The 56,235-nt window shown below is 67.4% G+C and carries 56 protein-coding genes (1 of these 56 cut by a window edge); 23 read left to right on the forward strand and 33 right to left on the reverse strand.

Annotation, left to right across the window (positions count from 1 at the left end; translation table 11 throughout):
- Window positions 1-3: 3 nt before the first annotated feature.
- The gene (locus EEB19_RS12250) at window positions 4-1,779 is read right to left on the reverse strand and encodes an acyl-CoA dehydrogenase (RefSeq protein ID WP_187586575.1); all 1,776 of its coding nucleotides are present in this window, start codon (window positions 1,777-1,779) and stop codon (window positions 4-6) included.
- A 107-nt stretch (window positions 1,780-1,886) separates the two neighbouring features.
- Here EEB19_RS12250 and EEB19_RS12255 point away from each other — a divergent pair, with 107 nt between their 5' ends.
- On the forward strand, window positions 1,887-2,471 hold the full coding sequence (locus EEB19_RS12255; protein WP_187586577.1) for a TetR/AcrR family transcriptional regulator: 585 nt from the start codon (window positions 1,887-1,889) through the stop codon (window positions 2,469-2,471).
- 19 nt (window positions 2,472-2,490) lie between these two features.
- On the opposite strand, the gene EEB19_RS12260 is transcribed toward EEB19_RS12255, so the two are convergent.
- The 5 genes from EEB19_RS12260 to EEB19_RS12280 all read right to left on the reverse strand — a co-directional run bounded on the left by EEB19_RS12260 (window position 2,491) and on the right by EEB19_RS12280 (window position 7,328).
- A complete protein-coding gene (locus EEB19_RS12260; RefSeq protein WP_187586579.1) occupies window positions 2,491-3,621 on the reverse strand; it encodes a helix-turn-helix transcriptional regulator in 1,131 nt (376 codons plus the stop codon).
- Window positions 3,622-3,721: 100 nt separating this feature from the next.
- The gene (locus tag EEB19_RS12265) at window positions 3,722-5,098 is read right to left on the reverse strand and encodes an FAD-binding oxidoreductase (RefSeq protein WP_187586581.1); all 1,377 of its coding nucleotides are present in this window, start codon (window positions 5,096-5,098) and stop codon (window positions 3,722-3,724) included.
- Window positions 5,099-5,168: 70 nt separating this feature from the next.
- Window positions 5,169-5,660: a RidA family protein gene (locus EEB19_RS12270; protein WP_187586583.1), complete on the reverse strand. Its 492-nt coding sequence runs from the start codon at window positions 5,658-5,660 to the stop codon at window positions 5,169-5,171.
- A 115-nt stretch (window positions 5,661-5,775) separates the two neighbouring features.
- Window positions 5,776-6,675, reverse strand: coding sequence for a carbohydrate kinase family protein (locus EEB19_RS12275; RefSeq protein WP_187586585.1), 900 nt, complete (start codon window positions 6,673-6,675; stop codon window positions 5,776-5,778).
- The gene (locus EEB19_RS12280; protein ID WP_187586587.1) at window positions 6,672-7,328 is read right to left on the reverse strand and encodes a class II aldolase/adducin family protein; all 657 of its coding nucleotides are present in this window, start codon (window positions 7,326-7,328) and stop codon (window positions 6,672-6,674) included. The genes EEB19_RS12275 and EEB19_RS12280 overlap by 4 nt, the downstream gene beginning before the upstream one ends.
- A 130-nt stretch (window positions 7,329-7,458) precedes the next feature.
- Between EEB19_RS12280 and EEB19_RS12285 the strand changes: the two genes are divergently transcribed.
- Window positions 7,459-8,151: a hypothetical protein gene (locus tag EEB19_RS12285; RefSeq protein ID WP_187586589.1), complete on the forward strand. Its 693-nt coding sequence runs from the start codon at window positions 7,459-7,461 to the stop codon at window positions 8,149-8,151.
- Window positions 8,152-8,198: 47 nt separating this feature from the next.
- On the opposite strand, the gene EEB19_RS12290 is transcribed toward EEB19_RS12285, so the two are convergent.
- From EEB19_RS12290 to EEB19_RS12360, 15 genes are all read right to left on the reverse strand, one after another.
- The gene (locus tag EEB19_RS12290) at window positions 8,199-9,986 is read right to left on the reverse strand and encodes a sigma-54-dependent Fis family transcriptional regulator (protein WP_187586591.1); all 1,788 of its coding nucleotides are present in this window, start codon (window positions 9,984-9,986) and stop codon (window positions 8,199-8,201) included.
- Window positions 9,987-10,181: 195 nt separating this feature from the next.
- A complete protein-coding gene (groL, locus tag EEB19_RS12295; protein WP_187586593.1) occupies window positions 10,182-11,831 on the reverse strand; it encodes a chaperonin GroEL in 1,650 nt (549 codons plus the stop codon).
- A gap of 45 nt (window positions 11,832-11,876) precedes the next feature.
- Window positions 11,877-12,902 carry an NAD(P)-dependent alcohol dehydrogenase gene (locus EEB19_RS12300; protein ID WP_187586595.1) on the reverse strand — a complete coding sequence of 342 codons (1,026 nt, stop codon included), beginning with the start codon at window positions 12,900-12,902 and terminating at the stop codon, window positions 11,877-11,879.
- A complete protein-coding gene (locus EEB19_RS12305) occupies window positions 12,899-13,669 on the reverse strand; it encodes an iron-sulfur cluster assembly protein (RefSeq protein WP_187586597.1) in 771 nt (256 codons plus the stop codon). The genes EEB19_RS12300 and EEB19_RS12305 overlap by 4 nt, the downstream gene beginning before the upstream one ends.
- The gene (locus EEB19_RS12310; RefSeq protein WP_187586598.1) at window positions 13,666-14,712 is read right to left on the reverse strand and encodes an amidohydrolase family protein; all 1,047 of its coding nucleotides are present in this window, start codon (window positions 14,710-14,712) and stop codon (window positions 13,666-13,668) included. Before EEB19_RS12310 ends, EEB19_RS12305 begins: the two co-directional genes overlap by 4 nt.
- A gap of 113 nt (window positions 14,713-14,825) precedes the next feature.
- Entirely contained in the window at window positions 14,826-15,161 is a 336-nt protein-coding gene (gene mimD, locus EEB19_RS12315) for a propane 2-monooxygenase effector subunit MimD (protein WP_187586747.1), read from the reverse strand.
- 8 nt (window positions 15,162-15,169) lie between these two features.
- Window positions 15,170-16,276 carry an aromatic/alkene monooxygenase hydroxylase subunit beta gene (locus EEB19_RS12320; protein ID WP_187586600.1) on the reverse strand — a complete coding sequence of 369 codons (1,107 nt, stop codon included), beginning with the start codon at window positions 16,274-16,276 and terminating at the stop codon, window positions 15,170-15,172.
- Between the two features lie 100 nt (window positions 16,277-16,376).
- Window positions 16,377-17,423 carry a 2Fe-2S iron-sulfur cluster binding domain-containing protein gene (locus EEB19_RS12325; RefSeq protein WP_187586602.1) on the reverse strand — a complete coding sequence of 349 codons (1,047 nt, stop codon included), beginning with the start codon at window positions 17,421-17,423 and terminating at the stop codon, window positions 16,377-16,379.
- Between the two features lie 205 nt (window positions 17,424-17,628).
- Window positions 17,629-19,266 (reverse strand): aromatic/alkene/methane monooxygenase hydroxylase/oxygenase subunit alpha, encoded by a 1,638-nt coding sequence (locus tag EEB19_RS12330; protein WP_187586604.1) that lies wholly within the window; start codon window positions 19,264-19,266, stop codon window positions 17,629-17,631.
- Between the two features lie 190 nt (window positions 19,267-19,456).
- Window positions 19,457-20,512, reverse strand: coding sequence for a PucR family transcriptional regulator (locus EEB19_RS12335; protein WP_187586606.1), 1,056 nt, complete (start codon window positions 20,510-20,512; stop codon window positions 19,457-19,459).
- Window positions 20,513-20,601: 89 nt separating this feature from the next.
- The gene (locus tag EEB19_RS12340; protein ID WP_187586608.1) at window positions 20,602-21,807 is read right to left on the reverse strand and encodes a serine hydrolase; all 1,206 of its coding nucleotides are present in this window, start codon (window positions 21,805-21,807) and stop codon (window positions 20,602-20,604) included.
- A 56-nt stretch (window positions 21,808-21,863) separates the two neighbouring features.
- A complete protein-coding gene (locus EEB19_RS12345; protein ID WP_262365618.1) occupies window positions 21,864-22,844 on the reverse strand; it encodes an alpha/beta hydrolase in 981 nt (326 codons plus the stop codon).
- Between the two features lie 483 nt (window positions 22,845-23,327).
- A complete protein-coding gene (locus EEB19_RS12350) occupies window positions 23,328-24,506 on the reverse strand; it encodes a pyridoxal phosphate-dependent aminotransferase (RefSeq protein WP_187586610.1) in 1,179 nt (392 codons plus the stop codon).
- A gap of 82 nt (window positions 24,507-24,588) precedes the next feature.
- Complete coding sequence (locus EEB19_RS12355; protein ID WP_187586612.1) at window positions 24,589-25,422, reverse strand: aldo/keto reductase; 834 nt, start codon at window positions 25,420-25,422, stop codon at window positions 24,589-24,591.
- A gap of 101 nt (window positions 25,423-25,523) precedes the next feature.
- Window positions 25,524-26,465: an NADP-dependent oxidoreductase gene (locus tag EEB19_RS12360; RefSeq protein WP_187586751.1), complete on the reverse strand. Its 942-nt coding sequence runs from the start codon at window positions 26,463-26,465 to the stop codon at window positions 25,524-25,526.
- Window positions 26,466-26,598: 133 nt separating this feature from the next.
- Here EEB19_RS12360 and EEB19_RS12365 point away from each other — a divergent pair, with 133 nt between their 5' ends.
- Together EEB19_RS12365 and EEB19_RS12370 are read left to right on the forward strand one after the other, a co-directional pair.
- Window positions 26,599-27,036 (forward strand): helix-turn-helix transcriptional regulator, encoded by a 438-nt coding sequence (locus tag EEB19_RS12365; protein ID WP_187586614.1) that lies wholly within the window; start codon window positions 26,599-26,601, stop codon window positions 27,034-27,036.
- The gene (locus EEB19_RS12370; RefSeq protein ID WP_187586616.1) at window positions 27,033-27,572 is read left to right on the forward strand and encodes an SRPBCC family protein; all 540 of its coding nucleotides are present in this window, start codon (window positions 27,033-27,035) and stop codon (window positions 27,570-27,572) included. The genes EEB19_RS12365 and EEB19_RS12370 overlap by 4 nt, the downstream gene beginning before the upstream one ends.
- A 36-nt stretch (window positions 27,573-27,608) precedes the next feature.
- Here the strand turns inward: EEB19_RS12370 and EEB19_RS12375 are convergent, their stop codons facing one another.
- Window positions 27,609-28,082 carry an NUDIX domain-containing protein gene (locus EEB19_RS12375; RefSeq protein ID WP_187586618.1) on the reverse strand — a complete coding sequence of 158 codons (474 nt, stop codon included), beginning with the start codon at window positions 28,080-28,082 and terminating at the stop codon, window positions 27,609-27,611.
- A 71-nt stretch (window positions 28,083-28,153) separates the two neighbouring features.
- Here EEB19_RS12375 and EEB19_RS12380 point away from each other — a divergent pair, with 71 nt between their 5' ends.
- From EEB19_RS12380 to EEB19_RS12405, 6 genes are all read left to right on the forward strand, one after another.
- On the forward strand, window positions 28,154-28,639 hold the full coding sequence (locus EEB19_RS12380) for a hypothetical protein (RefSeq protein ID WP_187586620.1): 486 nt from the start codon (window positions 28,154-28,156) through the stop codon (window positions 28,637-28,639).
- A gap of 62 nt (window positions 28,640-28,701) precedes the next feature.
- On the forward strand, window positions 28,702-28,920 hold the full coding sequence (locus EEB19_RS12385; protein ID WP_187586622.1) for a hypothetical protein: 219 nt from the start codon (window positions 28,702-28,704) through the stop codon (window positions 28,918-28,920).
- A gap of 23 nt (window positions 28,921-28,943) precedes the next feature.
- Window positions 28,944-29,453: an O-acetyl-ADP-ribose deacetylase gene (locus EEB19_RS12390; protein ID WP_187586624.1), complete on the forward strand. Its 510-nt coding sequence runs from the start codon at window positions 28,944-28,946 to the stop codon at window positions 29,451-29,453.
- Window positions 29,454-29,555: 102 nt separating this feature from the next.
- On the forward strand, window positions 29,556-30,209 hold the full coding sequence (locus EEB19_RS12395) for an LpqN/LpqT family lipoprotein (RefSeq protein ID WP_187586626.1): 654 nt from the start codon (window positions 29,556-29,558) through the stop codon (window positions 30,207-30,209).
- Window positions 30,210-30,248: 39 nt separating this feature from the next.
- Window positions 30,249-30,539, forward strand: coding sequence for a hypothetical protein (locus tag EEB19_RS12400; RefSeq protein WP_187586628.1), 291 nt, complete (start codon window positions 30,249-30,251; stop codon window positions 30,537-30,539).
- A gap of 164 nt (window positions 30,540-30,703) precedes the next feature.
- Window positions 30,704-31,567, forward strand: coding sequence for a ParA family protein (locus EEB19_RS12405; RefSeq protein ID WP_187586630.1), 864 nt, complete (start codon window positions 30,704-30,706; stop codon window positions 31,565-31,567).
- Window positions 31,568-31,574: 7 nt separating this feature from the next.
- Here EEB19_RS12405 and EEB19_RS12410 read toward each other — a convergent pair whose 3' ends face one another.
- The gene (locus EEB19_RS12410) at window positions 31,575-31,781 is read right to left on the reverse strand and encodes a hypothetical protein (RefSeq protein ID WP_187586632.1); all 207 of its coding nucleotides are present in this window, start codon (window positions 31,779-31,781) and stop codon (window positions 31,575-31,577) included.
- Here EEB19_RS12410 and EEB19_RS12415 point away from each other — a divergent pair.
- The 3 genes from EEB19_RS12415 (at window position 31,780) to EEB19_RS12425 (ending at window position 35,240) form a co-directional block, all read left to right on the forward strand.
- Window positions 31,780-32,427 carry an NAD(P)H-binding protein gene (locus EEB19_RS12415; protein ID WP_187586634.1) on the forward strand — a complete coding sequence of 216 codons (648 nt, stop codon included), beginning with the start codon at window positions 31,780-31,782 and terminating at the stop codon, window positions 32,425-32,427. The genes EEB19_RS12410 and EEB19_RS12415 overlap by 2 nt on opposite strands.
- 7 nt (window positions 32,428-32,434) lie before the next feature.
- Window positions 32,435-33,805 carry an FAD-binding oxidoreductase gene (locus EEB19_RS12420; protein WP_262365619.1) on the forward strand — a complete coding sequence of 457 codons (1,371 nt, stop codon included), beginning with the start codon at window positions 32,435-32,437 and terminating at the stop codon, window positions 33,803-33,805.
- Between the two features lie 82 nt (window positions 33,806-33,887).
- Window positions 33,888-35,240 (forward strand): MFS transporter, encoded by a 1,353-nt coding sequence (locus tag EEB19_RS12425; protein WP_187586638.1) that lies wholly within the window; start codon window positions 33,888-33,890, stop codon window positions 35,238-35,240.
- Here the strand turns inward: EEB19_RS12425 and EEB19_RS12430 are convergent.
- Entirely contained in the window at window positions 35,229-35,843 is a 615-nt protein-coding gene (locus EEB19_RS12430; protein WP_187586640.1) for a cysteine hydrolase, read from the reverse strand. The two genes, EEB19_RS12425 and EEB19_RS12430, sit on opposite strands and share 12 nt — an antisense overlap.
- Before the next feature lie 154 nt (window positions 35,844-35,997).
- Here EEB19_RS12430 and malQ point away from each other — a divergent pair, with 154 nt between their 5' ends.
- Entirely contained in the window at window positions 35,998-38,187 is a 2,190-nt protein-coding gene (gene malQ, locus EEB19_RS12435) for a 4-alpha-glucanotransferase (protein WP_262365620.1), read from the forward strand.
- On the opposite strand, the gene EEB19_RS12440 is transcribed toward malQ, so the two are convergent.
- Window positions 38,184-39,425 (reverse strand): MFS transporter, encoded by a 1,242-nt coding sequence (locus EEB19_RS12440; RefSeq protein ID WP_187586642.1) that lies wholly within the window; start codon window positions 39,423-39,425, stop codon window positions 38,184-38,186. The two genes, malQ and EEB19_RS12440, sit on opposite strands and share 4 nt — an antisense overlap.
- A 51-nt stretch (window positions 39,426-39,476) precedes the next feature.
- On the reverse strand, window positions 39,477-40,958 hold the full coding sequence (locus EEB19_RS12445) for a hypothetical protein (protein WP_187586644.1): 1,482 nt from the start codon (window positions 40,956-40,958) through the stop codon (window positions 39,477-39,479).
- A 241-nt stretch (window positions 40,959-41,199) separates the two neighbouring features.
- Here EEB19_RS12445 and EEB19_RS12450 point away from each other — a divergent pair, with 241 nt between their 5' ends.
- Entirely contained in the window at window positions 41,200-42,681 is a 1,482-nt protein-coding gene (locus EEB19_RS12450) for an NAD(P)/FAD-dependent oxidoreductase (RefSeq protein ID WP_187586646.1), read from the forward strand.
- A 13-nt stretch (window positions 42,682-42,694) separates the two neighbouring features.
- Here the strand turns inward: EEB19_RS12450 and EEB19_RS12455 are convergent, their stop codons facing one another.
- A complete protein-coding gene (locus EEB19_RS12455) occupies window positions 42,695-43,528 on the reverse strand; it encodes an SOS response-associated peptidase (RefSeq protein WP_187586648.1) in 834 nt (277 codons plus the stop codon).
- Window positions 43,529-43,585: 57 nt separating this feature from the next.
- Window positions 43,586-44,083 carry an aminoacyl-tRNA deacylase gene (locus tag EEB19_RS12460; RefSeq protein ID WP_187586650.1) on the reverse strand — a complete coding sequence of 166 codons (498 nt, stop codon included), beginning with the start codon at window positions 44,081-44,083 and terminating at the stop codon, window positions 43,586-43,588.
- A gap of 288 nt (window positions 44,084-44,371) precedes the next feature.
- Here EEB19_RS12460 and EEB19_RS12465 point away from each other — a divergent pair, with 288 nt between their 5' ends.
- From EEB19_RS12465 to EEB19_RS12480, 4 genes are all read left to right on the forward strand, one after another.
- Window positions 44,372-45,142, forward strand: coding sequence for a sigma-70 family RNA polymerase sigma factor (locus EEB19_RS12465; RefSeq protein ID WP_262365624.1), 771 nt, complete (start codon window positions 44,372-44,374; stop codon window positions 45,140-45,142).
- Entirely contained in the window at window positions 45,139-45,447 is a 309-nt protein-coding gene (gene rsrA / locus EEB19_RS12470; protein ID WP_262365621.1) for a mycothiol system anti-sigma-R factor, read from the forward strand. The genes EEB19_RS12465 and rsrA overlap by 4 nt, the downstream gene beginning before the upstream one ends.
- 365 nt (window positions 45,448-45,812) lie before the next feature.
- Window positions 45,813-46,028, forward strand: a complete 216-nt coding sequence (locus EEB19_RS12475) for a biotin/lipoyl-binding carrier protein (RefSeq protein WP_187586654.1) — start codon at window positions 45,813-45,815, stop codon at window positions 46,026-46,028.
- Window positions 46,029-46,090: 62 nt separating this feature from the next.
- The gene (locus tag EEB19_RS12480) at window positions 46,091-47,611 is read left to right on the forward strand and encodes a sensor histidine kinase (RefSeq protein ID WP_187586656.1); all 1,521 of its coding nucleotides are present in this window, start codon (window positions 46,091-46,093) and stop codon (window positions 47,609-47,611) included.
- 213 nt (window positions 47,612-47,824) lie between these two features.
- Here EEB19_RS12480 and EEB19_RS12485 read toward each other — a convergent pair whose 3' ends face one another.
- Window positions 47,825-48,079 carry a WhiB family transcriptional regulator gene (locus tag EEB19_RS12485; RefSeq protein ID WP_005170735.1) on the reverse strand — a complete coding sequence of 85 codons (255 nt, stop codon included), beginning with the start codon at window positions 48,077-48,079 and terminating at the stop codon, window positions 47,825-47,827.
- A 433-nt stretch (window positions 48,080-48,512) separates the two neighbouring features.
- Between EEB19_RS12485 and EEB19_RS12490 the strand changes: the two genes are divergently transcribed.
- Window positions 48,513-49,685 (forward strand): MFS transporter, encoded by a 1,173-nt coding sequence (locus EEB19_RS12490; protein ID WP_187586757.1) that lies wholly within the window; start codon window positions 48,513-48,515, stop codon window positions 49,683-49,685.
- Here EEB19_RS12490 and EEB19_RS12495 read toward each other — a convergent pair.
- Window positions 49,631-50,584: a diacylglycerol kinase family protein gene (locus EEB19_RS12495; protein WP_187586658.1), complete on the reverse strand. Its 954-nt coding sequence runs from the start codon at window positions 50,582-50,584 to the stop codon at window positions 49,631-49,633. The genes EEB19_RS12490 and EEB19_RS12495 overlap by 55 nt on opposite strands.
- 234 nt (window positions 50,585-50,818) lie before the next feature.
- Between EEB19_RS12495 and EEB19_RS12500 the strand changes: the two genes are divergently transcribed.
- Both EEB19_RS12500 and EEB19_RS12505 read left to right on the forward strand, forming a co-directional pair.
- Entirely contained in the window at window positions 50,819-51,238 is a 420-nt protein-coding gene (locus EEB19_RS12500) for a hypothetical protein (protein WP_187586759.1), read from the forward strand.
- A 71-nt stretch (window positions 51,239-51,309) separates the two neighbouring features.
- The gene (locus EEB19_RS12505; RefSeq protein ID WP_187586660.1) at window positions 51,310-52,101 is read left to right on the forward strand and encodes a ParA family protein; all 792 of its coding nucleotides are present in this window, start codon (window positions 51,310-51,312) and stop codon (window positions 52,099-52,101) included.
- A gap of 24 nt (window positions 52,102-52,125) precedes the next feature.
- Here EEB19_RS12505 and EEB19_RS12510 read toward each other — a convergent pair whose 3' ends face one another.
- The 3 genes from EEB19_RS12510 to EEB19_RS12520 form a co-directional block, all read right to left on the reverse strand.
- Window positions 52,126-52,458 (reverse strand): VOC family protein, encoded by a 333-nt coding sequence (locus EEB19_RS12510; protein ID WP_187586662.1) that lies wholly within the window; start codon window positions 52,456-52,458, stop codon window positions 52,126-52,128.
- Window positions 52,459-52,545: 87 nt separating this feature from the next.
- Window positions 52,546-53,826 (reverse strand): hypothetical protein, encoded by a 1,281-nt coding sequence (locus EEB19_RS12515; RefSeq protein ID WP_187586664.1) that lies wholly within the window; start codon window positions 53,824-53,826, stop codon window positions 52,546-52,548.
- Between the two features lie 51 nt (window positions 53,827-53,877).
- A complete protein-coding gene (locus tag EEB19_RS12520) occupies window positions 53,878-55,512 on the reverse strand; it encodes a DEAD/DEAH box helicase (RefSeq protein WP_187586666.1) in 1,635 nt (544 codons plus the stop codon).
- Window positions 55,513-55,818: 306 nt separating this feature from the next.
- Between EEB19_RS12520 and EEB19_RS12525 the strand changes: the two genes are divergently transcribed.
- Window positions 55,819-56,235 carry the 5' portion of a ferritin-like fold-containing protein gene (locus EEB19_RS12525; RefSeq protein ID WP_187586668.1) on the forward strand. It continues 285 nt past the right edge of the window, so 417 of the gene's 702 nt are visible here — the first part of the coding sequence; the start codon lies at window positions 55,819-55,821; its stop codon lies off the right edge, out of view.

Genomic DNA, 56,235 nt, shown 5'->3' on the forward strand with positions numbered 1-56,235 from the left:
TGGTCAGAACCAGGCGGGGTCGGCGTCGAGGGTGGTGCGATCGAGCGAGGCGACCAGCGACAGGCCGGCGACCGCTTTCGGCAGTTCGTAACGGAAGAAATAGCCTGCCGCGGCACGCTTGCCGTCGTAGAAGTCGCCCGTCCGATCGCCGACCGCCAGCAGCTGGTCGAGCCACATCCACGCCAATACGATGTGACCCGCTGATTCGAGGTAGGCCGTCGAATTGGCCAGTGCGACTGCGGGATCGCCTGTCGACCAGACCTGCGTGGTCGTCGTCACCAGCTGGTCCAGGGCGGAGCGCAGGTCGGCGGCATATCCGGCGGCCGTCTCATCGGCGGCCGCGCGCTGAACGGTGTCACCGATCGTCTCCGCGAGCAGGGTGAGCCCGGCGCCGCCCTGCATGATCACCTTGCGGCCGAGCAGATCGAGTCCGTGGATGCCGTGGGTGCCCTCGTGGATCGGGTTCAGCCGGTTGTCGCGGTAGTACTGCTCGACGTCGAACTCCTTGGTGTACCCGTAGCCGCCGTGGATCTGGATGGCGAGGCTGTTGGCCTCGAGGCACCACTGCGACGGCCAGCTCTTCGCGATCGGGGTGAGCACGTCGAGCAGCAGGCCGGCGCGGGCCTCGTCGTCGCCGGTGCTGGTGGTCTGCTCGTCGACCAGCTTGCTGCAGTAGAGCCCCAGCGCCAAAGCGCCTTCCACATAGGACTTCTGGGCGAGCAGCATCCGCTTGACGTCGGTGTGTTCGATGATCGGGATCGGCTTGGCGGCCGGGTCCTTCTGATCGACGGGACGGCCCTGCGTGCGGACCTTCGCGTACTCCAGCGATGCGAGATATCCCGCATAGCCGAGCGACGTGGCGAGGAATCCCACCCCGATCCGCGCCTCGTTCATCATCTTGAACATGTAGGACAGTCCGCGGTGCTCTTCGCCGACGAGGTACGCAACCGCTCCGGATTCATCAGTCGGAGAGTGGGTTCCGTCGCCGAAGTTGAGCAGGGTGTTGGTCGTCGCGCGGTTGCCCATCTTGTGGTTGAGGCCGACGAGTGCGACATCATTGCGGGTGCCGTCGGCGAGGTACTTGGGCACGATGAACAGCGAGATGCCCTTGACGCCGGGGCCGCCGCCGGGGGCCTTGGCGAGGACGAGGTGCACGATGTTCTCGGACAGCTCATGGTCGCCGGCGGAGATCCACATCTTGGTGCCGGTGACGCGGTATGTGCCGTCACCGATCGGTTCGGCCTTGGTGGTGATGTCGGCGAGCGACGACCCCGCCTGCGGTTCGGACAGGCACATCGTGCCGAAGAATCGTCCCTCGACCATCGGCCGGACCCAGGTGTCGATCTGCTCGGGCGTGCCGTATTCGGCGATGAGGTTGGCGTTGCCGACGGTGAGGAAGGTGTACGACGACATGGCCGCGTTGGCCGCCTGGAACCAGGCCATCGCCGCGCGGTTCACGACGGTCGGCAGTTGCATCCCACCGAGGTCGTCGTCGAACGAGCCGGCCATGAGTCCGGCCTTCACGAACTCGGCGATCCCGGAGCCGATCTCCTCGGGCAGGACGACTCTGCCGTCGTCGCCGATGACGGGCTCGTTCTGGTCGCCGAGCTTGTTGAACGGCGCGAAGCGTTTGGTCGCGAGGTCCTCGCTGAGTGCGAGGACGGCGTCGAAGGTCTCGCGGGAGTGCTCTCCGAAGCGCTCGCGCCCGGTCAGCTTCTCGACGTCGAGCCATTCGTAGAGCAGGAACTCGAGATCGCGTCGGGACAGTGGGGCGGCCATGGGACTCCTTCGTCGGCTAAGCGATCGCTCATTTCTAAGCGCTCGCTTATGATGCACCGTACAGTGCGATCGGTCAATGAGCGATCGGGTCGACGAGGAGGTGTGCGATGGCGGTGACACGAACGGGTGACTCGGCCGCGGCGGAGCGGATCCGGCAGGCCGCCATCGCGGCGTTCGCCGAGGTGGGCTACGGGGGCACCTCGACGCGGCAGATCGCCAAACGGCTGAACATGAGTGCTGCGGCGATGTACCCGCATTACCGGTCGAAGGAGGAACTGCTGTTCGCCATCGCTCTCGATGGCCATCACGGTGTACTGGCGGCATTGCGAGCGGTCGACGACGAGACCGCGGCGGCCGGCGAGCGGCTCCGGGCCGTCGTCGACGAGTTCACCCGGTGGCAGGCGGAGCATCGCGAACTGGCGAAAGTCGTGCAGTACGAGCTGCATGGACTCACCCGTGAGCACTACCGGACGATCACCACCATCCGCCGCGACACGTCGGAGGTGCTCGCGGTCATCGTGCGCAGTGGCGTCGAGTCCGGTGAGTTCTCGGTGGCCGACGCCGACGATGTGGTTCTCGCCGTGTCGTCACTGTGTGTGGACGTGTGCCGGTGGTTCCCGTCGCGCACGCACCGGGATCCGGCGGCGCTCGGCCGCGCCTACGGTGATCTCGCGGTCCGGATGGTGCGATAGCGGTTACCGCTGGGGAGACTCAGCGAGGCTCGAACGTCCCCGACGGCAGCAGCGGTTCGTTCATCCGCGGCGCGTACTGATCGAAGTAGACGCGCGCGATCAGCTCGCGCCGACTGCGCACGCCGGCCTTGTCGAAGATCGACTTGAGGTGATCCTGGACCGTGTAGGCGGACACGTGCAGTGTCGCGGCGATGTCCTTCGTCGCCACTCCCTGCAGCACCATCTGGGTGACGTCGCGTTCGCGGGCGGTCAGTCCGAACGCGGCCACCACCAGCGGCACGATCTCCGGCGGTCGCGCCTCTTCGATGGTGACGACGACCTCGCCGACGCGGCCGTCGGCATTCGACAGCGGCGACGCGTGCACGACGAGCCACATGCCGGATGCGCCGCGAACCCTCAGGCGCGGTGGGACATTGCTCTCGCCGCGGCCGTATCGTCGGGCGGCGCCCACGAGGGCGGTGATGACCGTGGTGGCGGCGCCGCTGTTGCTGCCGGCGAGCAGATCGTCGACCCGCTCCTCGGCCCCGGCGCTCATCTGGATCATCTGGTTGTCGCTGCCGACGATCAGCACGCAGGGACCCATCGGTGTCGTCTGGGGTTCGGCGATGACACTCGCGAGCAGTCCGGTGCGGACGCCGCGTGCCAACGGCTGCGACACCGAGCGGAGGATGTCGACCTCGGCCGGGGTGAACGGCTCCTCACCGGCGACGCGGAAGAAGGCGAAACCACCCCACACCTGGTCACCGTCGCGGACGATCAGTCGCGCCTCATCGGCGAAATCGAACAGCGGCGACATGAACTCGCCCATGCGATGCGAGCGCCCGGTGTCGCCGGCCGTGAGGTGATGCATCCCGACGGCGTCGACGCCGGACGTGGCCAGCTCACGGAACGACGAGTCCTCGACCATGCCGTACTCGATCATGCCGAACTCGTCGTCGTGTTCGTTCCGTCCGAGGAGGCTGCCGTATTTTCTTGCGCTGGTGAGCATCAGGGTGTTCGGGTCCACGGTGGCCGCGCAGGCGGCCGTGTGGGGCACGGCTCGGGTCAGGGAGGAGATCGCCTCGCCGATGAACTCGTCGACGTCGAGACCGGCGCGGGCGAGGACGTCGACGTCGCTGCGCACACGTTCGACGGTCAGGGCTGTGGCCATGGTCACAAGTCTCCATCCGTGCAGGTCATCTGTCCATCCCAGAAAAGTGGGGCCGACCGGTCGAATGACCGGCCGGCCCCGGGACGGTGTGATCGGGGGCTCACACCGAGCGTGCGAAGATCCCGGCCGGGTCGTGCCGGCGGCGGATCTCGGCGAGTCGGTCACGGTCGTCGGCCGACCACAGGGCGGGCAGCTCGACCGCCGGCACGCGGCCGACGAAGTTGAGCAATGCGCCGTCGGTCCACGGGGCCACCGCGTCGTTCACGGCCGCCACGTGTGGGGCCGCCTCGGCCGCGAGCGGGCCCGCCGGCACCGCGATGGCGAGCACGGCGTAGGAGCCGCCTCGTCCGGGCACCGAGTTCGGGACGCCCTGCGGCGCCCGCAGTCTGCCGCCGAGCAGACGGATCTCGACGATGGCCAGCGGACTGGCCACGTGTGGCCCGGCGACCGCGAGCAGGGCGTCGACGGCGTCGGGCGGCAGTGCGCTCACCGTGACACCGCGTTCGATGCTGGGCATCGGCCCCGGAGGATCCATGTGGACCGCGTCGAGCGCTGCCACCGGCATCACGTCGACGTTCTCCAGCAGGATCGGTCCTGCAGCACGCATCGGCGCCAGGATCTGGGCACCGATCGCCGGGTCTCCGGTGAAGGTGAACCGCACGTGCACCGCGATCTGACCCTGCAGCGGCGGCGGCAGTTGCGGATCCGGCGGCAGGCGCAGTACGGCGACCGACGTGCCGGCCTCCACGGGGAGGGTCGGCGCCCACCGCCGCCATGCGTGCAGGACCTGTGCGGCGGAGGCACCTGCGAAGAAGATCCCGCCGCCGTACACGGTTGCGAGATCCAGCAGGCCGAACTCGATCGCGGTGACGATGCCGCAGCCGTCTCGTCCGCCGAGCAGTGCCCAGAACAGGTCGGAGCCGGCGCTCGCGTCGACGGTGCGGAGTACGCCGTCGGCGGTGACCACCTCGATGCGGAGCACGTGGTCGGCGGCGAACCCGTACTGCCGGCCCAGGGGGCTGAGACCTCCGCCGAGAAGATAGCCGACGACGCCGACCGACGACGACGATCCGACGAGGCCGGTGAGTCCATGCGGAGCAGTCGCGGCGACGACGTCACGCCAACGGACGCCGGCCCCGACGCGGGCGGTCTTGGCCACCGGATCGATGGTGATGTCGGTCATCCGCGAGGTCGTCACGGTGAGGTGGCGGTCGCCCTCGAGAACCGGGCCGTGACCGGTGGCGCGGGCGCCGACGCGCAGGCCGGTGGCGCGGGCATGGCGTACCGCGGCAACGACATCGTCGGCACAGGTCGCGCCGACGACGACGTCGGGCCTCGGCTGGTTGGCGACGTTGAAGCCGGCGAGTTCTTCGGCATACGCGGCGTCGGTGGGCGTGAGAACGGGGCCGCGAACGGCTGCGGCGAGGTCGGCGATGTCGGTCGGGGGGACGTGTTCATCGGGCGTGGTGACGGTCATGAGAGTTCTCCTGTGATGGTGAGATGGTGAGGGCAGGTTCGTGTCGAAAGTGTCTGCGAGGGAGGGTCTTTCATCGACCCGCCTGAGCAGTGATCTCGATGGCGAGGCCGGGTAGGGCGAGCGCGGTGACCCCGACGAGTGCTGCGGGCGGCGTCGCGCGATGGGCGTCGAGGCGTTCGGTGAGTGCTTGGTACGCGGCGAGGGTCGCGGTGATGTCGGTCGTGTAGATCGTCAACGAGAACACGTCGGCGAGGGTCATCCCGGCCTGCGCGAGGATCTCTTCGATGTGGTGGACGGCCAGGGACAGTTGCGCGGCGTGGTCACCGTCGTGCAGGACCTGACCGCCGTCGTCGACGGAGGCCTGCCCGGCGATGGTGAGGAGCTCGCGCGGGGCGGGACGGAGCTGAGCATGGTCGAAGCGGAACGGGGCGTTCCAGGTCGACGGATTGATGCGCGTGAGCGGCCGGGCGATGGGTGTCGGGGTGGCGGGTGTCGGCGTGACGGATGTCAGGGTGGCCGATGTCGAGGTGGCCGATGTCGGGGTGGTGGGCGTCGTGGTCATGTCCACGAGACTCGCGTGGATGGGCGATGTTTCCCATCCCGATCATCGGGGGAATTCCCGACCCAGATTTCTGGGGGTCGTGCGTTCGGTGTACCCGGTGGCCGTCGGCCGGGGGTCAGCTCGTGACGGAGGAGAAGGTGAAGTCGCCGTGATCGCTGCCGAGCCCTGTTGCCACGATTCCCGCCACGGCACAACCGATCTCGGCTGCCTCGCGGAGTCCGAAGTCATGCCCGCGCGCAACGATGAAGCCTGCGGAGAAGGAGTCGCCGCACCCGCTCGTGTCGACGACCGTGACCGGTCGCGCAGGAGCATGTTCGGCATCGTCGGCGGTGACCACGTGGGCGCCGTCGGCGCCGGCGGTCACGGCGACGCACGCGACGCCGCAGTCGATCAGTCGGCGGCAAGCGGTGACGAGGTCGTCCTCGCCGGTGAACCCGCGCACCTGATCGTCGTTGGGGAGAAGGTAATCCAGCTGTGCCAGGACAGGCTCGATCCAGGCGAGCAACCCGGGGTCGCCGTCGGCGAGGATGTCGGCGGAGACCGTCGTCCCGGCTGCACGGACGTCGGCCAGCAGGGGGGCCAGTTCCGGCGGGTTGAGCAGTTCCGGCGCGCCGATGTGGAGATGGTCGACGCCGGTGAGCAACTCCAGTGGGGCGTCACCGAGCGGATAGGCGAGGTTGGCGCCGGGCAGATGTAGTGCCGGCCGGTCGCCGTTGCTGCGGATGGGCAGCATGCTCATCGACGTCGGCGCATCCACGGTCACGAGGTGATCGGTGTTGACGCCGTACCGGTTCAGCATGGTCGTCAGGAGGTCGCCGGGATCGTCGGCGCCGATCGCGCCGACCGTGTAGACCTCGGCGCCCAGTTTGGCCATCGTGATCGCGGTACCCCCGGCCGGCCCGGCCGCCGACATCCGGATGTCGCGGACGAGGGCGGCGCCCTGACCGTCGGGGATCTCGTCGACGGGTTGGGCCAGGACGTCCAGGACGTGGGCGCCGAAGGTGGCGACTCTCATGCGTTCCTCCCGGGAAACGGTGTGTACTGGCGTTGCAGTGCGGTGACGACGACCTCGGCGATGTCGTCGTCGGTGAGGGCGGCCGGCGGTGCGACGGCCGCCGACCGGAGATAGAGGTCGGCCAGCCAGTCGACGAGTTCGATTCGGTCGCACGCCATGTCGGGGTCGTCGCCGTAGGCGACCGAGCCGTGGTTGCGCATCAGCGCCGCGGTGCGGTCGGTGAGTGCGGTCGCGACGGCGTCGCCCAGTGCCCGACTTCCGAACACCGCGTACGGCGCGACGCGGATGGATCCGCCGATGAGTGCGGCGGTGTAGTGCACGACGGGTAGTTCGTCGAGGATGTTGGCGACGGCGATCGAGGCGACCGGGTGTGCGTGCGCGACGGCCGTTGCCGACGTCTGACGATAGACGTCGAGGTGTATGCGCAGTTCGGACGTCGGCCGGAACGTGGTGTCGTCGGCGATGGTGCCGTCGAGGTCGACAACCACCAGTTGATCGACGGTGACGTCGGCGAGCCGGCATCCGGATGGCGTGAGCACGACGTGGTCGCCGTGGCGCATCGAGAGGTTGCCCCCGGTTCCGTGGGTCATACCGGCGCGCCCCAGGCGATGGGACGCAGCGACCACGGCCGCCCGCTCGTCGGTGAATCGCACGATCGAAACAGTACGCGACGTGGTGCCGTCGGCCGAACGAATGAACCGGCCCGGCCGCGGAACCGGGGGCGCCGATCCTTCGTCCAAAGAGCAGGGGAACGAGACGGACCAGGAGACAGGAGGACGTGTCATGCGGGCAGAGGATCTCGGCGACCTACAGGCCCTGGTGAGGTCGCGGCTGGTGCCGGGCTTCGCCGAGCGCGACGAGGTCGAATCGGATGCTCGTGACTGGGCCGAGGACCTGGGGTTGTCGCCCGAGGAGGCCGTCGTCGAGGTGCGCCGATCGTGGGAGGCGCGTTCGGCGGCGGAGAGGGAGTGGACCGACACCGGTGACTATGGTCGGCTGCGGGGTGCTTTCGACGAACTCTCTGCCGACGGCGTTCTGGCGTTGATGAACTTCTCGTGCTGCACCCGCTGTGCGACACAGGCGGTCGACGACGAGCGCACCCCGGACCCGGATCGGGAGGGCTGGTACAAGTTCCGCGAATGGGCGTATGTGTCCTTCCACGAGCAGGACGCCGAACGGCTCGCCGACGATGACCCCGTCCTCTACCTCGGCTACAGCGGATTCCGTCCCCATCCCACCCTGCCGGATTCGCTGCTCGATGCGATGTCCGCCGGAGACCTCGACGCCGAACACTGCGCGTACGAGCGCACCGAGACCTTGCTGGCCCAGCAGATCGTCGACACGCTGCAGCGGCACGGTCTCGACGTCACCTGGTCCGGTTCCCGGCTCGACCGCATCGCCGTCCGCATCACGTCGTGGCGGAAACCGTTGCCGAACAAGGGGATCGACGGGGAGCAGGACTCCTCGGAGAGATGAGCGGCGGGCTCGGTCGGCGAGATTCTGGACGCGGCCGCGAGGTGGGCTCAGACGTCGATGCCGAACTCTTTGATCTTGCGGTAGATGGTGGCGCGGGAGATGCCCAGTGCGGCAGCGGCGGTCGCCTTGCTGCCACCGTTCTCCTCCAGACTGCGGACGATGGCGTCGCGCTCGAGGGCCTCGATCCGCGTCAGCGTGTGCCGGCTCAGGGAGCGGCAGGACGGCGGCAACTGGTGGACATCGATGACACCGGACCGCTGATGGGTGACGATCTCGCGCAGAATCTGTCGCAGCTGTGCGACGTTACCCGGCCAGCTGTACTTGCTGAGCTGTCGCATCGCTTCCGCGGACACGGTGAGTTCGCGTCCCCGCGTCAGCTGGCGCAACAGTGTCGGGATCAGATCGTGCAGGTCCTCGATGCGGTGTCGCAGCGGCGGGACCGGCACGGTGTGGGAGAAGAACGGCAACAGGATCGCCGCCGCGTCCGCGTCGTGCAGCGCGTCGACGGTGACGTGCCCGACCGTGACGCCCACCCAGCCCGCGCTCTCCCGGCCCTGCAGCATGCTCGCGACATGCGCCAGTGTCGGGCCGTCGAGGGTGTCGATGTCGCGGAGTACGACGCTGAAATCGTCGCGGTCGAGTTCGACGGCGAGGGCGTCGAGGGTCTCGGGCACCCGCAGATCCTGAGCCGAGAACACACGCACACTTCCCCGCGCCCGGGTGGCGCCGGCGCGGAGCACCGTCGATCGGCCGGTGCCGGTCTCCCCGGCGACCGCGATCCACTCGCCGACACCGACGTGACGTGCGACCCGATCGCAGCACTGTTGCCACGACGAACTGCGCCCGACCACGCCCGGCAGGCCCGACCCGGCACGCCGCGTCGACGTCCGCGGTTCCGGGCGCTCACCGGAATCCAGGATGTGGACGTGGAACACCGCCATGCCCGACCGCTCGTCCCAGTACTCGGGAACCGGCGACAACCGGGCCGCGCGCCCGCTTGCCAGGGTGCTCACCCGACGTGACGCCGTGGCATCGAGGGTCTGGTCGACGGCGTGCTCGAGGAGGGAGATCTGGTCCTGCGGATCGACCGCGAGGCGGAGACGCTGATTCATCAGGACCACGTCGCCGGCGATCGCGAGCACCATCATCTGGGGCGCGCGCCGGCAGGTCGCGAGGTAGGCGTTGAGCAGTCGTGATTCACGTTCGCTGGCCTGCGACAGCATGCGCTGCTCGATCTGTGCCGTCGCCGACTTCGCCAGCGACAACAACAGTGGGCCCCCGTCGTCGGCGAGGCCGGTCAGGTCCAGCGCACCCATCACCGCACCCGACACCGGGTGCACGATCGGGACGCCGGCGCACGACAGATCCGCGAGGAGACTCGCATAGTGCTCCGACCCGCGGACGAGGGTGGCCTGCCGGTTCTCCAGTGCGGTACCGATGCCGTTGGTGCCGGCGTGTTCCTCGCTGTAGCTGTACCCGGGCGCCAGACTCACCTCGTCGAGCATGCGGCCGAGCGGTCGGTGGGCGGTCGCGCGGGACAGGACCACGCCGTCCGAGGAGGTGAGAATGATGCTCACCGGTTCGGCGGAGAGGTCGTCGGCGAGCTGCCGGATGATGGGTCGTGCCGCGGACACGAGAGGGCTCTCGAGGTTGGGTTCGCGGACGAACGGCAACTCGAGACGGTCGGCGTGGACGTTGAACGCGCGGGACCGGCGCCACGACGTGGAGATGCTCTCGCGGACTCCGACGGAGATGTTGTCGTCGGTCAGAAAGCGTTCACGTGCGGCGGCGATGCCGCTGGGCGTCTCGGTCTGGGAGGTGGGCTGGAAACTCACAGAACTGACGAACTCCTCTGTGATGTGGATCTCACATCGGTCTGAGTCTATCGGACTCGGCGACTCCGAGTGGGTCGACGAGCAAGTGGGTCGGGGAGTGCGGGGTGGGGAGGGCCGGCCGCGATCAACGCCGCGAACGTCTGTCGTCCGGATCGCGACCGGCCCAGCTCGGCCGGCGGGGCCGCCGGGTGCCGGCTAATAGATGTTCGAGGGGCGCACCATGCCCTCCGCGAGGTCACCGAAACCGGGGGCCTCGATCGCCCCGGGATGGGTGAAGACCTCCTCGACGACGGCGGTCTCGGTGGTGATCAGCAGCGCGGCGATCGAGGCGGCGCTCTCCAGCGCCGCCCGCGTCACCTTGCAGGGATCGATCACGCCTTCGTCGAACATGTCGCCGTATTCGCCGGTGAGCGCGTTGAACCCGTGCCCGATCGGCAGGCCGGTCACCACCTTCACGACCTCGTCGCCCTCGTATCCGGCGTTCGTGGCGATCCAGCGGAGCGGCTCGGCGAGCGATCTGCGGACGACGTCGATGCCAACTGCCTCGTCGCCGTCGGCGGTGAGTACCTCCAGGGCGCGATGTGCCTGCGCGAGGGCTGTGCCGCCGCCCGAGACGATCCCGGCCTCGACCGCGGCCCGGGTGGCCGCGAGGGCATCCTCGACGCGCAGCATGCGCTCCTTGAGTTCGACACTCGTGACGCCACCGACGCGGATGACCGCGACCCGTCCGGTCAGTCGCGCGACCCGCAGTTCGAGGCTGTCGCGGTCCGCGTCGATCCGCGCACGGGACAGTTGTGCCTCCAACTGGGCGACGCGGGCATCGACGAGTCCTTGGTCGCCGTGGGCGCCGACGATGGTCGTCTCGTTCTCGGTGACGGTCACCCGATCGCAGGTGCCGAGGTGATCGACCGAGACCTCGGACAGTTCGAGCCCGGTGTCCTTGGCGATGACGTGCCCGCCGAGGGCGACGGCCAGATCCTCCAGCTCGGCGACGCGCCGATGCCCGAAGCCGGGTGCGCGGACCACCACGGACTGCATCGTCTTGTGCATGTTGCCGCCCACGAGGAGTTGCAGTGCCGGCCCGTCGACGTCCTCGGCGAGGACGAGCAGAGGGCGATCCGCACGCTTCGCCGATTCGATGGCCGGCATGATCTCCTGCACAGACGTGATCTTCTTGTTGGTGAGGAGGACGACGGGGTTGTCCAGCACCGCCTCCATCCGCTCGTGGTCGGTGACCATGTAGCCCGAGATGTAGCCGTGGTCGAACTCGATCCCGTCGACGACGTCGACCGACAGTCCGAGCGTGTCGCTCTCCTCGGTCGTGATCACGCCGTTCTTGCCGACATGCTCGACCGCCGAGGCGATCACCGCACCGATGACCTCGTCGTCACTGGCCGCCAAGCTCGCGATGCGTTCGAGGTCGCTGCGTCCGCCGATCTGTACTGCCTGATCTGACAACGATTCGATGACGGTCGCCACGGCCCGTTCGATGCCGCGGCGCACCCGCATCGGGTTGGCGCCCTGGTCGACGGCACGCAGCCCCTCGCGGACCATCGCCTGCGCGAGAACGGTTGCGGTGGTGGTTCCGTCGCCGACGACACCGTTGGTCTTCATGGCGACTTCTTTGACCAGCTGGGCGCCCATGTTGGCGAAGGGATCCCGGAGTTGGATCTCGCGGGCGATGGTCACGCCGTCGTTGGTGATGGTGGGTGGTCCGGTGAGCTTCTCGAGGACCGCGTTGCGGCCCTTCGGTCCGAGGGTGACCTTGACTGCGTCTGCGAGGGCGTTGACGCCCCGTTCGAGTCGTAGCCGCGCTTCGGCGTTGTAGCGCAACTCTTTTGCCATGGGATCAGGCCTTTCGTGTGTGGTGGTGACAGGCAGGAGTGCCGGTCAGGGGATGAGGATGGCGCGCCCGCGGACGCGCCCGGCGTCGAGATCGTCGATGGCCTGCTGGAAGTCGTCGAGCGGGTACTTGGTCGTGTGCAATGTGACCTTGCCCTGCGCGGCGAGCGTCATCAGCTCGGTCAGGTCGTTGTACGACCCGACGAGATTGCCGATGAAGTTGATCTCCGTGGAGATGACGTCGATGGTGGGGACGTCGATGTTCTCGCCGTACCCGACGACGAAGTAGTTGCCGGCACGGCGCAGCATCGCGATGCCCTCGGCGGTGGCACCGCCCTCGCCGACGAAGTCCAGGACGGCCTCGGCCCCCTTGCCATCGGTGAGCTCGAGCACCCGGTCCACGTGCGTCCCGTCCGCGACGATGCCGTGATGCGCGCCGACCTCGACCGCGAGCTCGACGGCCTCCGGATTGCGGTCGACGACCACGATCGTGACCCCCGAGATGGCCTCGAGTACCTGGATTCCGATGTGCCCCAGTCCGCCTGCGCCGATGACGACACAGGTGTCGCCCGGGCGAGTCATCCGCGCAACCTTGGCCGCCGCGTGGTACGCGGTCAGTCCTGCGTCGGCGAGGGCGGCGACATCGGCGGGCTGAAGGGACTCGTCGATGGCCACGACGCTTCGGGCGGTCGTCTTCAGGTACTCGGCGTAACCGCCGTCGGTGTCGATGCCGGGGAAATCGCTGTTCTCGCAATGGACGTCGTCTCCGTCGCGGCAGGCGCGGCACAGTCCGCAGGTGATCAGCGGATGCAGGATCACCGTGTCGCCGACGGCGACGTTGGTGACCGCGTCTCCGACGGCGTGCACCCAACCGGCGTTCTCGTGACCGATCGTGTACGGCAGTGCGACGCCGCTCTTCTCGGCCCACTGTCCCTCGAGGATGTGCAGATCGGTGCGGCACACACCCGCGCCACCGATCTTGACGATGACGTCGAGCGGTCCGGTGATCTGTGGATCGGGTATCTCGTTGAGCTGGAGTTTGTCGTGGTATCCGACCACTTGAACGGCCTTCATGATGCGCTCCTCTCGGATCTGCGGTTGGTGACGACGGGCCCGCTGCGACCGTCGCAGTCGGCGTCGTCGGCGTAGCGGGTGGCGAGCAGGCCGCGGCAGAAATGGCCGTTGCCCTCGATGGAGATCCGCACCGACCGCGCGAATCTCAGGTGCATGGCCACGTCGTCGGCGGGGACCGGGCGACCGTCTTCGTCGACGAGAACGTGGCTGTTGGGGCACAGGCTCAATCCCGCGTTCACCCGGCGTCGCATCAGCGCGGCCTTCTTGGGGCCCGGCGGCAGATCCCGGAGGGTCAGGTGTGCGATGTCGCCGATGGAGACCTCGCCGCGCGCCAGCAGATCAGACACACATCGTTCCATCGCGGCCGTGTGCGCCTTGCGGACGAAGATCTCCCGCAGATCGTCGAGACCCTCGTCGGCCTCGACCCCGAAGGTCCCCACGTAGCCGGCCTCGGCGGCCAGGCCGGCATTGATCTTGTCGCTGTCATGGTGATCGTCGAGGATCACGCGGACCAGGCCGGCGTCGTCGATCCGGTGCAACGCGTCCTGGGCGTCGGATGCCATGAGATAGGCGAAGTTCGGCGAACAGAACGACGTCGGGAGCCGCAGATGCACGGTGACACCGACGTCGTCGATCACGATGGACCGCACGAAATTCAGGTCCGTGATCGGCTCGTCGAGTTCCGGGTCGACGACCGTGGCGAGGGCGGCGAGCACCTCGTCCTCGATCGTCATCGGCCGGACGCCGCCAGGGGCCAGCGCGGTCATGCCGTCACCGCATCCTTGGCGCCCGCCGCCACCTCCACACCCGGATTCGCGGCATCCGTGGGGATCTGCAGCTCGTCGGGCACCTTGATGTTCGGGTAGAGCGCTGCCGCGTTGAGTCCGAGGATCTTCTTCTTCTGCTCCACGGTGATCGGCGCATACTCCGTCATGTCCTCCGGGATCTGGAAGTCGACGAAACGCTCCACCAGCCACTGCGGGGTCCACAACGCGTAGTCGGAGGCGAAGAGGATCTTGTCCTCGCCGATCCAGTACAGGAGTTCGCCGATGATCTGGGCGAAATACCGCGGACGGGTGTGGATGAACGGGATCGCCACCGCCAGGCCGCCGTACACGTTCGACTCCTGGGTGGCGATCCAGCAGAAGTCCTCCAGCCGCGGCAGACCGACGTGCTCGATGATGAAGTTCAGGTCGAGGTAATCGGTGGCCACCTTGTCGACGTCGGCGACGTCGAAGGCGTCGCGGTCCAGCGGGCGGATGGTCGGGCCCTTGTGCACGTGGACGTTCTTGATCCCCAGGGCAATACACTCCTCGAGGTAGCGACGCGACCACGGGTCGTCGAGCTTGTAGCCTCGCGAGTCGCCGTACCACTCGGCCGTGTAGAGCTTGACGCCCTGCAGGTGCATCGATTCCGCGTCACGGCGCAACTGCTCCAGGCCGAACTCGCCGTGCCGGGGATCGTAGGCGTGGTTGTAGGTCAGCTGATCCGGGTGCGACCGGCACAGGTCGAGCGACTGATCGACCTGGGCGAACCCGGTCTTGTAGAACTCCGAGAGGATCGTCGCCTGGAAGATCGCGTGATCGGCCGGGCCTTCGGTGAACAGGTCGCGCATCAGGCGGTCCGGACCGTAGTAGCAGTACGTGTCGTAGTCCCAGACCTGCTCTTCGGGGCTGAGATTCTTGTGATAGTCGTAGAAGCAGTCGATGAACTGCTTGCCATGGATGTTGCGCTGGTTGGATTCACGACCGTCCCACAGGTGGACGTGGGCATCGACGATGAAATACTTCTCGCCGTTCTTCTCGTACATGCTTCTCACTCGCTCTCTCTGCTGGGCTGTGATGGTGAGACCGGGGCTGGTGGAGGCCGGGCTGGTGGAGATCACCGCCCGGGGGTGTGGGAGTCACCCCCGGGCGGTGAGGATCAGGAGGCGGTCAGGTCGAATCCGATGAACTCGGCGGCGTCCTCCGGGCTGGCGAACAGCATCGTGCGGTCGTCGAGGTGGACCATGCGTCCGTAGTGCGTGGAGCTGATCTCCTCGAAGATCGATCCGTCGAAGTCCTGGCCGAGGGCGTCGGTCAGTTCGTCGTAGTCGAAGTCGAGACGGTTGACGCCGTCCACGCGGATCATCGACGGATACTCGGTCAGCTCCACGCCGTCCTTGGCGCCCATGACGTCGGCGACCACCCGGCCGATCGGCGTGTTCATGAGGGTCACCCCGCACATGTTGGAGAACTCGGTCTCGGCTCCGAATTGCATACTGGTGCTCACTGGTTCAACTCCTCGGGGATGTCGGCGTCGATGGATTCGAGGACGCTGCGGAACTTGGCGATCGCGGCGTCGAGGCTGGCGGCGAAGGTGACCGGCTTGTTCGCCGGCTGCGACCAGATCGGTTGCAGTGCCCGGGCGGCGTCCAGGCTCCGGGGGACCCATTCGGCCATCCACTCGTTCAGCAGCGCCCGGTTCGATTCGCCGTACGTCTCGTCGCGGGTGAGGATGCGGAACAGGTTGCGGGTGTAGGCGAGATCGCGGTCGTAGTCGTATTCACCGGTGCCCACGATCGTGGGCGTGATGTAGTCGCCGTTGCCCGCGGCGACCTGCATGACGAGTTCGGAACGGAACAGCGAACCCACCAGTTGCTCGAAGACGATGTTCGTCGCGAACAACAGCTGACACCAGTCGCCGACCGCCGTCAGCCGCTCCACCGTCTCCCGCACCGGTTGCCACTCGGGCGCATTCATCCAGACGTCGCGATGGGCGGCGCCGTCGAAGTCGTCCTCCGCCTCGGCGAGGTCGAGGTTGAACAACGCCAGATCCTGCGCGAAACGCATCTTGTGTGCGGCGTTCACCGCGACCGCGGTGTTGATCATGTTGGTCGGCCCGGACCGCTGAATGGAGGTGAAGACGTGGAGTGCGAGGCCGTTCTCCGCGTGCATCCAGGCGCCGAGGTTGCGCTCGATGAACTTGAGCCACGGCTTGTTCCACACGTCGTAGGCCCGAGCGCGTTTGGCGTTCTGCAGGCACAGATCCACCTGGTGCACGACCGCCGAGTTGTTCCGGTAGATCGTCTGGTCCCATTCCTCGTTGGGATCGAGGAAGGCATGCCAGTTGGTGGATTTGGCGGCGGTCCACTCCTGCGGGTACCCGCCCGGACCGTTGCCGAATCCGTAGATCCAGCCCTGCGTGAGGTGCCGTTCCGGGTCGGGCTGGACGTCGACGGTGACATCCTCGTAGGTGGTCGCGCGCTTCTTCGCCGGCTCGTAGTAGTTGTACTTGCGGCTCTTGCTGCTCGGGAATTCCTTCGCGCCGGCCTCGGCGTCGGTGAACTCGATGGAGGGGAAACTGCGCTCCCGTGGTGCTGCTGGTGCTGACATGCCTTTCGTTCCTTGTCGTTCGGCCCGCTCGCACCGACCGAGAGGTCGATCGGCGAGCAGGGGGCTGGCTGGGCTGCAGGTGTCGCGATGGTCGGAGGATTCACGCCCCGTCGAAGGCCGGGCTGGTGAACTTGTCGTAGAAGACCTGGTCGCGGGGCACCGAGTGTGTCTCGGCGAGCGCGAGCGCCGCGTCGACCATCGGTGGGGGACCGCAGAAATACACCTCCGTTCGGGCTAGGTCCGGCTCGCATCCGTCGACGATGGCGGTGACGTTTCCTTCGACGACCTGCACGCCGGCAGGCAGATCGGCCATCGACTCCGAGAGACACGCGGTGAACGAGAAGTCGGCGATCCTCGCACCCAGAGAGGCGATCTCGTCGAGATAGAAGAGGTCTGCGGCCGTGCGCGCGCCGTAGTAGAAGCGCACCGGACGGTTGATCTCGTTCTCGCTGATGTGTCGCAGCAGCGACAGCAGGGGTGCCATGCCGGCGCCGCCGCCGATCGCCACGATGGGGAGCACATGCCCGTTACGGAGGGTGCACGAACCGTACGGGCCGTTGACCATGATCTCGTCGCCGACAGAGAGTCCCTCCTCCAACATCCCGGCGAAGAGCCCACCCGCGTACTTCTTGATGACGAACTCGAGCTTGTCCGGCGTCTGCTGGGTGGTCGCGATGGAGAACGAGCGCTTCTCGTCGGTGCCCGGGACGAAGAGGTCGACGTACTGGCCGGACTTGAACTCGAAGGCCGCCGGTTCGACGACGTCGAGGCGCAGTGACACGATGTCGCGCGTCAGGGGCTCGATGGCCGCGACGCGGGTACGGACGTCCTGGATCGGCGCGCCGCCGAGCAACTCGTCCTCGTCGAAGTTGAGCAACTCGATGTCACAGTCACTGTAAGCGTAAGTCCGGCAGAGGAGTACGTACCCCTCGGCCTCTTCGGCGTCGTTGCAGGCGAAGGTCGAGTAGTCGTCCATCTGGACGTCACCGTCGAGCATGTACGACTTGCATGCCGAGCACCGGCCCTCACGACATCCGTGCATGAGATGGATGCCCTGCCGGAACGCGGCATCGAGGATGGTCTCGTCCTCGGTGACCTCCATCTCGATGTCGACGGGTTCGAAGTTGATGCGGTGGGTGTCGGCCACGGGTTCTCCTGTGTGAGTGGCTGGTTGGGCCCTAGATCTGTTCCCTGGGGGGCGAGCTTGCGAGCGGTGCCTGGTCCCTGAGGAGCGAGCTTGCGAGCGGTGCCTGGTCCCTGAGGAGAGAGCTTGCGAGCGTCACGAAGGGCCACCCTTCGTGACGGCCCTCCGCAGGCTCCGGGCCTCCTCAGGGATCAGGTTGGACCCCGCCTCAGGCGGGAACGGCCCCGTTGCGATTGGCCTTGTAGGCCGCGATGTGGGCGTCGCGCTCGGAGTCCGACATCTCGTTCAGCAGCACGTTGGGACTGTTGAAGACATTGCCGCGGACATCGTCGAGCGTCCACATCTTCTTCGGATCGAGGTCCAGGTGCGGCTGCGGGATCAGGGTCTTGCCGTCGTCGCGGACGTATCCGAGATCGGTGATGATGTCGGCGAGATCCTTGCCGTGGTGCAACGTCTCCCATTCACGGAAACCGGTGAGGCGACCCATGTTCGGCGTCTCCCGGCCCTCGTACTCACCGCGGAAGGCGACGGCGTCGGTCCAGTAGCACGTCTCCGAGCAGTAGGTCCGCCACTGGTCGTCGACCTTCTCGGTGACCATGTCCTCACGGATGAGGCAGGGCACCATGCACGTCCAGCAGCGATGCGGGTACTCGTAGTCGACATCCTCGAACGCGATCGGCTTGTTGCGTCCGGGGTAGGCGAGACGGTTGTAGTTCTCCCACCACTTGCCGAACTTGTTGTACCAGCCGGGGTACTTCTCCTCGAACCACTCGAAGTCCTTGTCGGTCATCGCGTCGATCCGCCAGTAGTTGACCGGCCAGCCGGTGGCGAAGAACCGTGCCACCTCGTGCACATAGTGCTTGTTGGTGATGCGGTTCCAGGCCTCCTCGACGAGGTCGTGTGGGATCGTGAGGCCGTACTTCTCCAGGGGGAGAAGGTAACTGCGGTAGTAGTCGTCGTAGATCCACCGACGCCACATCTCCGCGTAGCTCTCCCGGTCCTTGCGGCGGTCCTTGGTGCCGTATTCGATGAATGTGCCGATCGCGGCGTCGACGACGCAATGGTTGTTCCACCACGCGTAACGCAGGTCGCGTTCGAGGAGCGGTCGATTGCGTTCATCGGCCAAGGCCATCAGCAGGATGGAGTAGCCGTTGGAGATGTGCCGCGACTCGTCGGACTGCACCGAGTGGAAGACCGTGGGCAGCAGGTAATCACCGTTGGCCGCGGCCTCATCCGGCATGGCGACGAACAGGGTGTTGGTGAAGGCGGTCTCGGCGACGACCGTCAGATAGATGTTGGCAGCGGTGATCGCGTCACCCGTGATGAATCCCTCGCCGAACTGACGGCCGATGGTGCCGGCGTAGTTGTTGGCGAACGCCTTTTCGGTGATGTCGAAGCCGGCCGGGTCGATGTAGTTGTTCATGTACAGCTTCTTGAGGTTCATCTGGATCGTCGAATGACGAACCTCGTCGATCATCTGCACGGCGAGTCCGTTGTGGATCTCCGGATTCGGAACCGCGTCGATGGCCATCGGCATCGCGCGTGCCGCGGAGATCTCGGGGAACGGGATGATCGAGAGGAACAGCTTCTGCCATTCCAACCACCGTTCCTGCACCTGGCGGAACATGTTGCCGCGGATGGCGCCGTCCATGGCGCCGTAGACCCGGTTGTCCTTCTCCTCCTCCATGGGGAAGTAGGACCGCATGATCTGCTTGAGAGGGTCCTTCTTCGGAGCCTTCTCGAACGTGTAGTCGGTGCCGAACCGGGTCGCCGGTGTCGCGAAGGTGGGTTCCCACGACAACTCGGTGATCTTCGCATGTGCTTTGGTCAAGCTCTGCCTGCTCAATGTGCGCCTCCTCGTGAGAAGGCCGACGAGGTGCCGGCCTGCTGGGCTGGAGCGCCTCTGATACAACAGTGTGAGTCAGGTCATACGCGTCTCACTGTGAGACAGGGGCCACATTCGCATGATGTGGACCTACCCGACGCGAACTCAATGGTCGATTGAACAGCACGGTGGCTCGCGCAATATGGGCAGTTCAGCGCGGCGGTGGAAGGTCGAGGACGCGTGAGTGGCGAATCCGCCAGGTGAGGTAGGCGGTACCGAGTCGTGCTTTGCCCAGCCCCTCCAGCGGGTCGAATCCGAGACCGGCGGCGATAGCTTCCGCGCGCGCCTGCATGGTCGAGTGGTGGATGGCGAGGGCACGAGCGGCTTGTCGCACCGAGGACGCGTCCAGCAGGGCGGCGACGGTCGTGCTCGCCCATGCGTTGTCCATGAGGGGTTCGAGGTTGTCCACATCCGGATTGCCGGTGTCGGGTGCGGCGTCGGCGAGTAGCGGGATCAGTCCGCCGTACCGATCGGCGACGACATGCGATTTCTCCGGTGGTGAGCAGAGCTGCAACGCGGGCAAGGCGGTCCGCGCCGACATCGGAAGGTCGTCGACAGCCGTGGCCAGGCCGATTCCCGCGGGAGACACCGGAAGGGTCGGGTCGGCGGCGGCCGGTGCGCCGCGCGGAACGATCGATGCGGGTGCGATCAGGGCGTGCACGGTGCCGCGCGGTGTCGCGATCACATCTCCGGGCCAGGCGGGATGCGTGTCCCACAATGCGAACAGCGGGACGACGATCACCCGGTGATTGCTCGTGGTCGTCAACCCGATGCGCGCGGCCGCCTCCCGGCGGGCCTCGACGTCGGCGGATCGATCGAGGAGTAGCGGGATGTCACGTGTTGCGGATGCGGTGCCCGCTGCGTCGAGTCGGATGCCGACGGCGAGGGCCAGCCGTTCGACGATGATCGCGTCGTTGACGGCGGCGGGCCCCTCGCGCTCGAGCCACACCGACGCGCTCGGCCCGGCCGGTGTCTCGCAGATCCCGGCCGGTTGTGGCCCCGCGACGCGGTCGCCGAGCGCGGACACCCGGGTACTGCCGGTGCCGGTGCGCAGGCCGGCTGGGCACCCCGCGAGCGCGGCGGCGGTGGAAAGCAGACCGTGCAGGTTGACGTTGCCGGCCATCAACTCGTCGAAACATGCGATCACCCGGATGCCGATGCTGGCGCTGGGATCGAGCGCCGCGATGCGACCGAGGAGTTCCTGCACAGGGTGCTCCTCTCCCGTCGGGATCCGGTGGCATGTGCGACTCTACGCCCCCGCCCACGCTCGGATCGATTCGTGGGCGGGCGGATCGGTCAGCCCTGAAGAGCTCGGTAGGTCGCCGTCTCGAACTCGAGATATCCGCCGACGGACGCGGCGTCGGCAAACGGCAGAATCTGGGTTGCCCAGTACCCGCCGATCTTGTTGCGGCGGTCGATCCAGTAGTACAGATTCGCCAGACCGGCCCAGGCGAGCGATCCCGCTGGTCGTCCCGTCGGCGCGTCGTCGTCATTGATCATGAACGTCAGTCCCCACGATTTGGGCATCCCGGGGAAGAACTCGGCGTCATTGGACAGCGCCGGGATCACACCGGGCAGCATCTTCACCTTCAGGTCGCCGATGTGATTGCGCTCGGCGTCGGCGACGGTCTCGACGGCGAGCACCTGGTGCCCGGAGTCGGATCGTCCGTCGTTCAACCACATGCGGATGAACTTGAGGTAGTCACCGACCGTCGAGTACAGGCCGTGCCCGCCCATGTGCACCTCCGGCTCGGCGGGGAGCGCCCAACTGTGATTTGCCGACAACTCCCCGTCCGCATTGCGGTGATGCATCACCGCTCTGCGCTCCGACAGCTCCGGGGTGAGAGTGAAAGAGGTCTCGTTCATCCCGAGTGGCTCGAACACGCGCTCGCTCATGACCTGGCCGAGGCGACGCCCGGCGATCGCTTCGACCACCAGCCCGGCCCAGTCGATGTTGGTGCCGTACTCCCATTGCGTGCCCGGGTCGAAGAGCAGCGGCGTCCGCAGGGAGGCCATCTCGGCGGTGACGATGCTGGGTACACCGTGTTCGGAGGTGAGACGACGGTAGCTCTCGTTGAAGAAGTCGTAGCCGAAGCCCGCGGTGTGGGTGAGCAGGTGACGCGTGGTGATCTCCGATCGCGGGTCACGAAGTCGGGGATTGCCGTCGACGTCGAATCCGTCGATGACCTGGACGTCGCCCAGAGCGGGGAGGTAAGACCTCGCCGGAGCGTCGAGATCGAGTTGGCCGGACTCGACCAATTGCAGCGCAACGGTTCCGGTGATCGCCTTCGTGGTGGAGAAGATCGCGAACACATCGTCGGTCGTCATCGGTGCGGGATCGTCGATCGCACGGACACCCGCAGCGGTCAGTGCGATGGTCTCCCGGTCGGTAGTCACTCCGGCGACCACGCCGGGAACCCGGGATGGGCCGCTGGTTGATGCGGTCGTCACAACGTCGATTGCGCTCAGCACGACCTCAGGGTTGATTATCGGTGCACTCATGGTGTTCCTTCCTCTCTGTGTGCGGGTGCCGAGGATGACACCCGCCATGACGGCGATCAGTCGGACAGAATCCGCTCGACCCACGACGATCTGGTGTGCAGCATCGCTTTTGCGATGGAGGTGTGTGGCGCGAAGATGTCGCAGGCGTGGAAAGCGCCCGGCCACACGTGGAGTTCGGCGTTCACACCAGACGTCCAGAGCGCGGTGGCGTACGCAATCGTCTCGTCGCGGAAGATCTCGCAGTCCCCGACGTCGAGGAAGGCCGGGGGCAGACCGCGAAGGTCGGTGGCGCGCGCCGGTGCGGCGTAACGACTCACTGATTCGGTGCGGTACGCCTCGCCGAGTGATGCGCGCCAACCGGTCTCATTGGAGACGCGATCCCATACGCCGACGCCGTCGAACTGGGTGACCGACGGCGCGATTCCCCGGTCGTCGAGCATCGGGTAGGACAGCAGCTGGCCGCGGAGAGCGGGTCCGTCGCGGTCACGGGAGGCGAGGGCGAGTCCGGCGGCCAAACCGCCGCCGGAACTGGCTCCGGCCACCATCAACCGGCGCGGGTCGACACCCAGGCGTTCGGGCGAGGAGGCGACCCATTCCAGGGCGGCGTACATGTCTTCGCGGGCAAACGGATCCGGGAACTCGGGGGCCAGGCGGTACTCCGGGCAGACGAGAACGGCACCGAGATCCTCGACCCAGTCGAGGTTGGCATCGAGGGCGTTGAATCGGTCGCCGAACATCAGCCCACCGGAGTGGGCATAGAGGATGGCGGGACGCGGTCGTTCCATATCATCGGCGGGCGAGAAGACCGAGACCGTCACTCGATCGCCACAGTGTCCTTTGATCACGTATTCGTTGTGAACGACTGCGCGGTCGGCAAGGGACTCCGCGACCGGACGCGATGCGTAGGAGTGACGCATGAACCTGATGAGGTCGGGTGTCACGGTCGGTGGAAACATCCCGCCGACCACTGCCAGGCTGGCCTTCAGCTCTGGATCGAATGGCGGTGCGCAACGGGGTCCCGCCGGTTCGTGTGGCACAGCACACAGTCTAGGAGCCATTGTGGTTCCAGGTAACCGCCGCGACGACGCGAATGGGCGCCGAAAGACCGCCGGATGGCGGGCTGAGGAGTACGGGTGTCGGCCCCTGACGGACCTTCACCCTTGCGCGATCGCGTTGATGACCAGATCGGCAACCAGAGTCCGCAGGTCTGCAAGTGAAACACGCGCGGCACGAGCTGGTGCGTACGACGAAGCGGGTGTTGACGGTGGTGGTGACCAAGACCTGTTGGGGGTATGGCGGGGCCGGAGCTGGGAGTGCTGCGCATACACCGCGAGCGATCCATGGTGATGCGGGCCACGCCTGTCGGGGCGCCCCCGGTCGGGCGGATACAGCTGTGGAGGTGCAACGACGAGGAACTCAGCCGGATGGATCACGATCGGCTTTCGGTGAACCAATCACCGCCGGGTTCAGGCGTGGGGTGATTCATGGACACAGTGTGGCGACGCCCACCGACGAAAACGTCACGGGGAGAGCGCCGCGACGAACTCCCCGAGTCGCCGGATGCCCTCGGTCAGTTCGTCGGTCGACGCCGCGTACGACAGCCGGATGTGGTCGTCGGCGGTGTGATGACCGAAATCCTTTCCGGGGGTGAGGGAGACGTGAGCCTCGCGCAGCGCCCGATCGCAGAACTCGGCAGAGGTCAGTCCGGTGCTCCGGACATCGACGTAGACATAGAAGGCGCCATCGGGGATCACCGGCACGGAGAGGCCGATCCGTGCCAGGCCGTCGACGACGAGGTGTCGTCGAATCCGGAACTCGTCGCGGCGTGCCTCGCTCAGGGCGAGTGACTCGTCGGTGAAACAGGCCAGGGCGGCGTGCTGGGCCGGTGTCGGTGGGCAGACGTAGAAGTTCTGCGCGAGACGTTCCATCACCGGGACGAGGTCGTCGGGCACGATGCACCACCCCAGTCTCCACCCGGTCATGCCGAAGTACTTCGAGAAGCTGTTGATCACGATCGCCTCGGGATCGGCACCGAGGATGCTGCGGGGTGGGGTCCCGTCGGGATCGTCGTCGGCGAGGCCGAGATAGATCTCGTCGACGATGCGCCAGCCGCCCAGCGCCCGTACCCGAGCACACATCCGGACCAGCTCGTCGTGGGGCACCGAGGTCCCGGTGGGATTCGACGGTGAAGCGACCATGACGCCCCGCGTGTGGACACCCCAGGCCTGTTCGACGAGATCGGTCGACAGCTGAAAGCGTGTCGCCCGCGTCGTCGGAACCAGACGCACACGGGCGCCGTGACTTTCGGCGAACTGGCGGTTGCACGGGTAGGACGGGTCGGCGATCAGCACCTCGTCGTCGGGATCGATCAGGGCCGCACAGGTGAGCAATAGCGCGGCCGACGCGCCGGAGGTCACCACGACGCGGTGCGACTCGACCTCGCAGCCGAAATGCCGGCCGTAGTACTCGGCGATGGCCGACCGCAACTCGGGGAGTCCGACGGCCTCGGTGTACGTCAGCGGCCGGCCGTCGGTCAGCTCTCGCACGGCGGCGAGGAAGGCCGGCGGCGCCCCGAAGTCGGGCTCGCCGATGCTCAGTTTCACGACATGATGGCCGGCGGCCTCGAGTTCGGCTGCCCGTTTCCCGAACTCCATCGCGAAGAAGGGCGCGACCGCCTCGGCGCGGTGGGAGATCCTCATGGCGCCATTGTGCTCCGGCGCCCGGCTCCCATCCGCCGAGGGGTCGCGCCCTCGGTGTCTGTCAGCTCGCAGGGATGTCAGCTCACGGGATGTAGTTGAACTCGTCGGGATCGGGTCCTCGGCGGCGATCCTTGTTCAACGCATCGATCGCCGCGACGTCCTCGACGGACAGGTCGAAGTCGAAGAGGGCGAAGTTCTCCTCGACCCGCGAACGGGTGACCGACTTGGGGAACACGATGTCGCCGCGCTGGATGTGCCACCGGAGGGTGACCTGTGCCGGTGTGCGGCCCTTGTCCTGCGCGATCTTGTTCAGGACCGGGTCGTCGAGGACGTCGCCCTGAGCGATCGGTGACCACGCCTCGGTCGCGATGCCGTGCTCGGAGTTGAAGGCGCGCAACGCATTCTGAGTCAGGTAGGGATGCACCTCGATCTGGTTGACCGCGGGGACCACGTCCGTTTCGGAGAACAGCCGTTCGAGATGCGCGCGCTGGAAGTTGGAGACGCCGATCGCGCGTGATTTGCCGTCGGCGTGGATCTTCTCCAGGGCCTTCCAGGTCTCGACGTAGTCGATGTCGATGCCGGGTAGCGGCCAGTGGATCAGGAACAGATCGAGGGATTCGAGACCCAGATCGGTCAGCGTCTGATCGGTGGCGCGAAGGGCATCGTCGGTGGCGTGGAATCCGTTGTTCAGCTTGCTCGTGATGAAGATCTGGTCGCGGGGGATGCCGGACTCGGCGACCGCCTGGCCGACTTCCTTCTCGTTGCCGTACATCTCGGCGGTATCGATGTGCCGATAGCCGACCTCGAGCGCGGTGAGGGTGGCGGCCTTGGTGTCCTCCGGCGGGATCTGGAAGACGCCGAAGCCGAGCTGTGGGATCTCCACTCCGTTGTTGAGGGTGATGGTGGGAACAGACATCGTCGTATGTCACCTTTCGTCGTTTCGGGTGGTGGGTGTCGGGTGTCGCCGGTCGAACGCGCCCGTGGGCTCAGGACGCGCGTGGCCCGGATGGACGGGGATCAGGGGATGAGGACGAATTTGCCTCGTGGGTGGGAGGTCTCGAGCTCGGTCAGCGCGGTTGCCGCGTCCGCGAGTGGGAAGGTCTTGGCCACCTCGGTCACCAGTTCGCCGGCTGCGGCGTCGGCGATCAGTCCGTCGACGGCCTCCGCCCGGAGGCTCTTGCTTTCCGGCGTCGACCCGTTCACCAGGACGATGCCGTCGGATGCGCGCCCGAACGCGGCGATGCTCACGATCTTGCCAGGGTTGTCGACGAGGGCGAGAGACGCGTCGATCGCCTCGTCGGTCCCGACTGTGTCCAGAGCGACGGTGACCGGCGCCGGCGAAACCTCGCGGATGCGGTCGAGCAGCCCGTCGCCATAAGCGATCGGGATGGCGCCGAGCGCGCGCAGGTGATCGTGGTTCCGGGGGCTCGCGGTGGCGATGACCGTGGCACCCGCGGAGCGGGCGAGTTGGATGGTGATCGCGCCGACCGCACCCGAGCCGCCGTGGACGAGGACGACGTCGTCGGCCGTGACCCCGGCGGTGCCGATCAGATCGGCTGCGGTGACGCCGACGAGCAGCAGGCCGGCAGCGTGCTCCACATCGAGTGATTCCGGTCGGCGGTGCACCGCCGTCAGGTCCGCGAGCACCCGATCTGCGTAGGCACCCGACGCTCGGTAGACGATGACCTCGTCACCGACGGCCAGCGGGCCGTCGGGGAGAACCGCCCCGTCGCCGACGGCGGCGACCACCCCGGCCGCCTCGAAGCCGATCGGCAACGGGAGTTTCGATTCGTCACCACCCATCGTCCCGCGCACGATCTTCGCGTCGGCGGGGTTGACGCCGATGGCCTTCGTCTCGACGAGAACGTGGCCCGGGCCGGGCCGTGGCGGTTCCTCGTCGACGAGTTCGAGTACCTCGGCGGGGTCTCCGTATGCGGTCGCGATGATCTTTCGGGCCATGGTTGGTTCAAGGGCGTCGAACGGGTCGAGTATTCCGTGCGCGGCGGAGTCCCTGCTCATCGCTGCGCGGCAGGGTCGACGCCGGTGTGACGAGTACGGGACAAATGGTAACTGAGCAGTTACCATTTCTGTTGTGGCCGTCTTCGTCGCGATCGCCGACCCGGTCCGTCGCGGAATCCTCCGGATCCTCGTCGACGGTCCGCAGCGTGTCGTCGACATCCAACGCCTGATCGCCGATCGTCACCCGATCTCGCGCCCGGCGGTCAGCAGGCACCTCCGGGTGCTCGCCGAGGCCGGGTTGGTCGAGGCGACGGAGACGGGCCGGGAAAGGCACTACCGACTCGAGCGTGCACCTCTTCGGCAGGTGCAGGCGTTGCTGTCGGATCTCGGCGACACCGATGCCACTCGACCGGCGCGTCCGCCGATCGAGGAGTCGATGCTCGACGCCCTCGACACCGAGGTGTATCGGACCAGACGCGAAAGACGCAGCGCGGCAACCGAGGACGCGGCCATCGGGCGCGGCTCCGCCCGGCAGGACACCGGCACCACTACGACAGAGGAGACAGGATGAGCAGCTCACCCACACCGACCGGACGGCACCGGGCACGGCCCGAAGGGGCTGCCGTCGAGTTCACCCGTACCTATCGTGCGGCCATCACCGACGTGTGGGCAGCGGTGACCGAATCCGATCGGCTCGCCCGCTGGATCGGCTTCTACGACGGCGACCCGGAACGCGGCCACGTCGCGTTCACGATGAACGCGGAGGGTGAGGAGAACATGACCCCGACCCGCTATGACATCCGCCGCTGCGAGCCGCCGCACGTGCTCCGGGTGCACACGACCGACGACTTCGGCACCTGGGATCTGATCGTGGAGCTCGTCGAGGAGGACGGCGTGACGACACTGACCCTGAGCCAGATCATCGACGATCCGGCCACCATCGAGAACACCGGTCCGGGGTGGGAGTACTACCTCGACCGTCTGTCGGCGGTGCTGAGAGGCACCGATCCGGCCGACGTCGACTTCGACGACTACTACCCCGCGCAGCGTGAGTACTACCTGTCGGTGCAGCGAGACGTCGCCGGCCACGACGGTTCGGCCGGCTGAGGCGGCCGCGGATCGCCAATGAGTTCGTGACAGGAGCTACCGACGGAACCACGCCGCGGGATCGTCGCGGAGTGCGTTGTCGATGCGGAGCCGGGACGTCGCGGCGAGGTCGCCGGGGAGGTCGTCGAGGGTGAACCAGTCGACCGCGGTGTTCTCGTCGTCGGCCGGGTGGGGGTCGCCGTCGAGATGCCGGGCCAGGAAACACACGTCGAGGTACTGGGTCTGATCGCCGTTGGGGTAGTGGACCATCGGGGTCACATCCACGCTCGTGAGGCGCTCGACCACGGCCCGGATGCCCGTCTCCTCGGCGATCTCACGGACGATCGCCCGCGCGGGTTCCTCGCCGGGCTCGAGGACTCCGGAGACGACCGCCCATTCACGGGTGTCGGCGCGGTGGGTGAGCAGGACGCGGTCGGAGCCGTCGAGGACGACCGCACTGACTCCGGACAGCCAGAGCGGTGCGTGTCCGACGTGTCGGCGGAGGTCGCGGATGAAGTCGGGGATGGGCACGCACCACATCCTGCCGGATTGTCGGTGGCCGGTGCTTCACTGATCGCGTCCCCGGAACACAGGAGGTGCCCATGAGTCATCAGCAGCCCGAGCCGAATCCCGAGACCTCGGTCGACGACGAGTGGGCCGCCATGGAGCGGTGGCTCATCGAGTCGATGGGGAACATGCCCACAGGTGCGGTTCTCGACGTCGGACCGGCGGGCGCGCAGGTCGACGACGGCGCGGACGTCGAGTGCGCGCAGATCCAGGCCCTCGGTGCCGGCACATACCTGATCCGGCTGTCCACGACGGTCATGTCGGCACCGTTGCTCGCGTCCTTCGTCGTCTCCCGCGACGTCCTGGACCTGTGGTTCTACGACGACACCTTCGCCGACTGCACACATGGGTACCTGATGAGCCGCTCCCGGGGACGCGTCGCCGAGATCGCGGTCGCGTGGTTCCGTGACCGGTGCGGATTCGCTGGACCGGACGACCTGGGATGCTCGTACGAGGAGCCGGTCCGTCTGCCGCGTGCGGCCCTCCATCAGAGCGTCGTCGAACGTCAGGGATACCCCTGATCTTTCCCCGATTTAGCCGCCGACCTGATGATTTCCGGACCATGGAAGGCCACAGTGGAGTCATGACCACATCAACGAACCCCAACGGCACAACCGGCAACGGAATCGGCTTCTGGAAGGTCCTCGGCATCATCGCCGTGGTGCTCCTCGCGCTGGCGATGGTCGGGCCACTTCTCAAGGGCCTCTTCTGGATTGCACTGTTCGGTCTCGCGATCTACGGCGGTTGGATGCTCTACCGTTCGCGGTCCGCCGATCGTCCGAACGGGCCCACGTCGGTCTGAGTCGCCGATAGGCTCTGCAGAGTATGAGCGGGATCGACGTCATCACCGGCGACATCACGGTCGTGGACACCGACGTCATCGTGAACGCGGCGAACTCGTCGCTGCTCGGTGGCGGCGGCGTCGACGGCGCGATCCATCGGGCGGGTGGTCCGGCCATCCTGCGGGAATGCCGCCTGCTGCGCGAGACGACCTTGCCCTCCGGTCTCGAGACCGGCGCAGCCGTCGCCACGACGGCCGGCGACCTCCCGGCCCGATGGGTCATCCACACGGTCGGGCCGGTCCACTCGGCGCGCGACGATCGCTCGGCGACACTCCGAGAGTGCTATATCCGCAGCCTGCGACTCGCCTCGTCGCTGGGTGCCCGTTCGATCGCGTTTCCGCTGATCTCCGGCGGTGCCTACGGATGGCCGCTCGACGACGCCGTCGACCAGCAGGTTCGCGCTGTCAAAGACGCGAATTCAACTGTCGAATCCGTTGTTCTGGTGGCGTTTTCGGAGAAGATCGCCGATCTCACACGACGCGCCCTGCGTTGATCACGCATTCGCCCGGATCGCTGACTATCCTCGGCACGTGGCCGAATGCAGGGGGTGTGCGACGACCGCGCAGGTGCTCGCCCGATGGGCGTGTGATGCGCGGTGACCGCTGACACCGAACACCTCGAACCGGCTTCCTCCCGCGCCGAGCCGCCGTTGGTCGAGCCGACCGTCCTTCGGCCGCACAGCTTCGCCTACGACGCCGCGGCGCGGTCGCGGCGGATTCCCGAACCGCCGGACGGTGACGAGATCCCGATCCTCGATCGGCTCGAACGGATGGCGGTCGTGGCGAGCCGGGTGACCGACGAGCGAACCATCCCGGGAGAGATCCTCGTCGACGTCGACCCCGACATCTGGCGCAACGCCAACGCCCCCGGCTATCTGCGGCTGTTCATCGCCGATCACGGCAACGAGGGCACGATCGCGATCGTGCTCACCCGTTTCGTCGTCGACCACGGTGTGAGCGTCCCCGGGCTCATCGATCACGCCTTCGTCGAGGCGCGGGCCTTGCCCGAGTGGCACGAGAACGAGGCGACCCGGACGCAACCGGGCTTCCGCACCGAGGGATCGTCGATGCAGACCGGAACGTATGCCGGCGACGAGCAGACGTGGTTCTGCGCGATCCGCTATGCCGCCTACCGGCGCGGCAACGTCGCCTACCTGCTGCATGCGACGGGCACCGCACCCGCGCGTGAAGGCGCGGGATTCCGCCGTTCGATCGCATCCGCGGTGAGCTCGGTCCGCTTCGACGACTGAGACGCACAGATCGGGCGACGATATGACGAGGAGACGACGATGGTGAGCCGCGCCGACCGTGTGGACGACCTCGAGGCCGCGCTGGGCTCGACGGCGGAGTTCGTCGACGACCCGGCCGATCAGGGATGGATGACGGCACAGGCCGGCGGACAGCAGGTGTTCGTGCGCGTCGGCGATTTCCCCGACGAGGATCTCTGGTCGCTGTGGCTCGGGGACGGCCGCTGGATGGACTTCACCGTCGCGCCCGCCGGCTGGTCGCTACGGGTGCCGGGCCGGCGCCGGCCGGCCGGTGCCCGCCCACGTCTGCCGAAGAACGAGTTCCACGATTGATCACAGGGGAGTCGTCGCTCGGACATCGTCGCCCGGCTATCGGCTGCCAACCCCACTCACCTCGCGTTAGGCTCAGCTGGACAGCATTCCAGCACGTTGGATTCGGTTCGTCCGCCACGCCTGAACGGTGATGGCGACCTCGGGCCATGAGACCGGGGTGTGCCATGCCGATTGCGATCGCGACCATCAGCCTCAAGGGCGGTGTGGGCAAGACGACGCTGACCGCGGGGATGGCCGAGTTCCTCGCCGGTGAGTTCGGTCGGCGCGTGCTCCTCGTCGACCTCGACGCGCAGACCAACCTGACGACGATGATGATCGGTCAGGATCGCTGGCTGCAGTGCAACGAGCAGGGGCACACCCTCGCGGCCCTGTTCGCCGATGCACTCGACGACACCACCACATTCGATCTCGACAAGACCGTGCAGCGTGGCGTCTCACCGGTCGAGTCGGTGACCGGTGTCGATCTGCTGCCGTCCTCACTCGATCTGATCGAACTGCAGGAGGAGTTGAGCGCCCGACGGGTCGCCGCCGACGATCACGCCTCGGTCATCGATGTCTTGCGCGCAGGGCTGGCGCCGATCGCCGGCGATTACGACTACATCCTGATCGACTGCCCGCCCAATGTCGGCCCGTTCAGCCTCAACGGGCTCGCCCTCGCCGACGCCTATCTGATCCCCACCATCCCGGATGTGCTGTCCACGTACGCGATACCGCACATACAGCGGCAGGTCGCCGACTTCGGGTCCGAGATCGGGCATCCGATCGTCGAACTCGGCGTGGTGGTGACGAAATACCGCGCGGGCTCGGTGCTGCATCAGGAAACCGTCCACCGCCTCCGGCGCGACCCGACCATCCAGAACGTCCTGCCCGCCTATCTGCACGAGGCCAACATCATCGGCGCGGCCGCCGAGTACACCCCGTATGCGACGCTGCACACCAAGTACGGTCATCACGGTCATTTCGATCAGTTCCGCAAGGTGACGCAGTCGGTGATGACCGAGGCCGACGCGAAGATCGGGGCACGCTGACGGCGCCCTACCTGTGATCGCGGCGGGCGTTCGTGCCGGGTACGACGACCGTGGTCTGATCGTCGGCTTCGTCACCTGTTTCGCCCGAGGCCTGTCTGCTGATCTGGTCCGACGGAATGGTGGGCGGCAGATCGAAGGTCTGACACCCACCGGCATCGTCGGCGTCGTCGGTACGTTGGTGGATGTACTGACCGGCGACGAGAGGAGCAACCATGGCACGGGTCGCGATCATCGGAGGACACGGCAAGATCGCTTTGCGACTGGCGAAGCAACTGTCCACCAACGGGGACGAGGTCACGTCCATCATCCGCAAGGAGGCCCAGGTGGACGATGTCGCCGCCACGGGTGCCGCACCCGTGGTCGCCGACATCGAGGAACTCGACACTGCCGGACTCGCCTCGGTGCTCGCCGGGCAGGATGCAGTGGTCTGGTCCGCCGGTGCGGGCGGGGGAGACCGCGATCGTACGTTCGCGGTCGATCGCGACGCGGCCATCCGATCGATGGACGCCGCCCAGTCCGCAGGTGTGCAGCGGTACGTGATGGTGTCCTACTTCGGTGCCGGACCCGATCACGGTGTCCCCGAGGACAACTCGTTCTACGCCTACGCAGAGGCCAAGGCGGAGGCCGACACCCATCTCAAGGGGACGGAACTGGGGTGGACCATCCTCGGTCCCAGCAAACTCACCGATGAGCCCGGCACCGGCAGGATCACGGTGGGCGGCACACGTACCGACGGCTCCGAGGTCAGCCGCGACAATGTGGCGCAGGTCGCGGCGGCGGTCCTCGCCGATCCGTCGACCGTCCGCCGGACGATCGAGTTCAACGACGGCGACACACCCATCGCAGACGCGGTGTCGTGACGCGGTCGTGACCGCAGGCCCGATCGAGGATCTCCGCGCGGTCGTCGGCGACACGCATGTGCTGACCGACGACGACGCGATGGTCGGTCACCTCACCGACTGGACCGGCCGCTGGACCGGCACCGCCGATGCCGTGGTGCGTCCCCGGACCACCGATGAGGTGGCTGCCGTCGTCCGGCTGTGCGCAGAGCGCGGTGTCGCGATCTGCATCCAGGGCGGGAACACCGGACTCGTCGGCGGATCGGTGCCTCCCACCGATCGGCCCGCCGGCCCGCTGATCATCCTGAGCACCGCGCGCATGACCGACGTCGATGAGGTGGACGTGGTCGGACGATGCGTCGGTGCGCAGGCAGGCGCGACCATCGACGCGATCGACAGCCGCGCGCAGCGCGACGGGCTGATGTTCCCCGTCGACCTCGCGTCACGTGAATCGGCCACGGCCGGAGGGGTCGTCGCGACCAACGCGGGTGGAGTCCGGATGATCCGGCATGGCAACACCCGGGGGCAGGTCCTCGGGATCGAGGCCGTCCTCGCCGACGGCCGGGTTCTCCGCCGGTGGACTTCGTTGGTGAAAGACAATGTGGGGTACGACCTTCCGGGCCTGCTGACCGGCAGCGAGGGAACGCTCGCCGTGATCACCCGGGTGCTGTTCCGGCTGGTCGCACCGCCGGCCGCAACGATCGTGACCGTCGCGGCCGTCGACCACGTCGAGAACATCTTCGGTGTGCTCGATGCGTTCGCCGCGCGCGGACTCCGGGTCGAGGCCGCCGAGGTCATGACCGAGTCGGGCCTGCAGCTGGTACACGAGCACGGCGCCCGGCGACCCGTCGACACCGAATCGCCGTTCTACGCACTCATCGAGGTCTCCGGGACAGGTGACGTGGAGGCGGTCGTCGTCGACGTCCTCGACGGGGCCCCGGTCACCGATGCGGCCCTCGAACCCGGACCGGCGCGAGCGCTGTGGGCGGTCCGGGAACGCCACACCGAGTCGATCTCCCGCTCGACGACCACGCCCGTCGTCAAACTCGATGTGTCCGTACCGATCCGGGCCCTACCCGAGGCGATGGCGGAGCTCGCGGCTGTTGCCGGGATGGTGGACCACCCGTGCCGTCCGGTGCTCTTCGGTCACGTCGGCGACGGCAACATCCATGTCAACCTTCTCGACGTCCCCGAAGATCAGGCGGAGTCGGTCACCGGGCACGTGTTCGGGATCGTCGCCGCCAACGGCGGGAGCATCAGCGCAGAGCACGGCATCGGGCGTGCGAAGGTGCCGTGGACACACCTCGGTCGCAGCGACGTGGATCTGTCGTCGATGCGGGCGATCAAGGACGCCTGGGATCCACATGGCTTGCTCAACCCCGGAGTGCTGTTCGGCTGAGGGGGGTCTCGGCGTTCAACTTATGATCACCGTGATTTCGAACCTGTGACGGCGACGGCGCCGCCGCTAGCGTGTGGCGGTCATGACCACACTCCTGAGCACCCCGCGCGCGGTCGACGAGACCGACGACGAGCGCCGCAAGCGTCTGCGGACCGTCGTCGCCGCGAGTCTCCTCGGCACCACGATCGAGTGGTACGACTTCTTCCTCTACGCGACCGCCGCGAGCCTCGTCTTCAACTCCGTCTTCTTCCCGGATCAGAGTTCTTTCGTCGGAACGCTGTTGTCGTTCGCGACCTTTGCGGTCGGCTTCGTCGTCCGGCCCATCGGCGGGGTGGTGTTCGGGCACATCGGCGACCGGATCGGACGCAAGAGGACGCTGGCTCTCACGATGGTTCTGATGGGGGTGGCCACCGCGCTGATGGGGGTGTTGCCGACGGCCGCCGCGGTCGGCGTCCTGGCGCCGATCCTGCTGCTGGCGCTACGGGTCGTGCAGGGTTTCGCTCTCGGTGGGGAGTGGGCGGGAGCGGTACTGCTCGCCGTCGAGCACAGCCCGCGGCGTCGCCGCGGCCTGTTCGGCAGCATCCCGCAGGTCGGCCTGGCACTCGGACTCGCCCTCGGCACCGGTGTGTTCGCGTTGCTGCAGGTGGCGCTCGACGACGAGGCCTTCCTGACCTACGGGTGGCGGATCGCGTTCCTGGTGAGCATCGTGCTGGTCGTGATCGGATTCGTCGTCCGGCTCAAGGTCGACGAGACCCCTGCCTTCACCGAGGTGGCCGAACTGTCGCAGAAGTCGACGGTGCCCATCCGCGACGTGATGCTCCCACCCAACACCCGCAACACCGTCCTCGGTCTGCTCGCCCGGTGGGGTGAGGGATCGGCGTTCAACACCTGGGGTGTCTTCGCCATCGCCTACGCGACCTCGGAACTCGGTATGGAGAAGGTTCCGGTTCTCGTCGCGGTGACCATCGCGTCCCTGGTGATGGCGGTGTTGTTGCCGGTGTCCGGGCTGCTCACCGACAGGTTCGGGCCCCAGCGCATCTACCTGATCGGCATCAGCGCATACGGACTGACCGTGTACCCGGTGTTCGCCCTCTTCGGTACCGAGAACCTGATCTGGTTCACCGTCGGCCTGGTGATCGTCTTCGGCGTCGTGCACGCACTGTTCTACGGCGCACAGGGGACGCTGTTCGCCAGCCTGTACCCGACGCCCGTGCGCTACACCGGATTGTCGGTCGTCTATCAGTTCTCCGGCATCTACGCGTCCGGACTCACCCCGCTGATCCTCACCGCGCTCATCGGCGCGGCCGGCGGATCCCCGTGGCTCGCCGCAGGCTATCTCGCGCTCACCGCGGTGATCAGTGTCGTCGCGACAGCGCTGATCCGGCCCGCAGACCTGCACCTGGACAACGGTTCACGGGTGCGTTCACAGCGCTGACGCGACGTCGGCGGACTCCACCGGCTCGGAGAACATCGGATAGTCGAAGCTGATCGCGTTGTCGTGCTCGGCGACCGACGTCGCCGCGGTGCAGTCGGTCAGCGTGATCACCCGGTAGCCGTTCTCGTAACCGGACCGCATCGTGGACTCGACACAACAGTTGGTCAGGAAGCCGGCCAGGATGATGGTGGTGATGCCCTTGCTGCGCAGGATGAAGTCCAGATTGGTGCTCGCGAACGTGTCGAGACCACGCTTGCCCTCGATCAGGATGTCGCCGTCGGCCGGTGTCAGGTCGTCGACGATGGCCGCGCCCCAGGAACCCTTGACGAACGCGTTGCCGTCGACGACACCCTTGAGGATGCCGTACGGATGCCGCGTCAGCTCGCCATAGCCGGGCGCGAACGTGATCGGCGCGTGCATGATCGTCACGCCCGCCGCACGCGCCTTGTCCACCAGGGCAACGGTGTTGGCGAGCATGCCGGTCTTGTCCATCACCTCCGACACGGCGTCGTGCAGGACGCCGCCGTCGCTGGTGAACTCGTTCTGGAACTCGATCAGGACCAGCGCGGTGGTCGCGGGATCGAGGGTGACTGTGTCTGCCATCGGAACACCTTTCGGACTTCTCGGCGGCGAGCGTTCTCATGGAGAGGGCTGCCTCTGTCTGCCTCGCCGATTCAACCACCGACACGGCTCCCCGATGTGTGGATCCGGCACTGTTCGACGGGCACACCCCGACGAATCCTGAGACGATGCAGACGTGACTTCCGTGGGTGTGGCACGCGAGCGACTCGAAGGGCTGGCCCGACGCTGGGGCGTCGCGACGAGCTACGTCGGCTGGGACGAACTCGATCACCCCGTCAGTTCGGAGACCATCGTCACGGTCCTCGGCTCGCTCGGTGTCGCCGCGACGACGGAGCAGGAGGTCGCGGCGGCCCACGCCGACCTCGACGAGTCGCCGTGGCGGGCCATGGTCCCGCCGGTGACGGTGGTCGTCGAGGGGGCACACGCGAGTTTCGCCGTCCACGTGCCGCACTGGAATCCGGTCGAGGTGTGGATCGTCACCGAAGCCGGCGCGACGGTGCACCCGGATCAGGTTGACCTGTGGGTGGATCCGCGTGAGGTCGACGGGACGATGATCGGCAGGGCGACCTTCGAGGTGCCGCCGGATCTGGAGATCGGCTATCACACGGTGCGTGCCCACGACCCGGCGACGGGCCGCCGTGCGCAGGCCCCGCTGATCGTCACGCCACGACGGCTCTCCACCGCCGACCGACTCCTGGGCAGCAGGCGCTGGGGTCTGGCGGTCCAGCTCTACTCGGTGCGGTCCGCGCAGTCCTGGGGCGTCGGCGACTTCGCGGATCTCGCCGAGATCTGTGCGGTGGCGGGCAGCACCCACGGTGCCGATTTCGTCCAGATCAATCCTCTGCATGCCGCGCAGCCGCACGCGCCCATCGAGGCCTCGCCGTACCTGCCCGTGACGCGGCGCTTCGTCAATCCGCTCTACATCCGGGTGACCGACATCCCGGAGATCGACCAACTCGGCAAACGATCCCGCAAGCTGGTCCGCTCCCTTGCGCGCAACTTCTTCGACGACAATCTCTCGACCGAGAAGATCAAGCGCAACAAGGCGTTCCGCGCGAAGATGGCTGTGCTCGAACTCATTCATGCGGTGCCGCTCTCGGCGACGAGGGCGGCCGAGTACCGCGCCTTCCGCGATCGAGAGGGCAAGGGGCTGCGCCGTTTCGCGACGTGGTGTGCGTTCGCCGAGAAATACGGGACCGACGGCCCACAGTGGTCCGGCAAGCTGCGCGACAAGGAGTTCGTCAAGCGGAAGCGGCGTCAACTCGCCGACCGTGTGGAGTTCTTCACCTGGCTGCAGTGGATCTGTGACGAACAGTTGGCCGCGGCCCAGCATGCCGCGCTGTCGGCGGGGATGAGCATCGGGATCGTCGCGGACCTCGCCGTCGGCGTGGCGCGGCACGGTGCGGACGTGTGGACGCTGGGTGACGTGCTCGCACGCGGGGCCACCGTCGGTGCGCCACCGGACGGATTCAATCAGCAGGGACAGGGCTGGGATCAGCCGCCATGGCATCCGGTCCGGCTCGCGGAAGCCGGCTACCGTCCCTATCGGGACATGCTCCGCACGGTGCTCCGGCATGCGGGAGGGCTCCGCGTCGATCACATCCTGGGGCTGTTCCGGCTCTGGTGGATACCCGACGGCAAGGGACCCGCCGACGGTACCTACGTCCACTACGACCACGATGCGCTGATCGGCATCCTGGTCCTCGAGGCGGAGCGCGCCGGCGCCGTCGTCGTCGGCGAAGATCTCGGCGTCTTCGAACGGCATGTGCAGGAGGCCCTCACCAAGCGGGGGATCCTCGGGACGTCGATCCTCTGGTTCGAGCACGGACCCGACGGTCCGATACCGCCGGAGCAGTACCGCGAACTCTGCCTGACGTCGGTGACGACGCACGACCTGCCGCCGACGGTGGGCTACCTCGCCGGAGATCACATCGAGCTGCGATCGCGGCTGGGTCTGTTGGAGACGGGGGAGGCCGCAGAGCGTGCGCGGGACGAGCACGACCGAGATGCGGTGCTGGCGACGGCACGCCGCCGTGGGCTCCTCGACGAGGACGTCGGACTGACCGATCGGCGCACCGTGGAGGCGTTGCACCGACTGATCGCGCAGACACCGTCGGTACTCCTGGGGGTGGCACTGGTCGACGCGGTGGGGGAGCGTCGTATCCAGAACCAGCCGGGAACCGGCGCGGCGCAATACCCCAACTGGTGCATCCCGCTGGCCGACGATGAGGGCAAGGTCGTCCTGGTCGAGGATCTCGGGGGCAATGCGCGGTTCGCCGACCTCGTCCGGGCACTCGCCGAGGAAGGCGTGGGCGACCCGGACGGCGAGCCGACGAGCCGGGCGAGCAGCGGTGACGTCGACTAGCCCGGCGCGGTCGTCGACCGTCCCACGGCGACGACGGTCAGCACCAACGCGAGCAGGGCGAGGGCGGCCACGGCGATGTTGAACACCACGCCCGACGTGCGCAGACCCCGGTGCGCCGCCGCGATTCCCTCACCGACGATCGGCAACGAGATCGCGACGTAGGCGACCACGAAGTACGTCGAGGTCACCTCGGCGCGGCGATCGACGGGGCTGGCGGCGACGACCGCCGCCAGACCCTTGCTGAACGAGAGCCCCTGTCCGACACCACAGACGACGGCGCCGGCCACGAGCGCGACGAACGAGGATGCGAGGAGACCGACGACGAGCACCAGCATCCCGACGACCAGGATCGCGCACCCGACGACCAGGGCACGTTCGGTGGAGAACCCGCGACCCACGATCTGCGTCAACGCCGACGACAGGAACAGCAGGGCGACGACGATGCCGGCCACCGCATGGCTGTCGATCCCCAGCACATGCGAGATGAACGACGGAGTCACCCCGGTGAAGGTGCCCATCACGGCGAAGCCCGCGAACGCCGCGATCGCTGCCCGGAGGAACACCCCACGCACCTCCGGCGGAACCGAGAGTCGCTGAATGGACAGCGTCGCACCGGGTCGCACCTCGACCGGCTCGCGGATCAGCCAGATACCCACGAGGACGGGTACGAGCAGGACGAGGTCGACCGCGAACGGCAGATGCAGCGGTGCGGGTGCGTACTGGGCGAGCAACCCGGCGATGAGCGGGCCGAGACCGAGGCCGCCGATGTTGGCCGCCGTGGCGACGGCCGGTGCCCTCGGACGCCATCGCGCCGGCGCCAGTTCGATCACGGCCGCCGTGGCGGCACCGGCGTAGATCCCGGCCGACAGCCCCGACAGGACGCGGCCGATCATCAACTGCCAGACGGGGCCCGCGGTGATGAACACGATCGCGCTGGCCACCGAGAACAGGGCGCCCGCCGCGAGCAGCGGTTTGCGGCCGACGACATCGGACCAGCGGCCGAAGACGATCAGCGCGGCGATCACCCCGGCGGCGTAGATCCCGAAGATCACCGTCGTGGTGGTCACGCCGAAGCCGAGCTCGCCCGAGTAGATCGCGTACAGCGGGGTCGGCAGCGTGGTCCCGAGCATCACCACGGCGAAGGCGAAGACGGTCGCGGCGAACGCCTTTCCGGTCGCAGCGGTGCCCGGGCCGCGGATGTCGTCGTCGGCTGTCGGTGTCGGGCGGCGTCGTGGCATACCTCTACCCAGCATCATCACCCCGGTCACTATTCCGCATGATCGACTGGTTCACCGGACACGCCGGATCAACGAGTACCGCACCGTGCCGCCCTGGAACGTGGTCGTGTCCTGTTCATACACCACGTCCTCGCCGGGTCGGGGAGCCACGAAGGTGAGTTTCCACCGCGGCGGCGGCTGTGGCCGTGGCCATTCGCGGAAGTGATAGTTGACCCGCCAGCGCAGCCCCCACCCGCCCGCGGCGATCTCCCGGGTGACCCGCCGTCGCAGTCCCGTGCTGAGGGAGAACTCCTCCTCGAGGCGGCAGTCGCAGTAGTAGGCGATCTCGCCGATCTCTCCCTCCAGTTGCACGCGTTGTCCCCGCACATGAGGGCGGATGGCCGTCGCCAACGTGTACATCTGCTCCTCGGTTGCCCAGTTCGTCCCGATCACCGGTTCTCCTCGGATCGTCTGCACCGACCATTCGGCCACCAGGACCGCGATCAGCGACACGACGCCGACGACCGTCGCCTGGCGGACCCGGGGCGACGCCTCCTGCAGGATTCCGGTCACCGCGAGCACGACGGCCACCGACGGCAGCACGTAATACCAGTGGTAGGGCGGCACCCGGCTGAAGCCCGCGACCAGGATGTAGATCACCGTGGCGCCCAGGTAGTAGGTCGCGGGGTGGGCGAGCAGCATGTCGATCCGGCGGCACCGCGAGGCCGCGATCACGACCGTCACGACGGCGACGACACACATGATGCCCAGGACGACCACACTCGTCCGTGCCGAGGTGAGAAACAACTCCCATCCGGAGAAGAATGTGTAGTGCCCCCAGGTCCCGGCCTGATTCTGCTTGATCCACACGCTGTCCGGCACGAACGACCCGAGGATCACCCACCGCGCCAGGACTTCGACGGCGAGAAGGGCGGCCGACGTCGCGACGGTGCGCCACCATCCCCGGTCCCGCACGAACAGGGCGACCAGGAGCGGGAGCATGAAGAACGCGGCGTCGGGACGCAGCATCACCGCCACCGCGGCACAGATCGCGACGCCCCACTCGACCCCGCGTCTGTCGGACACGACCCCGCGACGGGTGATGCCCCACCAGACACCCGCGAGCATCGCGGCTGTCCACGAGGTCTCCAGGCCGATGCTGGAGATCACCGGTGGAAGGAACCCGATGATGACCGTCAGCAGCACGGGCAGCACCGATCCATGCCGATATGTGCGCAGGAGGAAGGCGCACAGCACGAAGGTCGGCAGGAACTGTGCGAGCGCGAGAGTTGCGTCGACCGAATGCCCGGTCGCGATCCAGAACGGTGTGAGGTACAGGACGTTCAGCGGCGCGGTTGCCGTGTCGGAGAACAGATCCGGGACCAGACCCCACCGGCCCGTCTCCACGAGCGTACGCACGTAGTCGAGGTAGATGTAGCCGTCGTCGATGATCGGCGTGACGCCCGCGACGACACACATCGCCGAAGCCACCACCATCGGCACGAACCAGAACCGCACGAGATCGGGACTGACCTGCCGACAGCGGGGTGTCACGACGTCAGTATCGCCCGCGGGTGTCGCACTCCGGAGCGAAACATGCGTGCCGGATGCGCCCGATGTGGACGACGAGCCGTGCACGCCAACCCCCAGGTGGCATCCCGCCAATCCATCACCGGCCGGCGGCCCGCACCGCGATCCGGCGATGTCACCCTGGTCAGTTACTCGTGTCGTGGGTTACTGTGTTTCCGAGTAACACCTAACCCGACCGGGACGACGTCGACCCCAGGAGACGAGCATGCAGCCAGACCATGAAGTCGTGATCGTCGGCGCCGGATTCGGTGGATTGGGTGCCGGGATCGAGTTCAAGCGGCTCGGCGTCGACGACATCGCGATCCTCGAACGCGAGGACGACCTCGGCGGTACGTGGCACGTGAACCATTACCCGGGCCTGGCCGTCGACATCGCCTCGGTCACCTACTCGTACTCGTTCGAGCCGAACCCGCACTGGTCACGGCTGTTCGCCCCCGGCGCCGAGCTCAAGCGCTATGCGAACCACGTCGCCGACAAATACGACCTGAAGCGGCACATGGAGTTCTCCACCACCGTCGAGGGTGCGGAATGGGATGAGGCCGAACAGCTCTGGCGTGTCCACGTCGCCGACGACGGCGTCCGGACGTGCCGCTACCTCGTGACCGCCACCGGTTTCCTCTCGCAGCCGTACACGCCGGACTTCCCCGGGATCGAATCGTTCGCGGGCAAGATCATCCACACGACCGCGTGGGAGGACGGTCACGACTTCGTGGGAGAGCGTGTCGCGATCATCGGCACCGGTGCGACGGCAGTCCAGTTGATCCCCGAGATCGCCGCGCAGGCAGAGCGACTCACGGTCTTTCAGCGCACGCCGATCTGGGTCGTGCCGAAGCTCGACTTCCCGATCCCGGCGGCGGTCCGGAAGATCTTCGACCGTGTCCCGCTGACCCAGCGCGCCGCGCGACTGGTCAACACGTCACTGCTCGAGGCGCTGATGGTGTTCGGGGTGCTGCACTACAAGCAGGCCAAACCGGGTAATCGCCTGGCGGCACTGATCGCCAAGGCCCATCTGCGCACCCAGGTGCGCGACGCGCGGACGCGTCGAGCCCTGACGCCCTCCTATGACTTCGGTTGTAAACGGCCGACCTTCTCCAACAGTTACTTCCGCACCTTCAACAGGCCGAACACGACCCTGCAGACGTCGTCGATCGAGCGCGTGGAGCCGGGCGGTATCGTGACCGCCGACGGCACCACCACCGAAATCGACACACTCGTCCTGGCCACCGGCTTCAATCTGTGGGATGTCAACTTCCCGGCGTTCGCGATCGTCGGCCGTGACGGCCGGGACCTGGGGAAGTGGTGGCGGGACAACCGTTTCCAGGCCTACGAGGGCATCACCGTGCCGCGGTTCCCGAACCTGTTGTCGCTCAACAGTCCGTACTCGTACAGCGGGCTGTCGTACTTCACCACGATCGAGGGACAGATGAAGCACATCCGCCGACTGTTCGGTGAACTCCGGAGTCGCGGTGGATCGACTTTCGAGGTGACCGACGAGGCCAACGACGAGTTCCTCGACAAGGTGACCGACCGGCTGCAGTCGTCGGTCTTCTACAACGGGAGCTGCGCGACGGCCCGCAGTTATTACTTCAACCAACACGGCGAGGCGGCGCTGCTGCGTCCCACGTCGACCCTGTCGACGCTGCGGGAGATGGAGCGCTTCCCGCTCGACGCCTACACCTATCGGTGACCGCGACCAGGGTCTACACCGGATCGAGGAGTTCTGGACCGTTGTTGGCCACCCGATTGACCAGAGGGGCGACCTCGCGGATGTCGATGGCCTCGGCGACCGCCTCGGCGGGAGGCGCGAACAGGTCGGACGGGGCGGTGTTGTCGGGGTCGAGCCACGCGTCCCAGTTGTCGTAGGGCATGACCAGCGGCATGCGGTCGTGCACCTCGCGCAGGTGTCCGACGGCGTCGGTGGTCAGGATCGAGCAACTCAGCAGCGGCGCGGCATCCTTCGGTGCGTCCTTGGGGCGCCACACCGACCACAGCCCGGCCATGAACAGCCGCGTACCGTCGTGCGGTGACATGAAGAACGGGACCTTCGTCGGTTTGCCCTTGTCGTCGTTCGGCCCCTTCTTCCACTCGTACCAACCGTCCATCGGCACCAGGCACCGCTTGGACTTCACCGACGTACGGAACGAGCTCTTCTCCGCGGCGCTCTCGGCGCGCGCATTGAACAGCAGCGGCCCCTTGCCGACCTCCTTGGCCCATGGCGGCACGAGGCCCCATCGCATGGCACGGATCCGCAGGGCCGGGTCGTCGTCGGGGTCGTCATGGGAGTGGCGTCGCACCACGGTCATCACCGTCGTCGTCGGCGCCACGTTGTAATTGGGGCCGGGGGAGCGGGGCGCATCGTCGGCGGCGTCCTTCACGGTCCTCGATCCTCCGCCACCGTCGTTGTCGGTGTTGCCGGGAGTGTCGCTGCCCGGGGTGTCACGGGCCGGATCGAGAGGAACGGGCACCTCGTTGATCGCGTCGATCTCGGCGGCGAGCTTCGCCGGATCGGTGGTCACCGCATAACGTCCGCACATACGACCATGCTGTCACGACGTCGGTGGGCACGTGGTCGTCGTGCGTACGGCCCGCGGTCAAGCGGCGATGTCGGCGACCACGGCCTGCGTGATCGCAACCAGATCCGCGGGTGCGAGTTGCACCTCGAGTCCCCGTCGGCCGGCGCTGCAGCAGACCTGCGGCCAGTCGAGCGCCGACGAGTCGACGACCGTCGGCAGGGTGGTCCGCTGGCCGATCGGTGAGACGCCGCCGAACACGTAGCCGGTGGCGCGCGTCACGGCCTTCTCCGGCGCCATGTGAGCCTTTCCCGCGGACGGGACGACCGACGACACCGCCGCCGCGACGGCCTTCAGCGAGAGTTTGTGCGGCACCGGGACGACGGCCACCACGAGCGAGCTCCCGACCTCGACGACGAGCGTCTTCAGGACCTGATCCGGGCTCACCCCGATGCTCACCTGCAGAGCCTCGACGGCCTCGTCCCCGTACGACTGGTTGCGCGGGTCGTGGGGATAGCGGTGCACGGTGTGCGCGACACCCGCCTTCTCGAGGGCGGTCAGTGCCGGGGTCGCGGCCATGAGTCGTCCTTCCTGGTCGTTGCGGGCGGCGTCCTCGTGTGGACGCGGTGGGGTCGGAACATTTGTCGTGGTTCGTCTGTTGAGGGGATTGACGTCGACACCGGTGACCCCGGTTGTCGCAGCCCCCACCGACGATTCGAAGGAAGGTCGATCAGCCTGATGACCAGCACCGGCTTGCTCGAACCCACTTCAGCGGTTCTCGACGAGTTCACCGACCGGCCCGCGACCGCATCACCATCCACATCGGTAAGCTTGACCGACAGCGGAAAGCCGGATCCCCGATGGGTCATGCCGGCGCCGAACGCCGTTTCCGCTGACGCCGTCACCGAAGGGATCGTAGTGGTCGAACCCGAGTCACGAGATGAGACGCCGGACGAGTCGGGCCAGGACGCGAGCGCCGAGTCGTCGGGCACCTCGTCGCATCAGGCATCCGGTGCCGGTTCGCAGGCGCCCAGCCGCACCGATCCGGGAGAGTCGCCCGAGCAGCTGACCGAGCGTTTCGAACGGGACGCGCTGCCACTGCTCGACCAGATGTACGGTGCGGCGCTGCGGATGACCCGCAATCCGGCCGATGCCGAGGATCTGGTGCAGGAGACGTATGTGAAGGCGTTCTCCGCATTCCGTTCGTTCCGCGAGGGCACCAACCTGAAGGCGTGGCTGTACCGCATCCTCACGAACACCTACATCAACGGCTACCGCAAGAAGCAGCGCCAGCCCGCGCAGTACCCGACCGACGAGATCACCGACTGGCAGCTGGCGGCCACCGCCGAGCACTCGTCGACCGGTCTGCGGTCGGCGGAGATCGAGGCGCTCGAGGCCCTGCCGGACGACGACATCAAGGCAGCTCTGCAGGAACTGCCCGAGGACTTCCGTATGGCGGTGTACTACGCCGACGTGGAGGGACTGCCCTACAAGGAGATCGCCGAGATCATGGACACCCCGATCGGCACCGTCATGTCCCGTCTGCATCGTGGGCGTCGTCAGCTGCGTGAACTGCTGGCCGACGTCGCGCGTGAGCGTGGTTTCAACCGGTCGTCGACGAGCGAGGTGGCGCGATGAGCGACATGCGATCCGAGCAGCCCGGCTCCGGGGCCGACGATCCCGAGTTCACCCAGCTCGATTGCTCGGCGGTACTCGCTGACGTCTGGCTGCTGCTCGACGACGAGTGCGACTCCGGTGCACGCACGCGGCTGCAGGGCCACCTCGACAACTGCCCGTCCTGCCTCGCGCACTACGGCATCGAACAGCAGTTGAAGACACTCATCAATCGGAAATGCGGCGGCGACCAGGCACCGCAGGGACTGCGTGAACGGCTGCGGATAGAGATCCGGAAGACCGTGATCGTGCGCGAGACCGGTCGCTGAGGTCAGCAGGCGGGCGATCCTGCGGTCATCCGGTAAGCCAACACTGCGAAAACGTCGAGAGCATCCACCTCTGTCGAGGAGCGGATGCTCTCGACGTCTGTAGTGGATGCCCTCGATGATGTCCGGCTTCCCGACGCCGAAACGTCGGCGTCGGAAGGACGTTGCTCGTGACTGCTGAGTCGGAACTCAGGAGTTCGGACGCTTGCCGTGATTGGCAGCGTTCTTCTTACGAGCGCGCTTCTTGCGTCCGCGCTTACCCATGATGGTCTCCTTCGTGCTGATGTGCGTCGTCCAGTGTCCCACGTGCGCCCCACCGGACTCCAATCCGGTCGTCCGGCCATCAACGAGTGGGCTAGGTTATGACCATGGCTGAAGACGTCGTGGCAGAGATCGTGGCGAGTGTGCTGGAGGTGCGGGCGACCGCCGGTCAGCAGGTCGACGTCGGCGACACCCTGTTTCTGCTCGAGTCGATGAAGATGGAGATCCCCGTCCTCGCAGAGGAACCCGGCACCCTGGCCGACGTCAAGGTGAAGGTGGGCGACGTCATCCAGGCCGGCGACATCATCGCGGTCTACGAATAACCGCCCGCCGATGGTGCTGACGAACTCCACGCCTGCCGGCGGCTGACGGCCCGCTCCGCGTCATGTCGACCCTGGCCGATCTACTCGCCGAACACACCACCCTCTCCGACGCCGCGGCGGCGCACCTGCAGCGGTTGGTCGCCGAGTGGCAACTGCTCGCCGATCTGTCATTCGCCGACTTCCTGATGTCCGTGCGGACCGAGGCCGGGGACATCGTCACCGTCGCCCAGTGCCGGCCGAACACCGCCTCGACCGTCTTCCCCAGTGACGAGGTGGGAGTGACCCGGACGGTGCGCGCCGAGCACGCGGTCGACCCGCAGCTCGAACGGGCCTTCGCGGCCGACCGTGTCCTGCGCGACGAGGATCCCCAGTGGCTCGGCGCGGTGGCCATCCGCCGCGAGGCGGTTCCGGTGGGATTCGCGGGCACCGACGACGGCGTGATCGCGGTGCTGACGCGCGCCGTCGACCTCACCCACCCGCGCTTGCCGTCGCCGCTCGAACTGGCCTATCAGGACTCGGCCAACGACCTGTGCCAGATGGTCGCCGACGGCACCTTCCCGCACCAGGAGGGCAATCCGCGCGGTCTGTCGACGCCCCGCGCGGGGGACGGTTTCGTGCGGGTCGACGAGCACGGAACGGTGGTCTACGCGAGCCCGAACGCGCTGTCGGCGTTCCATCGGATGGGGTGGACGGCGGAACTGACCCACACCCGGTTGTCCGAGGTGGCAGCGTCGCTGTTGACCGATCCGTTCGAGTCCGGCGACGTCGCCACCATGATCGATGCCGCGGCGGGCCGGAGTGTGGTGCCGGAGGGGCCCTATCGGGACGTCGGCATGCGGATGGAGGCGGATGCCAGCCGTGCGACCGTCCTCATCCGTGCGGTACCGCTACGACCGCGCGGAGTGAGCACCGGTGCCGTCGTACTCATCCGCGACGTGACCGAGGTCAAGCGACGCGATCTGGCACTCATCAGCAAGGACGCGACGATTCGGGAGATCCATCACCGGGTCAAGAACAATCTGCAGTCGGTGTCGGCTCTGCTGCGTCTGCAGGCGCGCCGGACCACCAATCCGGAGGCACGGGGAGCGCTCACCGAGGCGGTCCGACGGGTCGCGTCGATCGCGCTGGTGCACGAGTTGCTGTCCGGCAGCGTCGACGAAGAGGTCGACCTCGACGAGGTGGTCGATCGGTTGGTGCCGATCCTCGTCGATGTCGCGTCGGGGGACACCACGGTCCGGGTGCGACGCCGTGATCGGCTCGGCGTGCTCTCGGCCGAACTCGCGATGCCGCTTGTCATGGTGCTCACCGAACTCATCCAGAACGCCATCGAGCACGGTTTCGGCACGTCGACGGCGGACAGCGGGATCGAGATCATCGCCGACCGGGATGTCCGTCACATGCGCATCACGGTGCGTGACAACGGTTCCGGACTCCCTGAAGGGTTCGATGTGACCGGCTCCGACCGCCTCGGACTGCAGATCGTGCAGACCCTCGTGTCGATCGAGCTCGGCGGCACGCTCACGATGGGCCACGCGACGACGGGCCGCGGTACCGAGGTGAGTGTCGACATACCGCTGCGCTGAGCAGGGCGGACGTGCTCCTCGGTCCCGAGATGCCCTGAGGGCGCAGAGCGTCTGCGAATACGGTGTCCTGATTGCGCTGTCGCGCTGGGCACATCATCGTCACGATCGCGAATCCTGCAGTATCGCAACGTGTATGGCCGCACAGACGAAGAGACCCGGCCGGGGCCGGGTCTCTTCGTGGTCGCCGTTGCGACTTCGGGTCTGTGGCCCCTCTTAGACGCTGCTCCGCGTCCGCGTACGCGCGGTGCGCCGCTTGAGCGCGCGCCGCTCGTCTTCGCTCATGCCGCCCCACACGCCTGCGTCCTGGCCGGATTCGAGTGCCCACGAGAGGCATTCGGCCGTGACGGGGCAGCGGGCGCAGACGAGCTTCGCATCAGCGATCTGTGCGATGGCCGGGCCGCTGGTCCCCACTGGGAAGAACAGTTCCGGATCTTCGTCGCGACAGATTGCTTTGTGACGCCAGTCCATTCCTTCTCCTTCAGGTGCTTGACGCACCACTCGACAACTCCAATGTCTGTGTTTTGGGGCTGTAACCGCTAGTTCACGCGGACCCACCGAATGTTTCCGCACTGTTGCTTGTGAATACTTTCACGAATCCAGGCGAAGTCAATGGTGTTCCGTTGACACGTGTGCAATATCACTGTTCTGTGACCCCTCCGGGGAGGGGGTGGTTGCACTCGGTTGCGCACCGATGTACTAGTCTACTCGCTTTGTCGCGTCTGTGTAGGGCGGTTTTCCCAGGTCGCCGAAGAAATTCCCTGGTGGTGTCCGAGTCATCTGGACTACCGTGTGAGGCATGCCACGATATCCCTGTTGATCCTCGTCACACCGACTGACCGCAGCGGCCTCCCTCGCAGCCCTCGCCGAGGACGCCATCCCCCTCTATCCGCTCTACGTGGTCATGTTCGCCGACCCCGATGTCGCCGGGGCCGGTCTGTCGGCGGCTGAGATCTCGTCGCTCTTCGTCCTCTGGTCGCTGTGCTCTTTCGTGTTCGAGATCCCCACCGGGATGCTGGCCGACCGGATGCCTCGTCGGTGGCTGCTGGTCGCCGGGCCGGTGGTCACCGGTGCCGGATTCGCTCTGTGGACCTGGTGGCCGTCCTATGGCGCGTTCGCCGCCGGATTCGTGCTGTGGTCCGCGGGGTCGTCTCTGCGTTCGGGAAGTCTGCAGGCACTGCTGTTCGACACCCTGGCGGCACGGGGCGAGTCGCTTCGATACGCCGCGCTTGCCGGCCGGGTCCGTGCGATGGGCGCGTGCGGAGTTCTCCTGGGCACCGCGCTCGCCGCACCGCTCACCGCATGGGGTGGCTACGAAGCTGCCGGCGCCGCCAGTCTGGTCTCGTGCGGGGTGTGCGCGCTGGCATCCGCGGCACTTCCGGAGGACGCGCCGCCTGGTCGATCCCGCCGCGATGACCGACCTGCTCCCGGGACAGAACCGGCCGCCGACGGCGCCCCCGGCCTGTCCGCGGTGGCCGGGATGATGTGGCGACGGCGCTCCCTGCGGCGGGTCGTCGTGCTGCTGGTGGCGCTGACCTGGGTGGCCGCCCTCGACGAGTATCTGCCGCTGTTGGCGGATGAGATGTGGTCCGGGCGGACGGAGTCGGGACGCAGTGCCGCATCCGGGGTTGCGGTGCTGATGGTGGTCGTGGCCGTCGGGGACATCGGTGGTGGCATCGCCGCCGGGCGCACCGCGACCGCGGGCCTCGCGGCTCGCCGGCTCGCACGATGGCTGACCGCAGGGGCGGTGGCCCTGGCGGTCGGCGCGCTGACGGGTCATCCCGTCGGAATCCTGTTGGTGGCGTTCGCCTTCGGTGTGTTCGGCTGGTCCATGGTGATGGTCGACGCGGCGATGCAGCAGCGTGTGCCGTCAAGTTCCCGTGCGACGGTGACCTCCGTCGTAGGAGTGGGTGAGGAGATGGTTGCGATCGCCGCCTACGGCGCCTGGGCGCTCGGTTCCGGCTGGCTGCCGCCGACCGCGCTCTTCGCGATCGCCGCGGTGCCCTATGTGGTCGTCGGCGTCTATTTGAGACTGTCGGCGCCCGGCGCGACGACGGCGAGGGCGTCGGCCCGGTGACCGAAGTCGACGGCGACGTGGGCGCCGATGTAGTCGCCGTCCATCTGGACGTCGATGGGTTCCTCGGCGCGGAAACGGACCCATTCGACGTCGTCGTCGCGGTAGAGATGGCCGCCCTTCGGGGTCCGATGGGTCAGCAACCGCGCGGCCAGCGGCAGGTTGCGGGCGACCCCTGTCGACGTCGCCGCGAACAGGCCGAGACGGGTGTCGAAACCGGTCGTGGGGTTGGTCCGGATCTCGTAGTCGCCGAAGTAGGTCCAGGGGCTGGTGTTGCTCACGAAGCCGAACTGCACCCCCGGGATCGGCTCGTGGTCGGGCACCTCGACCGTGAACGACGCCTTGTTGGTCGCATTGCGCAGGAACGACGCGACCGTCGTCCGGAAGTACCGCGCCGGTGTCGCCGGCTTTCCGGCATGTCGTTTGTCCTCCATCGCGTGGACGACCACGGCGTCCATCCCCATACCGGTGTTGAACAGGAACCAGCGGTCCTGCGTGTGTCCGAGGCCGATGCGACGGCATTCGCCTGATTCGAGGAGTCCGATGATCTGGCCGGTCGCGGCCAGGGGATCGGCCAGGATTCCCAGGGTGCGGGCGAAGACATTGGCACTGCCGCCGGGGATGACGCCGAGGCTCGGCACCGTGCGCGATGGATCGGGCACCTGATCGGGCGGACCGAGGATGCCGTTGACCGCCTCGTTCACCGATCCGTCTCCGCCGTGCACAAGCACCACGTCGACGCCCTCGGCGACCGCCCGGCGAGCCAGCTCGCCCGCATGCCCGCGGTGGGTGGTGTGCTCGACGTCGAGACTGAAGCGCGAACTGAGGGTGTGCGCCAGCGCGTCACGGCCCGCAGCGGTGGTGGCCGTCGCGAATGGGTTGACGATGAGCATGACGCGCACGAGACCCCACGATATGGGGTGCTCGCCTGTGATGTGCATCCACCCGCCGACGACGTCGTCGGATCGGCTGTCCCGGAGCGGTCCGGTGGAGCACCGGACGGGAGTCCGCACCGGGAGGTGGGCGGGGCCGACCGGCGCCGATCCATCCGGCACCCATAGGCTGGGGCGGTGAGCAAGAAGGGTGACGACGTCGCGGACGGCGGCGATCGCGACGATTCCGCCGACGCCTCCAGGGTGCCCACGACCATCCGCGCAGCGGGTGCGGTGACCGCCCTCGAGGGCGCCATAGCGGCCATCGTCGCGATCGTGTTGGCGATCCGCGAGGCCGCCGGCCACCGTGAGGCATTCATCAGCGGGTACGGCACGGCGGCCTGGTTCGGGATCATCGGCGGCGGCGTGCTGATCGGTGGCCTCGCCCTGCTGACCGGTCGGCGCTGGGGACGTGCGATCGCGGTGGTCGCGCAGATCCTGCTGCTGCCCGTCGCCTACGCACTGCTCACCGACAGCCATCAACCCTGGTTCGGCATCCCTCTCGCCATCGCCGCGGTGGCCGTGCTCGTCCTGATCTTCAGTCCGGCATCGACTCACTGGCTGGTGGGTGAATACACCACCGACGACCCGACCGACACCGGATCGCGCCCGCGTCGACGCTGATCGTCGCCGCCCGTGGGACGCCGCGGGGCGGTAACCCCGACGTCGGCGGTGATCGGCCGTAGAGTGTTGCCATGACCCGCATGCTGGCCATCGCGAATCAAAAGGGTGGGGTTGCCAAGACCACGACCGTCGCGTCCGTCGGCGCAGCCCTCGCCGACCTCGACGTCTCGGTCCTCGTCGTCGACCTCGATCCGCAAGGCTGTCTTACGTTTTCGCTCGGGCACGATCCCGATCAGCTCGAGGCGTCGGTCCATGACGTCCTTCTCGGCGAGGAGGAGATCGCCGACGTCCTGCTCGACACCGACGACAACGTCACCCTGCTGCCGGCCACGATCGATCTCGCCGGTGCCGAGGCGTTGCTGTTGATGCGGCCGGGTCGGGAGTACGCCCTCAAGCGTGCGCTCGCCGAGGTGGCCGAGGACTACGACGTCATCCTCATCGACTGCCCGCCGTCGCTGGGCGTGCTGACCCTCAACGGTCTGACCGCCGCCGACGAGGTGGTGGTGCCGCTGCAGTGCGAGACGCTCGCGCATCGCGGGGTGGGTCAATTGCTGCGGACGGTCAACGAGGTCCAGCAGATCACCAATCCTGGTCTGGCCACGCTCGGCGCGGTCGCGACGCTCTTCGATGCGCGGACGACCCACAGCCGGGACGTGCTGTCGGACGTGTCGGACCGCTACGACCTGCCGGTGCTCGATCCGCCGATCCCGCGGACGGTCCGTTTCGCCGAGGCGTCGGCGTCCGGGACATCGGTGATGCGGGGCCGGAAGAACAAGGGCGCCACCGCATATCGTGGACTGGCCGAGAACCTGTGGAAGCACTGGGAGGCCGGTCGTCCGGTCCGGACGTTCGAGCCGATCTGACCCGACCGGTGCGGGGTCCCGGCGTCAGCTGACGAACACGACCCGGTTGCCGTCGGGATCCGAGAGTTGGAGGAATCGCACCGTCGTCGCGTCGACGATGTCCGGATGCGCGACGCCGGCCGCGTCGAGCCGGCGGGCGAACTCGTCGAGGTCGGTCTCGACCAGGACCACCGTCGAACGGCCGGCGCGGTCCGGTTCACACTCCACCTGGAGTCCGAACTGCTCGGCGAACTGCCATTCGATGAGTCCGTCCATCGGGCGATCGGTCGGCGGTGACCCGAGAACCGTGGTGTACCACGATTCGGCGCGGTCGAGATCGGACACGGTGGATTGCGCGAGAACCCCGCTGATCGCCATCTGTGCTCCCTGTTCTGCGACATCCGGTCCTGCACGGGCGAGTGGGGGTGCCGGGCCAGATGTCGGGTTCGTCGGGTGTCGCCGACGTTACCGTGGCCCGTATGCCTGCACAGTCGATCCCCATTGTTCGACGATGGTGGAGCCGAGGACCCGGAGCGCGACCGGCTCGTCACGGCGACCCTCGCGATCGACGCGGATGGAACGGATCTCGCGCCCGGTTGCCGCGTCACGCACGCTGATGCCGGTCGCGGTCGGGAGGAGGAGTTGGCCGGCCATGACCTCGCCGGTGCCGATGGCACCCGGCACCTGATAGATGGGCCGGACGTTCTGGGCGTCGAGCACGACCGCGGCACCGCCGGTGAAGAACGAGGTGATCCCACCACCGGTGACCGCAGGGAGGCCCGCGGGCGGCGTCTGCGGCCCGGCCACCGTGTTGGTGGCGGTCGGGACGCCGTCGGTGGAGAACTGCCGGATCGCCGGACCCGTGGGTCCCGCCGAGTTGTCGGTCGGGGGTTGTGGTCGGTTTCCGCCGCCGTCGTAGACGGCGATCGCGGAACTGCTCATGCCGATCAGCACGGGCGGCGGCCCCTGGGTGCCATCCGTGATCAGTGACGATCCGAACTGCTGGACGTCTTCGTCCTTGTCCAGCACCGCGCCGAGAACGGTCAGCCGGTATCCGGGATCGGTTCCGCAGTGCTCGATCACCGCCACCCGATCACCGCCGATGGCCGACGACAGCAGACGACAGCCGGTCCGGCCGGGCTGCACACCGGGTTTCACCGGGGCGTCCACCCGGCCGTACTCGATACCCCGGACGAGATTCGATCCCCACGTCTCGAGACGCGTCGGCCCTTGCGAGACAACATATCCCGTGTCGGATACGAGACGGACGCGGTCGTCGGCGTCGCTGCTGCGGCCACCCGCGCGTCGTCCCGACGATCCGTCGAGCGCCGTCACCTCACCGCATCCGCGGGAGTTGCGGTAGGCCGCCAGCACCTTGTTCGTGCTCGCCGGCCACGCCGCCAGGACCGCGCACAGATCGAGATCACGCCGGTAGTGCCAGATCTCGCGACCGGTCCGGGGGTCACGCCCCACCACCGACCCACCGTCGGCCGTCACGACCAGAGACCGTGTCAGCGCGGGGCCGTCGGTCACCGCCGACGACGCCCGCCACAGCGGCGTCAGATCCGCGGGCACCGTCGCCGACGGCGTGACATCGGGGACCGGCGCGGCGGCCTGCGCACTGTCGGTGTGCCGAACGGGACTCGCCAGCCAGATCACCAGGCCTGCGACGACGAGCACGACGACGATCGCGGCGCTGACCGCCAGGTCGACCGGTGTACGCCGCTCAGGTCGGATTCGTACCACGCGCCCTCCGGTTGCCGCGGGTGGAAGTCGTTGTCGACGCCGACGCGGAGGTCACTCCGCAGCGGTCGCCGCGGGTGCGTGCTCTCCGTTGTGCTGGCCGCCCGACGAATTGCGGTTGGCGCCGCCACGGCGCCGGCGCCGGCGACGCGGCTTGGACTCGCCGGACGCCGACGAGTCGTCGGCAGTCGCCGGACCGGAGTTCGTGGTCGAGTCGGTGTCGTCGGAGTTCTTCGGCCCCGATCCCTTCTGCGAGTCCTGCCCGGTGCCGGCGTCGCCCGAACGGCCGCCGCGGGTACGACGACGCACGCGGTTGGACTTCGGACGCTCCGCACGCGGCGTGCGCTCGCCACGCTGCTCGTCCTTCGTGTCGGTCTTCGGCGCCGCGATCCGGCCGGTGGCTGACTCGGGGATACCGAGTTCCTCGCGGAGATGATCGGACGTCGAATAGGTCTCGACGGGTGCCGGCACGTCGAGACCGAGCGCGTTGTTGATCAGTTCCCAGCGATGCAATTCGTCCCAGTCGACGAGGGTGACCGCGATACCCGTGCGGCCCGCGCGCCCGGTCCGGCCGATGCGGTGCACGTAGGTCTTGTCGTCCTCGGGGCACTGGTAGTTGATGACGTGCGTGACGTCGTCGATGTCGATGCCGCGCGCCGCGACGTCGGTCGCGACCAGGACGTCGATGTCGCCGGTGCGGAACCGTTTGAGCGCCTTCTCCCGGGCGACCTGACCGAGGTCACCGTGCACGGCCCCGACGGAGAACCCGCGCTCACCGAGATCGTCGGCCACCTTCTGGGCGGTGCGCTTGGTGCGGGTGAAGATCATCGTCGCCCCACGGCCGTCGGCCTGCAGGATGCGGGCGACGAGTTCGGCCTTGTCGAGGGCGTGGGCACGATAGACGTACTGGGTGGTCCGCTCGTGCACCGCGGAGTCGTTGGCGTGCTCGGCGCGGATGTGGGTCGGCCGGTGCAGGAACGTGCGCGCCAGCGTCACGATGGGGCCGGGCATCGTCGCCGAGAAGAGCATGGTCTGGCGGGGTGTGGGCAGCGCCGACATGATGCGTTCGATGTCCGGCAGGAACCCGAGGTCGAGCATCTCGTCGGCCTCGTCGAGCACGAGGACCGCGACCTTGCCGAGGATCAGGTGACCCTGCTGAGCGAGGTCGAGAAGACGGCCGGGGGTGCCGACGACGACGTCGACACCCTTCTTCAGATCGGCGATCTGCGATTCATACGGACGGCCGCCGTAGATCGAGGTGATGCGGATCGGGCGGGTGGTGCCGTCGGCGAGGGTCACGTCCAGCTTCTTCGCCGCGACCTCCAGGTCACCGGTCACCTGGATGCACAGCTCGCGCGTCGGCACGATGATCAGCGCGCGCGGCGTGTTGTCGAGGGCGCGGAGGCCCGAGGAGTCTGCGTGCGCGAGCCGGTGCAGCAGCGGCACGCCGAAGCCGAAGGTCTTGCCCATGCCGGTGCGGGCCTGACCGATCAGGTCGTCGCCGCTCAGGGCCAGCGGAAGGGTGAGTTCCTGGATGGCGAAGGTGTGGGTCTTGCCGTCGTCGGCCAATGCCTCGACGATGCTGTCGTCGACGCCGAGCTCGGCGAACGTCGGGGAGGTGTGGGTCTCGTCGACGATCGTCGTCTGGACGTCGTCGTCTTTCGCCGGGGTGGCGATCGGATCGCTCATGTGAGGTTGTATGCCTTTCTGCATTTCCCGCACGCACGAAAGGCACCACAGTGGGGTCGAACCGGTCTGCGTCGAACAGGTCCTGTCGGGACCCGGGGCAGTCCGTGGTCGTTGACTGTGTGGTGGCCAGGCCGGGCCGTCTTGCCCGACGATGAGTGCGCGCACATTGTCCGATGATCTGCGCGTGGACCAGGTCGCCGATCGGCCGTAGGGCCTCTCGCGTGCAACCCGATCGTCATGATCGCGTCAGTACACCGTTGTCAAGTGTACTTGGTGAACGCCCCGGCCCCGCCTACCATCTCCACCATGTCGACTGCGCCGCCCCCGTCCGGAGTCTCGCCCGATACCTCAGGAGGGTCCGTCGCCGGTGGCGAGGACAGCGCCATCGCCAAGTTGTTCGCGGTGTTGCTGGCCGGCGAGTACGCGGCGTTCTACCGATTGATCGACGAGTCCCGGATGGCCCCTGACGTGCACAGCAGGATCGCGATCGCCCGGATGGCCGCCTCCGAGATCGGGCATTTCGACGTCCTCGCCGAGCAGGTTGCGGCGCGGGGGATCGACCCCACCGGTGCCGTGGAGCGCTACCGCTCGGTGTTCGATCAGTATCACCAGGTCACCACGCCCAAGACGTGGTACGAGTCACTGGTGAAGGCCTACGTCGGCGACGGCCTGGCCGCCGACTTCTATCGCGAACTCGCCGACGTCCTGCCCGATGAGGCACGA

It is taken from the genome of Gordonia sp. OPL2 (assembly GCF_003797825.1).
In the GTDB taxonomy this organism is placed as follows: domain Bacteria; phylum Actinomycetota; class Actinomycetes; order Mycobacteriales; family Mycobacteriaceae; genus Gordonia.

Excerpts from the sequence above, each read along its gene's own strand:
- EEB19_RS12390 (WP_187586624.1), top strand. The coding sequence starts at position 28,944 with ATGAGCGGGATCGACGTCATCACCGGCGACATCACGGTCGTGGACACC.
- EEB19_RS12410 (WP_187586632.1), bottom strand. The coding sequence starts at position 31,781 with ATGGTTGCTCCTCTCGTCGCCGGTCAGTACATCCACCAACGTACCGAC.
- EEB19_RS12425 (WP_187586638.1), top strand. The coding sequence starts at position 33,888 with ATGACCACACTCCTGAGCACCCCGCGCGCGGTCGACGAGACCGACGAC.
- EEB19_RS12250 (WP_187586575.1), bottom strand. The coding sequence starts at position 1,779 with ATGGCCGCCCCACTGTCCCGACGCGATCTCGAGTTCCTGCTCTACGAA.
- EEB19_RS12300 (WP_187586595.1), bottom strand. The coding sequence starts at position 12,902 with ATGAAGGCCGTTCAAGTGGTCGGATACCACGACAAACTCCAGCTCAAC.
- EEB19_RS12255 (WP_187586577.1), top strand. The coding sequence starts at position 1,887 with ATGGCGGTGACACGAACGGGTGACTCGGCCGCGGCGGAGCGGATCCGG.
- EEB19_RS12400 (WP_187586628.1), top strand. The coding sequence starts at position 30,249 with ATGGTGAGCCGCGCCGACCGTGTGGACGACCTCGAGGCCGCGCTGGGC.
- groL (WP_187586593.1), bottom strand. The coding sequence starts at position 11,831 with ATGGCAAAAGAGTTGCGCTACAACGCCGAAGCGCGGCTACGACTCGAA.
- EEB19_RS12260 (WP_187586579.1), bottom strand. The coding sequence starts at position 3,621 with ATGGCCACAGCCCTGACCGTCGAACGTGTGCGCAGCGACGTCGACGTC.
- EEB19_RS12340 (WP_187586608.1), bottom strand. The coding sequence starts at position 21,807 with ATGAGTGCACCGATAATCAACCCTGAGGTCGTGCTGAGCGCAATCGAC.
- EEB19_RS12270 (WP_187586583.1), bottom strand. The coding sequence starts at position 5,660 with ATGACCACGACGCCCACCACCCCGACATCGGCCACCTCGACATCGGCC.
- EEB19_RS12305 (WP_187586597.1), bottom strand. The coding sequence starts at position 13,669 with ATGACCGCGCTGGCCCCTGGCGGCGTCCGGCCGATGACGATCGAGGAC.
- mimD (WP_187586747.1), bottom strand. The coding sequence starts at position 15,161 with ATGCAATTCGGAGCCGAGACCGAGTTCTCCAACATGTGCGGGGTGACC.
- EEB19_RS12510 (WP_187586662.1), bottom strand. The coding sequence starts at position 52,458 with ATGGCGATCAGCGGGGTTCTCGCGCAATCCACCGTGTCCGATCTCGAC.
- EEB19_RS12455 (WP_187586648.1), bottom strand. The coding sequence starts at position 43,528 with ATGTGCGGACGTTATGCGGTGACCACCGATCCGGCGAAGCTCGCCGCC.
- EEB19_RS12450 (WP_187586646.1), top strand. The coding sequence starts at position 41,200 with ATGCAGCCAGACCATGAAGTCGTGATCGTCGGCGCCGGATTCGGTGGA.
- EEB19_RS12370 (WP_187586616.1), top strand. The coding sequence starts at position 27,033 with ATGAGCAGCTCACCCACACCGACCGGACGGCACCGGGCACGGCCCGAA.
- EEB19_RS12480 (WP_187586656.1), top strand. The coding sequence starts at position 46,091 with ATGTCGACCCTGGCCGATCTACTCGCCGAACACACCACCCTCTCCGAC.
- EEB19_RS12285 (WP_187586589.1), top strand. The coding sequence starts at position 7,459 with ATGCGGGCAGAGGATCTCGGCGACCTACAGGCCCTGGTGAGGTCGCGG.
- EEB19_RS12350 (WP_187586610.1), bottom strand. The coding sequence starts at position 24,506 with ATGAGGATCTCCCACCGCGCCGAGGCGGTCGCGCCCTTCTTCGCGATG.
- EEB19_RS12505 (WP_187586660.1), top strand. The coding sequence starts at position 51,310 with ATGACCCGCATGCTGGCCATCGCGAATCAAAAGGGTGGGGTTGCCAAG.
- EEB19_RS12310 (WP_187586598.1), bottom strand. The coding sequence starts at position 14,712 with ATGTACGAGAAGAACGGCGAGAAGTATTTCATCGTCGATGCCCACGTC.
- EEB19_RS12485 (WP_005170735.1), bottom strand. The coding sequence starts at position 48,079 with ATGGACTGGCGTCACAAAGCAATCTGTCGCGACGAAGATCCGGAACTG.
- EEB19_RS12460 (WP_187586650.1), bottom strand. The coding sequence starts at position 44,083 with ATGGCCGCGACCCCGGCACTGACCGCCCTCGAGAAGGCGGGTGTCGCG.
- EEB19_RS12385 (WP_187586622.1), top strand. The coding sequence starts at position 28,702 with ATGACCACATCAACGAACCCCAACGGCACAACCGGCAACGGAATCGGC.
- EEB19_RS12475 (WP_187586654.1), top strand. The coding sequence starts at position 45,813 with ATGGCTGAAGACGTCGTGGCAGAGATCGTGGCGAGTGTGCTGGAGGTG.
- EEB19_RS12275 (WP_187586585.1), bottom strand. The coding sequence starts at position 6,675 with ATGAGAGTCGCCACCTTCGGCGCCCACGTCCTGGACGTCCTGGCCCAA.
- EEB19_RS12415 (WP_187586634.1), top strand. The coding sequence starts at position 31,780 with ATGGCACGGGTCGCGATCATCGGAGGACACGGCAAGATCGCTTTGCGA.
- EEB19_RS12380 (WP_187586620.1), top strand. The coding sequence starts at position 28,154 with ATGAGTCATCAGCAGCCCGAGCCGAATCCCGAGACCTCGGTCGACGAC.
- EEB19_RS12520 (WP_187586666.1), bottom strand. The coding sequence starts at position 55,512 with ATGAGCGATCCGATCGCCACCCCGGCGAAAGACGACGACGTCCAGACG.
- EEB19_RS12355 (WP_187586612.1), bottom strand. The coding sequence starts at position 25,422 with ATGTCTGTTCCCACCATCACCCTCAACAACGGAGTGGAGATCCCACAG.
- EEB19_RS12265 (WP_187586581.1), bottom strand. The coding sequence starts at position 5,098 with ATGACCGTCACCACGCCCGATGAACACGTCCCCCCGACCGACATCGCC.
- EEB19_RS12490 (WP_187586757.1), top strand. The coding sequence starts at position 48,513 with ATGTTCGCCGACCCCGATGTCGCCGGGGCCGGTCTGTCGGCGGCTGAG.
- rsrA (WP_262365621.1), top strand. The coding sequence starts at position 45,139 with ATGAGCGACATGCGATCCGAGCAGCCCGGCTCCGGGGCCGACGATCCC.
- EEB19_RS12360 (WP_187586751.1), bottom strand. The coding sequence starts at position 26,465 with ATGGCCCGAAAGATCATCGCGACCGCATACGGAGACCCCGCCGAGGTA.
- EEB19_RS12465 (WP_262365624.1), top strand. The coding sequence starts at position 44,372 with ATGCCGGCGCCGAACGCCGTTTCCGCTGACGCCGTCACCGAAGGGATC.
- EEB19_RS12440 (WP_187586642.1), bottom strand. The coding sequence starts at position 39,425 with ATGCCACGACGCCGCCCGACACCGACAGCCGACGACGACATCCGCGGC.
- EEB19_RS12405 (WP_187586630.1), top strand. The coding sequence starts at position 30,704 with ATGCCGATTGCGATCGCGACCATCAGCCTCAAGGGCGGTGTGGGCAAG.
- EEB19_RS12320 (WP_187586600.1), bottom strand. The coding sequence starts at position 16,276 with ATGTCAGCACCAGCAGCACCACGGGAGCGCAGTTTCCCCTCCATCGAG.
- EEB19_RS12430 (WP_187586640.1), bottom strand. The coding sequence starts at position 35,843 with ATGGCAGACACAGTCACCCTCGATCCCGCGACCACCGCGCTGGTCCTG.